Genomic DNA, 56,458 nt, shown 5'->3' on the forward strand with positions numbered 1-56,458 from the left:
CTCAGAGCAAAAATCGGTTGCTGCAATCTTCGCTGTAAAACACTGTAAACTTCGCTGTCACGCTACACCGGGCGTCACGCGCCAGTCATCGACATAGACACTGACAGCACCCGGCTCAAAGCGCGCGCGCACGCCGTCGCCGGGCACCGGCACGCCCTCGGGCAACAGCGCGTTGAGAGCCGAGCCCTCGAAATCCAGCCGCGCGATACGGTGGCGGCCGACATCCTCGATGCGCGTCACCGTCACCGGCAGCCCGGCATCACCGAGCGAGACGAATTCGGGCCGCACGCCGATCTGCACACGCCCGCCCGGCGGGTCATACGCGCCGCCGAGCGGCACCTCGTGCCCCGCCACCCGCGCCACCTTGCCCGCCACCTCGGCATCAAGAAGGTTCATCCCCGGGCTGCCGATGAAATACCCCACGAAGGTATGCGCCGGCCGCTCGAACAACTCCTCGGGCGTGCCCACCTGCACCACCCGTCCGTCATGCATCACCACCACCTTGTCGGCGAATGTCAGCGCCTCGGTCTGGTCGTGGGTGACATAGATCATCGTGTGCCCGAACTCGTGGTGCAGCGCCTTCAGTTGCGTGCGCAACTCCCATTTCATGTGCGGGTCGATCACCGTCAGCGGCTCGTCGAAGAGCAGCGCGTTGACATCCTCGCGCACCATCCCGCGCCCGAGGCTGATCTTCTGCTTGGCATCCGCCGTCAGCCCCCGCGCCTTGCGGTCGAGCGTGTCCTCCATGTCGATCATCTGCGCGATGGCCTGCACGCGCGTGGCAATATAGCCCGCCTCCGCGCCCCGGTTCTTGAGCGGAAAGGCCAGGTTCTCGCGCACCGTCATGGTGTCGTAGACCACCGGAAACTGAAACACCTGCGCGATGTTGCGGGCCGCCGTGGGCTGACCGGTCACATCCGCATCATTGAACAGGATGCGCCCCTGCGACGGGTGCAGCAGCCCCGAGATGATGTTGAGCAGCGTGGACTTGCCACAGCCCGACGCGCCCAGCAGCGCATAGGCCTCGCCATCGCCCCAGACATGGTTGAGTTCCTTGAGCGCCCAGTCTTCCTCGCCCTTGGGCGCGGGCAGGTAGCTGTGCGCGAGATTGTCGAGCGTGATCTTTGCCATTTCCCCCCCTCAGGCCGCCTGCGCATAGGACGCGGGCGCCACCAGCGCGCCATCGGACCCGAACACATAGACATGCGCGGGATCGAGCCAGACCCGCAAGCCGGTTCCGATCTCCAGGTCGCGCACCCCGTGGATCAGGCCAACCCAGCGCGCGCCGTGATGGTCGAGATGCACAAAGGTCTCCGACCCGGTGATCTCGGTCACGCTCAGCGTCGCGTCAAAGCCCATCACCTCCTCGCCGTGGCGCTCGATCTCGAGATGGTTGGGCCGGAATCCCATCTGATACGCACCGTCCCCGAGCGCCTTGAGCGCGCCCATCGCGGGCACCTCCTGCCCGTCGCCGAACACCAGCCGGTCGCCGCGCTTGGTCGCGGTCAGGAAATTCATCGGCGGGTCGGAAAACACCCGCGCGGTGGTGGCATCGGCGGGCCGGCGATAAACCTCCGGCGTCGGCCCGAACTGCGTGATCCGCCCCTCCCACAGCGTCGCCGTGTTGCCGCCCAGCAGCAGCGCCTCTTCCGGCTCGGTCGTGGCATAGACAAAGATCGCGCCGGATTCCTCGAATATCCGCGGGATTTCCAGACGCAATTCCTCGCGCAGCTTGTAATCGAGATTGGCCAGAGGCTCGTCCAGCAGCACCAGCCCCGCCCCCTTCACCAGCGCCCGCGCCAGCGCGCAGCGCTGCTGCTGCCCGCCCGACAGTTCCAGCGGCTTGCGGTCGAGCATCGGGGTGAGCTTCAGCATCCCTGCCGTCTCGCGCACCAACCGGTCGATCTCGCCCTTGCCCTTGCCCTGCAGGCGCAAGGGCGAAGCGATGTTGTCATAGACACTCATCGACGGGTAGTTGATGAATTGCTGATAGACCATCGCCACCGCGCGGTCCTGCACCCGCATCCCGGTCACATCCTGCCCCTGCCACAGGACCCGCCCCGTGGCGGGCGCATCGAGCCCCGCCATCAGCCGCATGAGCGAGGTCTTGCCCGCCAGCGTCGGGCCCAGCAGCACGTTCATCGTGCCGGGCGCGAGCGTCAGGTCGGCGGGATGGATATGCACCTCGCCATCCACGACCTTGGATATGCCATCGAGTGTCAGCGTCACGCCTCGGCCCTCCCCTTCGCCGTCGCGCCGGACACGCGCGCGGCGCGCATCCAGTCGTCGAGCGCGGCAATCTGATCGTCGGTCATCTTCAGCCCCAGCCGCGTGCGCCGCCAGACCACGTCCGCGGCCTCGCGCGCATGTTCGCGACTCATCTGCCAGCGCACCTCCGCCTCGGTCAGCGTCGCACCGAAATCGCGGCCCATCCCGGTCGCCTCGCCTGCATCGCCCAATACCTGCACGGCCTCGGTGCCATAGGCGCGCACCAGCCGCAGCGCATGCCCCGCCTCCAGGAACGGGTACCGCGCCCGCAGAGTTTCGACCAGCGCCCCGACCCCGTCAACGGCGAAGTCCCCGCCCGGCAGCGGCACCCCGGCGGTCCAGTCCCCGCCTGCTTGCGGGAAATGCGGTGCCAGCCGCGCCAGCGCCGATTCCGCCAGCCGCCGGTAGGTGGTGATCTTGCCGCCAAAGACGTTCAGCAGCGGCGCGCCGCCGCTCTCGTCGAGCGACAGCACATAGTCGCGCGTCGCCGCCGTGGCCGATTTCGCCCCGTCATCATAGAGCGGACGCACCCCGGAATAGCTCCAGACGATATCCGCCTCGGTCACGGGCCGCGCGAAATACTCGCTGGCAAACCGGCACAGATACGCCGCCTCCTCGGGGGTGCATTCGGGTGCCTTGTCGGGGTCGTGATGCTCGGCATCGGTGGTGCCGATCAGGGTGAATTCGCCCTCGTAGGGAATGGCAAAGACGATCCGCCCGTCGGCACCTTGAAAGAAATAGCACTTGTCGTGGTCATAGAGCTTTCGGGTCACGATATGGCTGCCGCGCACCAGCCGCACCCCCTCGGACGAATTGAGCCGCAGCACCCCGGTAATGACATCGCTCACCCACGGCCCGCCCGCATTGACAAGCGCGCGCGCACACACCGTGTCGACCTCGCCGGTATCGGTATCCTTCAGCCGGACATGCCACAGCCCGTCCCGGCACTCGGCCCCGGCGACGCGGGTGCGCACCCGGATACGCGCACCGCGCGTCTCGGCGTCGCGCGCGTTCAGCACCACGAGGCGGCTGTCCTCGATCCAGCAATCGGAATACTCGAAGGCGCGGGCGAACTTGTCCTTCAGGGGCCGCCCCTCCGGGGCCTGCATCAGGTCGAGCGTCTCCGTGCCCGGCAGGATCTCGCGCCCACCCAGATGATCGTAGAGAAACAGCCCCAGCCGGATCAGCCAGGCGGGACGCCGCCCCTTCATCCACGGCATCACCGCGTTGAGAATGCGCGAGGTCGGCGTCTCGCCCTCGAAGCGCATATCGCGGTGATACGGCAGCACGAAGCGCATCGGCCACGAGATATGCGGCATCGCCCTCAGCAGCGTCTCGCGCTCGATCAGCGCCTCGCGTACCAGCCGGAACTCGAAATACTCCAGATAGCGCAGCCCGCCATGGAACAGCTTGGTCGACGCAGAGGAGGTGGCCGAAGCGAGGTCGTGCATCTCGGCCAGCTCGACCGAAAGCCCGCGCCCGGCGGCGTCGCGCGCGATGCCGCAGCCATTGATCCCGCCACCGATGACGAAAAGATCGACGATATCGCCGCCAGTGTCCTCCACGCGCACGCCCTCCCTTGCGTGAAAACAAACGAAACAGCAATTCCCCCTATCAGTCAACAACGAATGTTCGTTTCTGCTCCTTATTAGAAAATCCCGGTGGTGACAGATCCGAGCGCAGCGGTCAGTCCATCCTTGCGGCCAGCCGAAAAACGAACATAATCGAACACCCAGCCAGCGAGGTCCGCCAATGTCGCAATCGTTCCGCCAGCCCGATATCCTCGAGATCGCCCGCGCCGAGGGCAAGGTCATGGTCGAGGACCTCGCGCTTCGCTTCAACGTCACCGTCCAGACCATCCGCCGCGACCTGACCGAGCTTGCCAACGCGGGCAAGCTCGAACGCGTCCACGGCGGCGCGATCCTGCCCTCGGGCGTCAGCAACATCCTCTACGAGGAACGCCGCCGCCTCAACGAGGCGGCCAAGACGGCGATCGGGCGCGCCTGTGCGGCGGCCATCCCCGAGGCGACCTCGCTGTTTCTCGACATCGGCACCACCACCGAAGCGGTGGCGCAGGCGCTGCTCGACCACCGCGACCTGATGGTGGTGACCAACAACATGAACGTGGCCCGCACCCTTCTGGCCAACCCCGACTGCGAGATCGTGCTCGCCGGGGGTGCCCTGCGGCGCTCCGACAACGGGCTCGTCGGCCATCTCACCGCGCGCGCCATCGAGAATTTCAAGTTCGACCACGCCATCCTCGGCTGCTCGGCGCTCGGCGAGGACGGCGACATGCTCGATTTCGACATCCAGGAGGTGGTCGTCGGCCAGACCCTGCTGAAACGCTCGCGCGAGGTGATGCTCGTGGCCGACCATTCGAAGTTCCAGCGCAGCGCACCGGTGCGCATCGGCTCGATCCGCGATGTCGATCACGTCTTCACCGACGCGCCCCTGCCCGCCGCCCTTGCCGACGCCTGCACGACATGGGGCACCCATGTCCATGTCAGCCCGCCCGGCAACTGACCCGCCGCTTCTTCTTGGTGAAAATACTCCCGGGGGAGTCGCCGCCAGGCGACGGGGGCAGCGCCCCCGCCTTCAGAACACCGAATGCGCCCCCAGCGCGACGCTCGCCTCGCCGCGCACCAGCCGCCGGTAGAACGCCTCCAGCGTCTCGTACCCCGTCTCCGGCGTGGCCTCGGCGTCATAGCGCCCGGTCTCCGGGTCCAGCACCAGCATCGACTCGGTGGCATAATACCGCCCGATCCGCGCCAGATCCGCCTTTGCGGCAAGGCCCGCGCTGATCCGCCCGCCGAGGGCCAGCCCCGCCACGATCCCGTCCATCAGCCGCAGCGGCACGTGGCGGTAATGCGGCTCCAGCCCCAGCGCGCGAAACAGCATCCCGCCCTGCTCCAGCGGCGTGATCGCGGGCCCGGGCCCGCCGATGGGCAGCACCCGGTTCCACCGCGCCGGATCGTCGAGACAGCCCAGCATGTAGTGCGCAAGGTCGCCGTCGCTTATCGGCTTGCACGCCGTCCCCCGCCCGTCGCCGAACAGCAGGAACGGCTTGCCCGCCCGCAGGCGGCCAAGCTGCCCCGAGAGCGATTTGAAATAGGCGGTCGGGCGGACGATGGAATAGCGCAACCCCGAGGCGGCAAGCTCCGCCTCAACCGCAAGCTTCGCGCGCTGAACCTCCAGTTTCGGGCGCTGCACGCAAATGGCCGAGAGCAGAACGAAATGCGCCGCGCCGCCCGCGCGCGCATCCCCGATCGCCGCCGCCGTGGCCGCGTGATCCACCGCCCAGGCATCCGTCGGCGCCCCCGTCCGCGACGCCATGCAGCAGATCACCACCCGCGCGCCGCCCGCCTCCAGCGCCTGCGCCACGGTGCCGAAATGCAGCCGCGCGCCCTCCGGCAGCCCATGCCCGCCACCCGCGTGACGGGCGCGCAGCACGCAGTCCACCGCGTACCCCGCCTCCAGCGCCGCCGCCACCACCGCCCGTCCGATGGTGCCCGTCGCCCCGAGAACGAGGAGCCGCATCATGGGCCCGGAAAGCTGCCGAAGGGGATGTATCGCACCGCGTCGCCGGGCCGGATTTCCGCAGGCCCATCGGGCAGTTCCACCAACCCCTCGGCCCAGCTCAGCCCGCTTATCCGGCCCGAGCCCTCGGATTGGAACACCTCGGCGCGACCGTCCCGGATGCGCGCGCGCAGGTATTCGCGGCGGCCCGGCTTCTTGCGTTTCCCGAACGCGGCGGGCACGTCAAAGCCCAGCGGTTCGCGCCATTCCGCGCCCGACAGCACCGCCATCGCGGGCCGCGCGAAGATCAGCGTGCAAACGAGGGCCGCGACCGGGTTGCCCGGCAGGCCAAAGACCGGCACGCCGCCCCACATGCCCAGAGCCAGAGGCCGCCCCGGCTTGAGCGCAATCCGCCATTCCGCCATCGCCCCCGCCTCGTTCAGCAATGCCGAAACGTGATCCTCGTCCCCCGACGATGCCCCGCCGGAGGTCAGGATCGCATCCGCCTCGGCCGCGCCCCGGTCGAACGCGGCGCGCAGGATGGCGCGGTCGTCGGACACCCGACCAAGGTCAACGGCATCATACCCCATCTGCCGCACCAGGGCGGTCAGCATGGGGCGGTTGGCATCATAAATCTGCCCCGCGCGCGCGTCCTCTCCCGGCTCGACCAGCTCGTCGCCGGTAGAGATCACCGCCACGCGCAACCGCTCGAACACCGGCAGATCGTCCAGCCCCACAGCCGCGCAGAGCGCCAGGTCGGCGGGCGTCAGGACGCGGCCCGCCTCCAATATACGCGCGCCCGCCTCCACATCCTCGCCCGCGCGCCTCGTGTTGGCCCCGGGCTTGAGCCCGCCGCGAAACGCGATGCGCCCCTCGCCGACGGTCACATCCTCCTGCAGGATCACGGTATCGACCCCCTCGGGCAGGGCCGCCCCGGTCAGCACCCGCACCGCATGCCCCGGCGGCACCGCACCCGGATAAGGCACCCCCGCCGCTGCGCGGCCCTCGACCAACGACAAGACCTGATCGCCCTCGGTCAGCGACGCATGGGCAAAGCCATAGCCATCCACTGCCGTATTCGCCTGCGGCGGATTCGCCCGCCGCGCCGTCACCGGCGCGGCCAGCACGCGCCCGGCGGCGTCCCCAAGCGGCAAGACCTCCTGCCCCACCACCGCGCGCAGCCGGTCGCGCAGCAGGGCGAGCGCATCCTCCACCGGCGTCCAGTCCACCCCGGCGGGCAGCGCGAAACAGTCGTCGCGCAGGGGCGGCGGCTTCAGCCTGTCGTCGCAGGCGGTCATCAATTCCTCTTCATGCCCCAGGCCCAGAATCCAGCCCTCCTCGGGCGCATCCACCGCCAGCATCTCGGCCAGCCGGTCGTCAGGCACCCGCGCCAGCGCACGCGCCAGCAACCGCACCTGATGGGCGTCGCGAATGCCGCCCGCCGCCTCGGCGCGTTTTACGGCGGCATTGATCAAGCCCGGCCAGATTTCGACAACCGCCACGGGCTTGTCCAGCACCTCGAACGGCCACACCGCCACCTGCCCGTAGAACATGCGCCGCAACCGGTTGAGCACCGGCAACCCGGTCAGCACCTGCCCGCCCACGGCCCCGGCACCGCCCATCTGCCAGCAGGTAAAGCTGCCCGGCGCCTGTGCATCCGCCACGCGCCGCTCGGGCATGCCGTGCCCCGCGCGCGTATCCTTGCGCGGCAGGTCGGCAATGTCGCGCCGCAGCCCGTTGAACCAGAACGGCCCCACGCCGGGGAACCGCCCGTTGATCTCGCCCGCCACGTCAAAGCGATTATTGCCCTCGGGCGCGTCCTCGATCACCGTTTCCAGCCAGTCCCAGACCGCAAAGGGCGTGTCGGCCCCGGTCAGTTCCTGCGCGAACCCCGCCGGAAAGCCGAACGGAAAATCCACCCCGATCAGCAGCCTGCGCCCCGCCGCGCCCTCTTCCTCGATCAGGCTTGCAAGCGCCGCTTCGGCCTCTGCCCGGTTGCGCAGGTAGCGCGGGGCCTCATCCGTCCCGTCGCGGGTAATCCCCAACCAGATCGCATCCCGGCACGGGCGCGGCCCGGTATCGTTGCCGCCCGACCAGTCGAGCATCGCTACTGTATCGAATCCCGTCACAGCCCCACCTCTGCCAATATGAAATCCGCGATCCCGCGCGTGTCGTCCAGATCGAAGACCGGCCGGTCGAGATCGAGCGCCACGTCGCTCGCCACCGCGCGGATCGTCGGATCGCCGGGGGCAATGAGCGCATGGCCCGTCTCGGCGCGGAACGCCTCGATCTTGGGGTGGCGGTCGCGTTTGTAACCCTCGACCAGCACCAGATCGACCGGGCTCAGCCTTTGCAGCAGCTCCTCCAGCGTCGGCTCGCCCGCCTCGCGCAATTCGTGCATCAGGGCAAAGCGGTTGCGCGACGCGAGCAGCACCTCGCGCGCCCCCGCAACCCGGTGCCGGTGGCTGTCCTTGCCCGGATGATCCACGTCAAAGCTGTGATGCGCGTGCTTGACGGTCGAGACGCTGACCCCCCGCCCGGCGATCTCCGCCACCAGCCGCTCCATCAACCCGGTCTTGCCGGCGTTCTTCCAGCCGGTCACGCCGTATAATCTCATGCCCCGGCCCTCCGTTGCGCGAGGGCCAGGTCCTCGGGCGTGTTGACGTTGAAAAACGCATCCCCGTCATCAAAGAGCGCCTCGCGCCCGCCATGCCGGTCGGTCCACAGCACGATCTTGCGCAGCCCGTCCTTGAGGCCCTCGCGCAGATCGTCGCGCAGCGCCACCGGCCAGAGCCCGAAGGTAGGATGGCGCACCTGCCCGCCACTGCTCATGGATTTGGTCTCTTCCGCGCCGCGCGGCGTGGCGGCCAGCACCAGCGGATGCGCCATGCCCTCCGCCGCCAATGCCAACCGCGCCACCAGGTCACGCGGGAAGAACGGCGTGTCGGCGGCCACGGTCACGATGGTCTCCGCGCCCTCGCCCGCCGCCCAGTCGAGCCCGGCGAGAACCCCCGCCAGCGGTCCGGGATAGTCTGCAATCGGATCGGGCAGAACGGTCAGACCAAACCCCGCAAACCGCGCCGGATCGCCATTGGCATTGAGCGCCACCGCCGCCACCTGCGGCGCCAGCCGCGCAATCACACGATCGAGGATCACCCCCTCGCCCAACGGCAACAGCCCCTTGTCGCCGCCGCCCATCCGCGTCGCCTGTCCACCGGCGAGGATCACCCCGAGAGGCACGCTCATCCGTCGGCACTCTTGCGGCGGTGCTTGGGGCTTTCCTCCGCCACGCTTGCCGGATCGGCATCGCGCAACACCCGCTCCTCCCCGCTCAGGCAGACGAACCGCCGCCCGCGCATCCGGCCGATCAGCGTCAGCCCCACCTGACGCGCGATCTCCACCCCCCAGGCGGTAAAGCCCGAGCGCGAGGCCAGCACCGGAATGCCCATAAGCGCGGTCTTGATCACCATTTCCGAGGTCAGCCGCCCGGTGGTGTAGAGCGTCTTGTCGCCCGCCGAAACGCCCTCGGAAAACATCCATCCCGCGATCTTGTCCACGGCATTGTGCCGGCCCACATCCTCCATGTAGACCAGCGGCCGCGCGCCCTGGCACAGCACCGTGCCATGGATCGCCCCGGCCTCGAGGTAGAGCGACGGGGTGCGGTTGATCCTGGCCGCCAGGGCATAGAGGTCCGAGGTCTTCACCTCCACCTCGGGCAGGCGCACGCCCTCCAGCCCCTCCATCATGTCGCCGAACACGGTGCCCACGGCGCAGCCACTCGTCCGCGTCTTCTTCTTCAGCTTTTCCTCATAGGTGGTCTGCCCGTCGGTGCGCACCACCACCGTCTCAAGGTCCTCGTCGAAATCGACGCCGCGCACCGCCTCGCCCGTCGCCAGCATCCCCTGATTGCGCAGAAACCCCAGCGCCAGATATTCGGGGTAATCGCCGATCGTCATCGCCGTCACGATCTCCTGGCCGTTGAGAAAGATCGTCAGGGGACGTTCCTCGACCACCGGGATGCGCGCGGGATTACCCTCGTGATCCACCCCCTCGACCGCGCGGGTGAGCCGCGCCGCGCCGGGATCGGGGGCGATAAGGTAGTCGGAAACATCGCCTTGGGTGGTCAATTGCATCTCCTCCCTGCATCCGCTAGGCCACGGGCGCAACGATCCCGGAGCACCCCCGACAGTGTCCAGCCAAAGCACCAATTCGCCCTATTGGCAAGGCGTGCGCGACGGCGCGCCGTTCATCCTCGTGATCGTGCCGTTCTCGATGCTGTTCGGCGTCGTGGGCACCGAGGCGGGGCTGCACATTGCCGAGACCATGGCGTTTTCGGTGCTGGTGATCGCGGGCGCGGCGCAGTTCGCGGCGCTGCAACTGCTGACCGACAACGCGCCCACGCTCATCGCGCTCGTCTCGGCGCTTGCGGTCAACCTGCGCATGGCGATGTACTCGGCCTCGCTGACCCCGTGGCTCGGCGCGGCACCGCTGTGGCAGCGCGCCGTCGCCGCCTATTTCACCGTCGATCAGAGCTATGCCTGCGCAGTGGTGAAATTCGAGCAGGAGCCGCACTGGTCGGTGCCCGAGCGCCTGGCCTATTTCTTCGGCGTGGTCACGCCGATCTGCCCGTTGTGGTACGTGTTCACCCTCGTCGGCGCGCTCGTCGGCAACGCGGTGCCCAGCGGTCTGCCGCTGGATTTCGCTCTGCCCATCACCTTTCTCGCGATGATCGGCCCGATGCTGCGCACGCCCGCCCACGTGGTGGCGGCGCTGGTGTCGGTGACGCTGGCGCTGGTACTGGCGTGGCTGCCCTTCAACCTCGGGCTTCTGCTGGCGGGGATCGCGGGCATGATGGCGGGCGCGCAAGCCGAGGTGCTGCTCGAACGCCGCAAGGAGGGCCGGGCATGATCGACGGCCCCGCCCTCTGGCTCTTCATCGCCGCGCTGGGCGCGGGCACCTTCGCGCTGCGCTTCGTCTTTCTCGGGCTGATCGGCGACCGCCCGCTGCCCGCGTGGCTGCTGCGGCACCTGCGCTACACGGCGGTAGCGGTGCTGCCCGGCCTCGTCGCGCCGCTGGTGGTCTGGCCCGCCGCCACGGGGGGCACGCTCGACGCTCCGCGCATGGCCGCCGCGCTTGTCACACTCGGCCTCGGCTACACCACGCGCAACGTGATCCTCGCCATCTCGGGCGGCGCGATTACGCTTTTTGCAGGTCTCGCCTTGCTGGGCTGACGGCCCCGGCTTCTCTTTGGTGAAAATACTCCGGGGGAGTCGCGCGGATGCGCGACGGGGGCAGCGCCCCCTACGCCCGCAAGACCCTGCGGGAGCATGGGGCGCGGATGGCCCGACGGGGACGTTCGAGTGAGCCGCGCCATCGCATGTCCGCGGGCAGGCGATCCGACGGTCTTTTCAGTGCACTTTATCCCTCCATACCCGCAAAACATGCGATCGGCGCGCTGGCTTGGCCAAATCGCCTGTCCGGGGGGCGGACATGCGATGGCGCGGCGGCCTTCGGCCTTGATTCCGCGCCGGGACCAAGCACCCAACGACCGCAACAGGCCAAACCTCTCCCTCCGAGAGCGCCGCCCCCCTAAGCCCGCGGGGCCGCTGCGCGGCGCAGCCGGTCGTTGATCGCCCGGCCAAGGCCCCGCTCGGGGATGGGGGCCACGGCGATCCCGACCGCCCCGGTCGCGTCGAGCGCGTGGAGATGGTGAAAGAGGTTCGCCGCCGCCTCCACCAGATCGCCCGTCTCCGAGAGCGTCAGATCGCCCGCCACCGCACCAAAGCCCAGCATCGCCTCGCCCGGCCGCCGCTCCACGGCCCCGAGCCTTACCCGCGCCCCCGGTGCGTAATGCGAGCCCATCTGACCCGGCGCGCTCAGCGCGTCAGCCTCGTCGCGCCGCGCCACCGGGCCGCCCAGCGCCGCCTCCAGCGCCTCGACCGGCACGCCGCCGGGGCGCAGCAGCACCGGCACCCCCGCCAGCCCGAGGATGGTCGATTCCACCCCCACAGGGCAGGCCCCGCCATCCACCACCGCCGCGATCCGCCCGGCAAGGCCCGCCATCACATGCGCCGCCTCCGTCGGGCTGATCCGGCCCGAGGGGTTGGCCGAGGGCGCGGCCACCGGCCCGCCGAACGCCGTCAGCAGCGCCCGCGCCACCGGGTGCGCGGGCACCCGCACCGCCAGCGTCGGCAAACCGGCGGTGACCAGCGGCGACAGCCCCGCGCCCTCTCGCAATGGCAAGACCAGCGTCAGGGGCCCGGGCCAGAAGGCGCTGGCCACGATCTCCGCCGCGTCGGACCACTCCGCGAAATCGCGCGCGCGCGCGGCGCTCTCGACATGCACGATCAGCGGGTTGAAGCGGGGCCGCCCCTTGGCCTCGAAAATCCGCGCCACCGCCGCGTCGTCGCGCGCGTCCGCACCGAGGCCATAGACCGTCTCGGTCGGAAAGGCCACGAGCCCGCCGTCGCGCCAGATCGCGGCGGCACGATCAAATCCGCGCGCATCGGCTTGCAATACCTCGGTTGCATTTGGCATCCAGACCCTCTGACGCGGCGTTTCGCTTGCTGCCACGGTGCCAGTGGCTACCCTCGGCAGAAAGTGGCTGAATACAGCTCCCCGGCCCGCTTGCCAAGCCGCGCCGGCAGGATGGAAAGGATGAGTGCAATGCCCTATCGCGCCCCGATCGAGGATTACCGCTTTCTGTTCGAACATGTGATCGGCCTGCAAGAACTGGCGGCGACGGACCGTTTCGCCGAGGCGACACCGGACATGACCACGGCCATCCTGACCGAGGCGGGGCGCATGTGCGAGGAGGTGCTGGCCCCCCTGCAACGCGCGGGCGACCTGCATCCCGCGCGGCTGGAAAACGGTGTCGTGCGCACCTCGCCCGGCTTCGACGACGGCTACCGCGCCATCGCGACAGGCGGCTGGATCGCGATCAGCGCCGACCCGGCTCATGGCGGCATGGGCCTGCCGATGATGCTGACCACCGCCGTCAACGAGATGATGGCGGCGGCGTGCCTGTCGCTGCAACTCGCGCCCCTGATGACACAAGGACAAATCGAGGCGCTGGAGCATCATGCCTCCGACGAGTTGAAGGCGCTCTACCTGCCAAAGCTGGTGAGCGGCGAGTGGTCCGGCACCATGAACCTGACCGAATCGCAGGCCGGATCGGACGTGGGCGCGCTGCGCACCCGCGCCGAGCCCAATGATGACGGCACCTACGCCATCACCGGGCAGAAGATCTACATCTCCTGGGGCGACAACGATTTCACCGAAAATGTCTGCCATCTCGTGCTTGCACGCCTGCCCGACGGGGTGCCCGGCACCAAGGGGATCAGCCTGTTTCTGGTGCCCAGGTTCATCCCCGATGAAGGCGGTGCCCCCGGCACGCAGAACAGCCTGTCGGTGGTCAGCCTCGAGCACAAGATGGGCCTGCACGGCAGCCCCACCTGCGTGATGCAGTATGACGGTGCCACCGGCTGGCTGGTGGGCGAGCCGCATAACGGCATGCGGGCGATGTTCACCATGATGAACAACGCCCGCCTCGGCGTCGGCGGCCAGGGTGTGGGCGCGGCCGAGGGCGCGTTCCAGCACGCGCTCGCCTACGCGCAGGAGCGCCGCCAGGGCCGCACCCCGGTCGGGGATGGCAGCGGCACCATCATCGAGCACGCCAACGTGCGCCGGATGCTGGCGCAGATGCGCGCCGAGACCTTCGCCGCGCGGGCCATCGCGCTGGCCTGCGCCAAGGCCACCGACATGGAGACCGCGACCGGCGCGGATCACTGGCGCGCCCGCGCGGCGCTTCTCACGCCCATTGCCAAGGTATTCGGCACCGAGACCGGGATCAGCGTCGCCAATACCGGCGTGCAGCTTCACGGCGGCATGGGCTATATCGAAGAGACGGGTGCCGCGCAGTACCTGCGCGACGTGCGCGTGACGGCGATCTACGAGGGCACCAACGGCATCCAGGCGATGGACCTCGTGGGCCGCAAGCTTGCCGACGGGGGCGAGGCCGCCTTTGCCCTCATCGACGAGATCGAGGCGCAGGCAGAGGCGGCGCGCGCCGCGCTTCCCGACCTCGCCGGGCCGGTCTGGCAGGCCACCGAGAGCCTGCGCGAGGCGACCGACTGGATGCTCGCGCAATCCGACATGACCGAACGCTTTGCCGGGGCCATGCCGTACCTGCGCGGCTTTGCCCGCGTGCTGGGCGGGCATTACCACCTCGCGGCGGCGCAGGCCGAGGGCGGCGACGGCGCGCGCACGCGCCTCGCGCGGTTCTACATCACGCGCCTGCTGCCCGAGCACGCGGGCCATTTCGCCCATGCCACCGCCGGGGCGGGCGATCTCTACGCGCTCACACCGTCGGATTTCGCGGCCTGATGGACGGGGCAGAGATCATCCGCCACCCGTGGGACACACCGCCGCCCGAGGGCACCGCCACCGAGGTCGCCCCGGGCGTGCTGTGGCTGCGCCTGCCGCTGCCGATGGTACTCGACCATGTCAACATCTACGCGCTCGACGAGGGCGATAGCTGGACCATCGTCGATACCGGCATCCACTCGCGCCGCGCCGTGGCGCTGTGGGAGACGATCCTCGCAGGCCCGTTGCAGGGCAGGCCGGTGGGCCGCGTGATCCTCACCCACCACCACCCCGATCATATCGGCATGGCGGGCTGGCTGATGGAGCGGTTCGGTGCCGCGCTCTGGGCCTCGCGCACGAGCTGGCTGATGGCGCGGATGCTGATCCTCGACGTCGAGGAGCGGCCCACGCCGCAGGCGCTGGCGTTTTCCCGCGCGGGCGGCATGGACGCGCAGGTGTTCGAGACGCGCGCGCAGGAGCGCCCCTACAATTTCGCCGACACCTGCGCGCCGCTCCCTGTGGGCTACACCCGCGTGACCGACGGCGCGGTGATCCGCGCGGGCGGGCGCGACTGGGATGTGCGGTTCGGCGGCGGCCACGCGCCCGACCACCTGACCCTCTGGAGCCGCGACGACGCGCTGGTGATCGCGGGCGACCAGATCCTGCCCGGCATCAGCCCCAATATCGGCGTCTACCCGACCGAGCCCGAGGCCGACCCGCTGTCGGACTGGCTCACCGCCTGCGACCGGCTGGCGGCGCATGCCCGCGACGACCACCTCGTGCTGCCGGGCCACAAGCTGCCCTTTACCGGGCTGCCGCTGCGGCTGCGGCAACTGGCCGGCAACCACCACGCCGCGCTCGACCGGCTGCGCGCCTTCCTGACCGTGCCGCGCACCGCCGCCGACTGCTTTCCGCTGCTGTTCCGGCGCGAGGTGACGGCGGGCACCTACGGTCTCGCGCTGGTGGAATCCGTTGCGCATCTCAACCACCTGATGCACGCTGGCGAGGTGACCCGCTGGCGGCGCGCGGATGGTGCGTGGCTCTGGCAGGTCGGGGACCAGTGACCGGAGGGGCGTGCCAGTGATCGACCGTATCGAGACCACCGCCGAACATGCCGAGGCAGCCGCCATGCCGCGCGCCCACGAGGTACACGCCGATCCCGGCCGGCCCGGCATCGAAACCGCCGCGAACAAGCTTTGCAACGCCCCCGCAGAGGACAAGAGCGCCGCCCGCTGGGCCTATGAGCGGCTGATCCTCTACATCCGTAACTTCGAGGAAACGCTCGACGAGGCACACGAGGTGGCGATGGGCTTTGCCGGGTCCGACGCGGGCACCATCCGCATCGAGGGGATGGGCTATTTCGATCCCGATATCGTCACCTTCTACGGCCAGGACCGGATGGGGATGCGCACGCAGCTCGTGCAGCACGTGAGCCAGCTCTCGGTGATGCTGCGCGCGCTGCCCAAGCAGGTTGAGGAGGCCCCGCCCACGCGCATCGGATTCCGCCTCGCGCAGGATCTTGAAGGCGAATAAGACCCGCCCGCGTCTTGGCGCGTGACAGCGCGCCGGAAATGCAGTAATCCGCACCCGACCCGGAACCCAAACGACAAGAGGACCGCAGGACATGGCAGAGCACAAGCATGGCGAGATGGACACCACCGTTCAGGAAAAGACCTTCGAGGGCTTCGTCAGGATGACCGTTTGGTCGGTCGTCGGCATCGCCGTCTTCCTGATCTTCCTCGCGATGGTCAACGGCTGACCGGCAACCGGACAGGGGGGCAGGATGCGCGCGATCCTTCTGGCGCTCGGCGCCGCGCTCATGCTGGCGGGCTGTGCCGCTGAATCGGTCCGCTCGCCGATGGAGGAGGTGACGCGCGCCGCCTACCGCCATGACGGGCCGCCGAGGCTCACCGTGTACACGATGATCAACAATCACAGCGGCGCGGGCGCGCATTCCGCGCTGATGATCAACGGCCCGCAGCGGGTGATCTTCGATCCTGCCGGGACCTTCAACTCCGGTCGCCACCTGCCCGAACGCGATGACGTGCTCTACGGCATCACGCCTGCGGTGGCGGACGTCTATACCCGCTACCACGCACGCAAGACCTACCATGTACGCATCCAGCGGCTCGACGTGTCGCCGGAGATGGCCGCGCGCGCGATCGCGCTGATCGAAGCCAACGGCCCGGTCCCCTCGGCGCAATGCTCGCTGGCGAGCTCGCGCATCCTCGGAGAGCTGTTTCCCGGCCGGGTGCGCACCTCGTGGTTCCCGCGCAAGACCGCCGACGATTTCGCGCAGATCCCCGGCGTGACCGAGGAAACGCTCTACGAGTACGACAGCGACGACAATTCCGGGGTGCTCGCCGCCTGGGACCCGGAGCGCGCAGCCGCGCAATAGGGCGGGGGCGGAGGGTCCGGGTTCGGGACGACGTGGTTGGCCGATTGTGTTGAAGAACTCCGCAATCCGGAAACCGTCTCCAAATCCTGGAATAACGCTCGCCCAGACCGCCATTCCGCGAAACGTATTTGGGAATATGACCCCCCGCGGGACGATGTTCTGCCAAGATGCCCATCTTCGGCGGGATACCGGCTTTTCAACACGATCGGCCTGGAGCGGTCGTTGACCTATCCGGTGATGAGCCGCGCGAGCGCCAGCCCGCGGGATGGCGATGCAAGGCCTGGTCTATCGCGCTTTATGTCGGGGTTCCCGAGAGAGATCAGAGCTTTGCGCCAACGTCACCCAATCGCCAGCCCTGTCGGGCGGGCTGGCGATCGCGCGGCGGCGTGCAAGCACGCCTGATTCCGCGCGGGGCAGGAGGCGAACGTTCCCTTCAGGCCATACGCGACCAACGTCCAGGCGACATTATCCAGCCGCTCACGGCTCGCCCCCGCCACGCAAAACCCCGCCCGCTTCACGCGGACGGGGCCTCATGTGTCCACAGCGCAAGCGTCACTCCGTCCCGTTGCGCCCCATCACCGACAGGCCGCGCAGGATGTCCACGGCATATGCCATCTGGTAATCCTCCTCACGCAGGCGAGAGACCTCCTGAGCCCGCTGACGCTCTTCCTCGATCTGCTTGAGCTCGTCCTCGCTGAGGCTGTCATTGTTCAGCCGTCCGCGCAGATCGGCCTCCGAGCGGGTGGGACGGTTGGTCTGCGCCTCGTCCTCCTCGGCCTGCGGGCGGCGCGCTGGCTGGGCCACCACGATATCGGGGCTGACGCCCAGCGCCTGGATCGACCGGCCCGAGGGCGTGTAGTAGCGCGAGGTCGTCAGCCGCATCGCCCCGCCGCCCCGCAGCGGCATCACCGTCTGCACCGAGCCCTTGCCAAAGCTCTTGGTGCCCACCACGATAGCGCGGCGATGATCCTGCAGCGCGCCGGCGACAATTTCCGAGGCCGAGGCCGAGCCGCCATTGATCAGCACGACGATCGGCTTGCCCTCGGCCAGATCGCCCGCCGTGGCGTTGAACCGCTCGCCGTCCTGCACCTCGCGGCCCCGGGTCGAGACGATCTCGCCCTTTTCGAGGAACGCGTCCGAGACCTTGATCGCCTGGGTGAGCAAGCCGCCGGGATTGTTGCGCAGGTCGAGCACGATGCCGCTGATCTTGTCCATCCCGCCCTGCGCCTCGATCTGCTCCTGCAGGCCGCTTTCGAGATTGGGATAGGTGTTGTCGTTGAAAGTGGTGACCCGAAGCACCACGGCGTCGCGTTCGGTGCGCGCACGTACCGCCGTCAACTCGATCGTGTCGCGGATGATCGACACGTCGAACGGCTCGGGCTCGCCCTCGCGCACCACGGTGATGACGATCTCGCTGCCCACCGGCCCGCGCATCATGTCCACCGCCTCGTTGAGCGTGAGGCCGAGCATGCTCTCGCCATCGACATGGGTGATGAAATCGCCCGCCTCGATCCCCGCCTGATCGGCGGGCGTGCCGTCCATCGGCGAGACCACCTTGACGAAGCCGTCCTCCTGCGTGACCTCGATGCCGAGGCCGCCGAACTCGCCGCGCGTCTGCACCTGCATGTTCTCGGCGTCATCGGGCGACAGATAGCTGGAATGCGGATCGAGCGAGGTGAGCATGCCGTTGATCGCCGCCTCGATCAGCTCGCTGGTGTCGACCTCCTCTACATATTGCGCGCGCACACGCTCGAAAATATCGCCGAACAGGTCGAGCTGTTCATAGACGCTGCCCGCCCCGTCGTTTTCCTGCGCGAGCAGCGGTGCCGCGACCTGCGTCGTCATCACGGTGCCCGAGAGGAGCCCCACGGTCGTGGCCATCAGGATTTTCTTCATGTCTCAGCCTTCCTTGTCGGTCGCGAACCACTTGAGCGGGTCCACCGGTGAATTGTCTTGACGCAGCTCGATATAGAGCGTCTGCCCGAGTCCGGCACCTGTTTCGCCGCCGGACCCGCCCGAATTGGCGGCCAGCAGGTCGTCGTCCGCCCCGTGCCCGCCCATCAGGCCCACGGGGCTGCCACCGGGCAGTACCTCGCCCGTGCGACCGTAGACCGTGCCGAGCCCGGCGAACACCAGAAGCACCCCGGCCTGCGGCTCCAGAATGATCACATTTCCGTAGTCGAGCAAGGGGCCGCGATAGCGCACCGTCGCCGGAACCGGCGTGGTCACCAGCGCGCGCGGGCGCGTCGCCACCACGATACCGGGCCGGGCGATCCCGGCGGCGTCGGCTTCACCCGCGCGGTGCAGGATCACCCCCTCGACCGGCAGCGGCAGGCTGCCCTTGCGCGGGCCGATCTCTGGCAGGCTGCCCGGCGCCTCGTCCACCGCGATGTCGCTCAGACCGCTGGCAAAACCCTCCAGCGTCTCGGTCGAGGCGATGAGCAGCGCGGTGCTGACCGGGTCCTCGGTAAAGCGGCGCGGCAGGTCGGTGCGTGCGGCGATCGCCTTGCTCAGGCGCACCCGCGCCTCCTGCACGCCGCGCAGCCCCTCCTCCAGCGTGCCCGCCGCGCTTTGCTGCAACGCGCGCAGCACCGCGATGTCCTGCACACGCGCGCGCAACTCCGCCGCGCGCGCGTCGAGCGCCGGGGCCACCTCCGACACGATCATACCCGCCCGCGCCGTGCCCACGGGCCCCGAGGGGTGCAGCATCAGCACCGGCACGGGCGCGCGGCCCATGGACTGCAAAACACCCAGAAGCTGCGCGATCTCGTCCTCGCGGCTGCGCAGTTCGGCGGCCAGCGCTTCCTCGCGCAGGGCCGCGCGGCGCACGCCCGCGCGCATTGCCTCCAGCCCCTCCTCGTAGGCGCGGATCACCCGGGTCAGCGCCTTGACGCGGTTGCGCGCGCCGTCCGCGTCGGCCAGTGCCGCCGCCGCCGCATCGAGCGCCTGCGCCGCGGCGCGCGCCTGCGCGGCCGGGTCTGCCGCATCCCGCGCCGCCGCCGGGCCCGACAGCAGCAGCGACACCAGGAGGCAGGCCACCCGCGCCCTCATGCCAGCAGGCTCTCGCCGGTCATCTCGTCGGGCTGCGGCAGCCCCATCAGCGCCAGCACCGTGGGCGCGAGATCGGCCAGCCGCCCGCCGTCGCGCAGCCGCGCGCCCCCGGGCCCGCCGACGAGGATCACCGGCACCGGGTTGAGCGTGTGCGCGGTGTGCGGCCCGCCGGTTGCGGGATCGACCATCACCTCGCAATTGCCGTGATCGGCGGTCACGATCATCGCGCCGCCCGCGCGCTCCAGCGCCGCCAGCACGCGGCCAAGGCCGCGATCCACCGCCGCGCAGGCCACCATCGCCGCCTCCAGATCGCCGGTATGGCCCACCATGTCGGGGTTGGCATAGTTGACCACGATCAGGTCATAACCGTCGCCGATGGCCTCGACGAGGTGATCGGTCACCTCGTCTGCCGACATCTCGGGTTGCAGGTCATAGGTCGCCACCCTGGGCGAGGCCGCCATGTAGCGATCCTCGCCGCGCTCGGGCGTCTCGCGCCCGCCATTGAGGAAAAAGGTGACATGCGGATATTTCTCGGTCTCGGCGATATGGAATTGCCGCAGCCCCGCGCGGCTCACCCATTCGGCAAGGGTGTTGGGGATGTCGCGCGGAGGAAACACCGTGTCGAACCACGCGTTATGCGCCTCGGAATATTCCACCATGCCCAGCGTCGCGGCCCAGTCGGGCACCACCCCGCGCGCGAAGGCGTCAAAGGACGGATCGGCCAGCGCCTGCAGTATCTCCCGCGCCCGGTCGGCCCGGAAATTGAGGCAGAAGAGGCCATCGCCCGCCGCCACGCCGCCATAGCCGCCGATCGCCGTGGCGGTGATGAACTCGTCGGTTTCCGAGCGCGCATAGGCATTGGTCACCGCCATGCGCGGGTCGGACGCGCGCAGCCCCTTGCCAGCGGTGATCGCGTCATGGGCCTCCTGCACCCGGTCCCAGCGGTTGTCGCGGTCCATCGCGAAATAGCGCCCGGTCACGGTGACGATGCGCACGCCGTCGGGCAGCATCTCGGACAGGTTGGCCAGGTGGGTACGCGCCGATTTCGGGGCCACGTCGCGCCCGTCGGTCACGGCGTGCAGCACCACCGGCACGCCCGCGTCATGGATCACCCGCGACGCCGCGGCGATATGCGCGATATGCCCGTGCACGCCGCCATCCGAAACCAGCCCCAGCAGGTGCGCCGTCCCGCCCGTCTCCTTCAGCCGGTCGATGAACCGGCCCAGCGCGTCGTTGGCGGCAAAGCTGCCATCCTCGATGGCAAGGTCGATCTGCCCGAGATCCATCGCCACCACCCGGCCCGCGCCGATATTGGTGTGGCCCACTTCGGAATTGCCCATCTGCCCACGGGGCAGGCCCACGTCGGGGCCATGGGTGATCAGCGTCGCGTTCGGACACTCCGCCATCAGCCGGTCCATGTTGGGCGTCTTGGCGAGGTGCGGCGCGTTGGCCTCGGGCCGCTCGCTCAGGCCCCAGCCATCGAGAATGCACAGGACGACGGGTTTGGGCATGGTCTCTCCGGGTGTGGTCCTGCCCGCCTTCTAGGCCGATGCCCCCGGCCCCGCAACCCTTGGGGGCGCGGCTCAGCCGCTCAAGGATATCTCGAAGACACAAGGACCGTCCCCCCCGGCGCAGCTTGCGGCCTGCCGCACCGCCGCGCGCGGATGCACGAGCCGCCGGAACAGCACCTCCAGCGCCGCGCGGTGCCAGTCGCTGCCCGCCACGGCGAGCGGGTTGTCGTGGATCATCAGCCGCACCGGGCGGCCCGGCGCGATCTCGATCCGCCCCGACCCGGCGAATGTCCACGCATGCGCCGCCACCGCCCGCAGCAGGATCGGCGCCGCCAGCCGCGCGGGCAGCAGCCGCAACAGCGTGCGCGCCGGGGCGGGGATACGGTTTTGCAGGATGTAATCGCCGGTGCGCCGCCCGGCATCATACGAGACGCGGGCCGCGGTATCGGGCGGCAGGGTGGCGTGCAACGCGCGCATCAGCGCGGCGGCCTGCCCTTCGGGCACCATCGACCCGGGCGGATCATCGACCAGCGCGCCCAGCCCCGCCACCTCGAATACCTGCCGCGCCAGCGCCCGCCCGCCCTGCGCCTCGAGCGCCGCCGCGGTCTGCAGGATCGCGTTCGGCCCGACGCGCGCGCCGTCGCTCATTCCGCCGCCGTGACCGGCGCACGCGCCCCGTCCGCCTCTGCCGCCGCCATCTCGGCCTTCTTCGCCTTGATCTGCTCGCGCACGCTCGCCTTACGCTCCTGCGCGCGGCGCTTGCGGTCGGCCATCGCCTCCCAGTCGGCCATCTGCGCATCGGCTATCCCGCGCGTCTCGTCGAAATGGAAATCCACCTTTTCCTTCGATTGCGGGCCCCAGTAACCGACCTTGCCGAGGTCGTAGAAGGTCCGCGCAAACCCCGCCCTGGCAAACGCCCGGAGACAGCCCAGCAGGTATTTTCGCCGGAAACCGCGCCCCCGCCACGGGTAGTGGAACAGCGCCTTGATCATGTAGAAGCGGCGATAATTGTGCATCACCCGGTCGAGCAGCGTGGCGCGGTCCATCGCCTCGGGCTTCATGATCGGCGTCACGAAATTGTATTTCTCGAAGTCGAACACCTCGACCTTGTCGCGCAACTCCTGAAACAGCGGCGTGAACGGCCAGGGCGTGTACATCGTCCAGTTCGCGAGATCCGGGTTCCAGTCGCGGGCAAAGCGATAGGTCTCCTCCAGCGTCTCCTCGGTCTCGTTGTCGAGCCCCACGATGAACTGCGCCTCGGTAAAGATGTCGGCCTTGCGCAGCAGGCGAATCGCCTCCTTGTTCTCCTCGACCTTCGTTTCCTTGTTGAAGAGGTCGAGCTTCATCTGCGCCGCCGCCTCGGTCCCGAGGCTGACATGAACCAGCCCCGCCTCGCGCCAGAGCGGCAGCATGTCCTTGTCGCGCTGAATATCCGTGACGCGGGTGTTGATGCCCCATTTCACCCGGTCGGGCAAACCGCGCCGGATCAGCTCCTCGCAGAACTCGGTGAATTTGCGCTTGTTGATGGTGGGTTCCTCGTCGGCGAGGATGAAAAAGCCGACACCGTGATCGTTCACCAGCGCCTCGATCTCGTCCACGACCTTTTGCGGGTCGCGCACGCGGTAGTCGCGCCAGAATTTCCACTGGCTGCAGAACGAGCAGGTGAACGGGCAGCCGCGCGCAAGGCTCGGGATCGCCAGCCGCGTGCCCAGCGGGATGTAGATGTATTTCTCCCAGTCGAGGATCGACCAGTCCGGCACGATCCCGTCGAGGTCCTTGACCGTGGGCGCGGCGGGCGTGGCGATGATCTCGGACCCTTGGGCATAGGCGATGCCCTTGATCCGCTTCCGCTCGGTCTGCCAGCGCCCGTCCTCGACCGCGCGCACGAAATCGAGAAACACCTCCTCGCCCTCGCCGCGCACGATGGCGTCGATATGCGGGGCCTCCGACAGCACCTGCTTGTACATGAACGTCGCGTGCACGCCGCCCAGCACCGTCACCGCATCGGGCGCGGCCTCGCGCGCGATCTCCAGCACCCGTTCGGCGCGGTAGATCGACGGCGTGATCGCGGTGCAGCCGACGATATCGGGCCGGAGCGCGGCGATGCGGTCGCGCAACTCCTCCTCGCCGATATCGTGGGTCATCGCGTCGATGAAATGGATGTCGTCATACCCGGCGGCCCTGAGCGGCCCGGCGAGATAGGCCACCCAGGCGGGTGGCCAGTTACCCGCGATCTCGGCGCCGCCGGAATGGTAATTTGGGTGGATCAGAACCAGTCGCATGTCAGCCTCCTATGTCAATCTAAGTTGACAGTTCAGGCGTCACGGCAAATTGACATGAATCAAGTCAGGCCGGAAACTCCGGCAGTTTTTCCGCCCCTGCGAAAATCTGCGCGGCGTGGTCCCGCAAATAGATGCGCAACCAGGGCGTGAAATCGGCGGGGGCGTTGCGGATGCGCGCATCGAGCACGGACCGCGTCACCCACTCCACCGCCATGACCTCGTCCGGGTTGGGCACCGGCACCACCCGCTCCGGCATCCGCGCCACGAACACCTCGACCACCTCGTGCTCGATCAGCCCAGCCCCGACATCGGCACGGTATTCCACCTGCCCCCGTGGCTCCAGCGGCAGACCGTGCAGGCCCAGCTCCTCAACCAGCCGCCGCCGCGCGCAGGCCAGCGGTGCCTCGCCCCAGCGCGGATGCGTGCAGCAGGTGTTCGCCCAGAGGCCCGGCGTGTGATACTTGCCCAATGCCCGGCGCTGCACGAGCACCGCGTCGCCGTTGAGCACAAAAACCGACACCGCCTTGTGCCGCAGCCCGCGCTCATGCGCCTCCAGCTTCTCGACGGCCACGAGATCGCCGTCGATCCATGTGGGGATCATCTCGGTCATGTGCGCGCGGGCGACACCAGCCCGCTCAGATGTGCGAGGTTCTTGAGCCCGATCCTGAGATGCGCCAGCGGGCGGGCGCGAACGAGTTTCTTGTTCATGTAGGCCTCGAAGGTCAGCCTTTGGACGTCGATGTCGTGGCACAGCGATACGAACCGCTCGCGCCGCTCGTCCGATCTGTAATACGCATTCTGCATCGAGCCAAGCACGCGGAACACCGTCTTGTGCTCGCGCATGAACAGGCTGCGCGCAAGCCGGAGATCGCGCACGCGGCCCGAGGCGAGGCAGGCGCTCGCCGCCGTGGCGGCCACACGCCCGCCCACCATCGCGTAATAGATGCCCTCGCCGGAACTCGGCGCCACCACCCCCGCCGCATCGCCCGACAGCACCACGTCGCGCCCATTGTCCCAGCGGTCGAGCGGCTTCAGCGGGATCGGCGCGCCCTCGCGGCGGATGGTCGGACAGTCCGCCAGACCGCTCGCCGCGCGCAGATCGGCGGTGGCCTTCTTGAGGTCGACGCCCTTGACCATGCTGCCCATGCCGACGCTCGCCGATTTGCCGTGCGGGAACACCCAGCCGTAGAAATCCGGAGAGATGCGCCCGTCATAGACCACGTCGCATCGGGCGGGATCGTATTCGCCCACCGCGCCGGGGGCCTCAATGATCTCGTGATAGGCGATGACGTAAGGGATGCGGTCGCCCCCCGGCACCTCGTCGCGCGCCACGTTCGAGCGCGCGCCATCCGCCCCGATGACGAGGCGGGTCAGGGCGCGGCGCTCCTCGCCGCTCTCCTTCTCACGCCAGATCACCGCCGTGCCCGTATCATCGCGCTCGATCCGCAGCCAGGTGCCGGTCAGCCGCTCGGCCCCCGCCTTCGCCGCGCGGTCGCGCAGGAACGCGTCGAAATGCTCGCGGTCCACCATCCCGACAAAGCCGTTCTCGATCGGGATATCCACCCGCCGCCCGGTGGGCGAGATCATCCGCGCGGTGGTGATCTTCGCCACAAGTTGATCATCGGGAATGTCGAAATCCGCGATCAGGCGCGGCGGGATCGCCCCGCCGCAGGGTTTGATCCGCCCCGCCCGGTCCAGCAGCGCCACCTTGTGCCCCGACCGCGCGAGATCCTCGGCCGCGATGGCCCCGGACGGCCCGCCCCCGACAACGACGACGTCATACATGGTCATTCTCCCGCAACGAGGGTCGCACCGCGGTCGCGACCGTGATCTATCACCCTGAGCGCGAGCAGCGCCGAGAGCACGAAAAGCCCCGCCTCGAAGGCAAAGACCGCACCAAACGCCGGGGCATCGAGCGTCATCACCTGCCGCATCGCATCGACCGCCGCCGCGCCGACCAGCCCGCCGAACCCGGCGGCGATGGCCTGCGCCGCGCCCCACAGGCCCATCCGCGTGCCCTCGCGCGCGCCGCGCCCCTGCCCGGCCAGCGCCATCATCGCGCCGATTGCGGCCACCGCGAACATGCCGTTGAAAAAGCCCAGCACCACCACCGCCGGGAAAAGCGTCGTGGCCACGCCCGCGCCGCCCAGCATGGTGATGACGCCCAGCGCCGCCGCCGAGCCGAGGCACCCGGCCACCACCCAGTGTCTGAGCGATCCCAGCCGCAGCCCCGTGGCGGCAAGGCCCACGGTCAGCATCCCCAGGAACACGCCACCGTTCTGCGCCCCCGAAAGCTGCGTCGATTGCCCCGGCGTCATGCCGAAGACGAGGCCGGCATAAGGCTCCAGGATCAGTTCCTGCATGAAATAGGCGGTCATCGACAGGAACACGAAAATGGTAAAGTTGCGCGCCTCGGGCTCGGCCCATATCTCGGCCAGCCCCTCGCGGAACGGCATGGGGCGTGCCTCGGGCGCAGGCGTGGCATCGACGCTTGCCTCGATCCCGGCGATGGCCAGCGCCGTCACCACGACCGCGCCCAGCGCCACCACGCCCACGACCCTGAGCAGCAGCGCCGGGGAATAGGGGTCGAGGAACGCGCCCACCGTCGTCGCCGTGATCGCGATCCCCGCGATCATCATCAGCCAGGTGATCGTCGCCGCCGCTGCGCGTCTGCGCGGCGCACACGCGCTCGCCAGCAAGGCCAGCAGCGAGGTGCCCGAGGCCCCCACGCCCACGCCGATCAGGCCGTAGGCCACCACCGACAGCGCCAGCCCCGCGCCGAATCGCGCCTCCATCCACACCACGCCCAGCGCCGCCAGCCAGCCCCCCGCCGCCAGCACCGCCATGCCGCCCACGATCCACCGGGTACGGTTGCCCGAGGTGTCCGACAGAAAGCCCCAGTTGGGCCGCGTGATCTGAATCCCGTAATGCAGCCCCACCAGCAGCCCCGGCAACAGCGCGGGCAGCGCCAGTTCCACCACCATCAGCCGGTTGAGCGTCGAGGTGGTCAGCACCACCACCGCGCCGAGGCACATCTGCACCAGTCCCATGCGAAAGATTTGCAGCCAACCCAGCGTCATCCCGTCCCCCCGAGCGTGCGAATGGCAAAGGCGGCGATCATCATGCCGGTGACATATGCGGTGACGCCCGTGCCGTTATACCAGGGCGCGCGGCCCTTGGGATCGGATAGCAGAATGCGCATCGCCCAGATTTGACCGATGACAAGAACGCCGATGGCGGCGGCATGAACGGGCCGGTCCCAGCCCAGCAGCAGCGCGATCACCCCAAGCTGCGGCAGCGCCATGACCCGGCAGGCCACCCGCGCCGCGCGTTCGGGGCCGAGCGTCACCGGCAGCGAATTCACGCCGGTCTGCCGATCACCCTCCAATGCCTTGAAATCGTTGAGCGTCATGATCCCGTGCGCGCCGATGGCATAGAGCGCGGCAATGATCACGACCGGCCAGGACGGCGCCCCTGCCGCCAGCACCGCCGCACCGGTGAACCACGGCAGCCCCTCATAGCACAGCCCCACCAGCCCCGGCCCCCAGATGCCCGAGCGCTTGAGCCGCACCGGCTCGGCCGAATAGGCCCAGGCGGCTGCGACGCCGAACACGGTGGCACCAAAACCCCAGGGACCCAGCGCCAGGCCCATCGCCAGCGCCAGCGCGCTCATCGCCAGCGCCACCCATAGCCCCCAGCGCCCAGGCACCCGGCCCGAGGGGATCGGGCGGTCGGGCTCGTTGATGGCATCGACATGCCGGTCGCACCAGTCATTCGCCGCCTGACTCATCCCGCAGACCACCGGCCCGGCAAGGACCATGCCCAGCACCACCAGCCATGGGGCAGAGCCGACCGGCACACCCGACGACACCACGCCGCACAAATAGGCCCAGATGGGGGGAAACCACGTCACCGGCTTGAGCAGCGTCAGCAGCGCGCGCGGATCGGGCAGGCGGCGGGAGAAATGTAATTCGGACGAGACACTCATAGTGTCAATTAAACTATACATCCCGAGTCGCTGCAAAGAGTTTCTCGCGCAACGCGGCGCGCGGTCACTCGGAGCTGTTGATCAGCCCGTGCTTGCGCAGCTTCACATAAAGGCTCTGCCGCGACAGGCCCAGCATCTCGGCGGCGGCGACACGGTTGTTGCCGGTCAGGCGCACCGCGGTCTCGATGCACATCTTCTCGACCACGTCAGAGGTGGCCGAGACCAGCTCCTTGAGCGACGCCGTGCCAACGAGGTCCATCACGCTCTGCATCGCCTCGTCATCCACCGCGACCGCCTCGCCGCTGCCCTCGCCGGCATCGCGCAGCGCCACGTCGCGGATGACAAAGCCATAGCCGGTATCGGCCCCGCCCTGCCGCAGCCGCGCGACCGAAATCTCCACGGCGACGCGCGTGCCCACCAGGCTCTTGAGCTGCGCGGCATAGCGCCGGACCCGCCCGCGCCGGGCGGTGCCCTCCATCATCAGCTTGAGGTCCACCGCGCCGCGCACCAGGCAATCGGCCAGCGATTCGCCCCGCAGGTCGCGCAATTGCGGCGCATCGACCAGTTCGAGAAACGCGTCGTTCGCCTCGCGGATCAGCCCCTTGGCGTCGGTCAGCACGATGGCATCGCCCGTCTCGGCATAGAGCGCGGCGAGCGCGCCGGTGAACTCCGGCCCCGCGCCGTCGCTCTCGTCCATCGCCACGACCCGGGCGAGCAGATAGAGCGACCCGGCGGCCCGGAAATAGCCGGGCACCACCTTGAGCACCCGCCCGTTGCGCCGCGACACCACGTCAACGCCGCTCGCCCCGTCATCGGCGGCGGCGCTCTTCAGCGCCTCGGCGAACTCGCCGCGCCTGCGCCCCTCGAACACCTGCGCGAAACTCGTGCCGCGCAGCGTATCCTGCTTGCTGCCCAGAAGCTGCGCGGCGGCGCTGTTGAGATCGCGGATGCCGCCCTGCTCCGGGTCGATCAGCACCAGCGGCGTCTCCGACGCCTCCAGCACCACGCGATAGAAGGTCTCGGCCCCGCGCAGCGCCTGCGCCTCGCGCTCGCGCGCCATCTGCTCGCTCAGCAGGCGCTGCTGCACATCGGCAAAGGGCTGCATGTCGCGCCCGACCAGCAGGATGCCGCCGGTCTCGCCCACCCGGTGGAGCGAATAGCGCACCGGCGCTTCCCAGTTGGCGTTGTCCACATGGTTGATCTCGACAGGCCGCGGATCGAGGCCCGGCTCGTCCCGCAGCCGGGCGACCCGCGCGTCGAACTTGGTGCGGCTCTCATCGGCAAGAAAATCGCTGAACGGCCGCCCGACCCAGTGATCGAGACAGCCCAGCGCGGGGCTCTCGGGATTGGTGGAAATGCCCTCGACGATACCATCGGCGCTCAACAGCACGGCAAGGTCGGCCACCTGCTCGACAAGGCCGGGAATGTCGGCCACGTCCGGAATCCGCCCGGCGCGAAGTCTCTGCGATGTCTGCTCCTGCCTGCTCACGGCTTCGCCACGCTCCTCATCACACTCCGACCGGGCCCGCGCCGCACATCAGCCTTGGCTGCTTTCGCGCACCGTCAAACGCTCCGTCACTGTCGCCAGCCCGCACCGCTCGATGGCCTCGCGCACCGATCTCACGGCATGGTCCGCGCCACAACGGCGCACGGCGGCCACATCCTCGGCCACGATCCGGCCACCGACGATCACCGGCGGAAGCGATCTGACATTAGCCCTTAGGTATTCTATCAATTCCCCGGCCTGTTCAACCGTTTTTCGCGTCGCCAGCGACAGCCCAACCGCCGAAAAGCGGCCCTCGCGCAGCAATTCGACCAGTTCCGGGGTCTCCATGCCGATGGCCATACGCACCCACACCCCGTGACGCCGGAACGTGTCCGCCGCGACGAAAGCGCCGAGCGCGTGCTGCTCGAACTCCGGGATCACCATCAGTATCTCCTCGCCCAGCGGGATGCTGCGGTCCAGCATCGGCAGCCCGCGCGCATCCCCCGCCGCGCGGAACAGCGCCTGAAGCCGCGCCGCGCCGAGCGTCACGTCGACGAAACTCGCAGTGTCCGAAATCCACATCTCGCCCAGCCGCCGCGCCGCCTCGGGCACGTAGTCCTGATAGACCTGCTCGGACGTCACACCGGTCGAGATCAGCGCCGAGATCACCGCCTTGTGGCTCGTGTCCGACTCCGACATCAACGCGGCGCACAGCCGCTCGATCCAGTCTTCGCGCCCCCGCGGCCGACGATTGACGTAATCCGAGGCGATCTTGCGCAGCGCCGATTCCACCAGAAACCGGATCGCGGGGCTCTGCGCCTCGCCGTCATCGGCATCCGTCAGGCCGGAGGTGGAATAGGGTTTCATGCGGCCCTCCCGTCGGGACAGGTGTTGTTTCAGGCACCGGGCTTGAGGCCGATTTCCGGGGTGCTCGATCCCCGAAAGTCTGCGCCCCTCCCGGGATTCTGTCAATCAGAACTGACACACGCGACGCGAGATCTGCCGCAAAACCCTGTAATCGATCCTGTTTCTAGTGCGTAGCGCCGATAAATCGACCCCGCTTTCCCACCAAATGCGCCCATAATTGCGAATGTTCGAGAAAATCAGACGATGACGCGGCCGGCGCCTCGGTAAATGTCTACATTCCAAGACATGCGCTTGCCACGCAATGTGTAAATTATAGTTGACACATTGCTGCGCCTCACCCTAGCATTCCTCCATGCAACCTGGAATGAAAGGGCGCGAGATGAGGCTTGGCACGGCCCGCGATTCCGAGCGGACGGCGCTCTACACCGCAGAGCAGCGCGCCCGCCGCGACGCCACCCGGTGGACGCTGGTGCAGGGCCTGCTCGCGCCCGCGCAGTTCCTCGTCTTTCTGATCTCGCTCGCCCTCGTGATCCGCTTTTTGCTGACCGGCGCGGGCTACGAGGCGGCGACGCTGTCGATCCTGATCAAGACAGGGGTTCTCTGCCTGATCATGATCACCGGCGCGATCTGGGAAAAAATCGTTTTCGATCAATACCTTTTCGCCCCAGCCTTCTTCTGGGAGGACGTCTTCAGCTTTGCCGTGATCGCGCTGCACACCGCCTATGTCTGGGCGCTTTTCAGCGGCAGCCTCGGCCCGGCGCAGGAGATGGGCATCGCACTCGCCGCCTATGCCGCCTACGTGATCAACGCCGGGCAGTTCCTGCTCAAGCTGCGCGCGGCCCGGCTTCAGGCGGAGGTGACGCCATGACCGCCCCCGCAAGCGCCCCGATGACCGGCTGCCTCGACGCCCCGGTGCTGCGCGAACGCGGCCAGCACGAGGTGTTTTGCGGGCTGACGGGAATCATCTGGCTGCACCGCAAGATGCCCGACGCGTTCTTTCTCGTCATCGGCTCGCGCACCTGCGCCCACCTGCTGCAATCGGCGGCCGGCGTGATGATCTTTGCCGAGCCGCGATTCGGCACCGCCATCCTCGAGGAAACCGACCTCGCCGGGCTCGCGGACGCGCAGGAGGAACTGGAACGCGAGGTCGCCCGGCTGATCGGGCGCCGCCCCGATATCCGCCGCCTGTTCCTTGTCGGCTCCTGCCCCTCGGAGGTCATCAAACTCGACCTCGCCCGCGCCGCCGAACGGCTGTCGGCGCGGCACGGGCCATCGGTCAGGGTGCTGAGCTATTCCGGCTCCGGCATCGAGACCACCTTCACCGAAGGTGAGGATGCCTGTCTCGCCGCGATGGTGCCCGAACTCCCCGAAACCGATGCGCCCGACCTCGTCATGGTCGGCGCGCTGCCGGACGTGGTCGAGGACCAGGCGCTCGCGCTGCTCGACGCGATGGGCATCGGCCCGGTCCGCGTGCTGCCCGCGCGCCACGCGGGCGACACGCTGGCCATCGGCCCCAACACCCGCTTTATCCTCACGCAGCCCTTCCTCGGCGCGACCCACGGCGCGCTCACCCGCCGCGGCGCACGGCACATCGCCGCCCCCTTCCCCTTCGGCGAGGCGGGCACCACCGCCTGGCTTCAGGCCATCGCCGACGAATTCGGCGTCCCGCAGGAGCGCTTCGAATCCGTCACCGCCGCGCCGCGCGCCCGCGCGCGCGCTGCGATCGCCCGCGCCGGCGCGCCGCTCGACGGCCGCTCGGTGTTCTTCTTCCCCGACAGCCAATTGGAAATCCCGCTCGCCCGCTTCCTCACCCGCGAATGCGGCATGACCGCGGTCGAGGTGGGGACGCCCTATATCCACAAGGCGCTGGTCGGCCCCGATCTCGGGTTGCTCGCCGAGGGCCCCGCCATCGCCGAGGGCCAGGATGTCGAGAAACAGCTCGACCGCTGCCACGAGGCCCGCCCCGATCTCACGGTCTGCGGCCTCGGCCTCGCCAACCCGCTCGAAGCCGAGGGGCTGACCACCAAATGGGCCATCGAACTGGTCTTCACCCCGGTCCATTTCTACGAACAGGCAGGCGATCTGGCCGCGCTCTTCGCGCGCCCGCTCAACCGCCGCGCCGCGCTGAGACGCGAGGCCGCCGAATGACCGCCCCGCTGTTTCTTCCTGGTCAAAATACTCCGGGGAGCGCGAGGGGCCGGCCCCTCGCATGGCTGCCATGAAGCTCACGCTCTGGACATACGAGGGCCCGCCCCATGTCGGCGCGATGCGCGTGGCCACCGCGATGACCGGGCTGCATTACGTGCTGCACGCGCCGCAGGGCGACACCTATGCCGACCTTCTGTTCACCATGATCGAGCGGCGCGACCACCGCCCGCCGGTCACCTACACCACCTTTCAGGCGCGCGACCTCGGCTCCGACACCGCCCACCTCTTCAAGACCGCCTGCCAGAACGCCTATGACCGGTTCACGCCCGAGGCGATGATCGTCGGTGCCTCCTGCACCGCCGAGCTGATCCAGGACGATCCGGGCGGCATGGCCGAACAGATGGGCCTGCCCTGCCCGGTGATCGCGCTGGAATTGCCCAGTTACCAGCGCAAGGAAAACTTCGGCGCCGACGAGACCTTCTACCAGATCACGAAGGCGCTCGCGAAACCGATGGAGAAAACCGAGCAGCCGAGCGCCAACCTGATCGGCCCCACTGCGCTCGGCTTCCGGCACCGCGACGACATCACCGAGGTGACGCGGCTGCTGGAGGGAATGGGCATCGCCGTCAACGTCTGCGCGCCCTACGGGGCCACACCCTCGGACATCGCCCGGCTGGGCGCGGCGCATGTCAACGTGCTGATGTATCCCGAGACCGGCGAGGCCGCCTGCCGCTGGATGGCGCGCGATCTCGACCTGCCGCATACCCGCACCATCCCCATCGGCGCAGGCGCGACCCGCGATTTCGTGTCCGAACTGGCCGACCTCGCGGGCGTGGCCCCGTATCTCGACGAGAGCCGCTTGCGCCAGCCGTGGTACGCCGCGAGCGTCGACAGCACCTATCTGACGGCCAAGCGCGTGTTCCTCTTCGGCGACGGCACGCATGTCGCCACCGCCGCCCGCATCGCCCGCGACGAGATCGGCTTCGAGGTGGCGGGCCTCGGTTGCTACAACCGCGAGATGGCGCGGCCGATCCGGGCGCTCGCCCGCGATTTCGGCGTCGAGGCGCTCATCACCGACGATTACCTCGAAGTCGAGGCCGCCATCGAGGCGCTGGCCCCCGAAATGATCCTCGGCACGCAGATGGAGCGGATGATCGGCAAGCGTCTGGGCATCCCCTGCGCCGTCATCTCGGCCCCCGTCCACGTTCAGGATTTCCCCGCCCGCTACTCGCCGCAGATGGGGCTCGAAGGCGCGAACGTGATCTTCGACACCTGGGTCCACCCGCTGGTCATGGGGCTGGAAGAGCACCTCCTGCACATGTTTCGCGAGGACCCGGAATTCCACGACGACGCCGGTGCCAGCCATCACGGCGGCGCGCATGTGGCCGATGATGCAGGGGGGCCAGCCCCCCGGCCTGCGGCCTCCCCCCGGAGTATTTCGGCCAAGAAGAACCCGGGCGAGGTGATCTGGCTCAGCGATGCCGAGCGCGAGTTGAAGAAGATCCCGTTCTTCGTGCGCGGCAAGGCGAAGCGCAACACCGAGACCTTCGCCGCCGAGCGCGGGGTGACGCAGATCGACATCGACACGCTTTACGAGGCCAAGGCCCATTATGCTCGTTGACCGCACCATATCCGCGCCCCCCGCCTATCGCGTGGTGATCCTGACGCTGGATGCCCATGCCGCGGGCCCCTGCGCGCGCGCCTCCGAGCGGCTGGCGGCAGAGTTTCCGGGGCTCGAACTGTCGGTCCACGCCGCCGCCGAATGGGGCACCCACCCCGAGGCGCTCGGGGCCGCGCGCGCGGCCATCGCCTCCGCCGACATGGTGATCGCCAACCTGCTGTTCCTCGAGGAACACGTCGCGGCGATCCTGCCCGCGCTTCAGGCGCGGCGCGCCGAGTGCGACGCGATGATCGGGGTGATCGCCGACGCGCAGATCGTGCGGCTGACGCGGATGGGGACGCTCGACATGTCGCGCCCCGACAGCGCGCTCAGCCGCCTGATGAAGCGGCTGCGCGGCGCGGACAAGGGCGGCAAGGACGACGGCGCGCGCAAGATGAAGATGCTGCGCCGTCTGCCGCGCATCCTGCGGCTCATCCCCGGCAAGGCCCAGGACCTGCGGGCGTGGTTCCTGACCATGCAATACTGGCTCGGGGCATCGGACGACAATATCGAGGGCATGGTGCGCTTTCTCATCGGGCGCTATTGCCGTCACGAGGCATGGCGCGGGGGCGGCGCGGCGCTGCCGCTCGATTATCCCGATACCGGGCTATACCACCCCGATCTGCCGGGCCGCATCACCACCGACCCGGCAGCGCTGCCGCGCCGGGGCGGCGAGAATGGCACCGTTGGCCTGCTGATGATGCGCAGCTACGTGCTCTCGGGCGACACCGCGCATTACGACGCCGTCATCCGCGCGCTGGAATCGCGGGGCCTGCGGGTGCTGCCGGCCTTTGCCGGCGGGCTCGACGGGCGGCCCGCGATCGACGGCTTCTTTCGCGGCGAGGGCGGCCCCCGCGTCGATACGCTGCTGTCGCTCACCGGCTTCAGCCTCGTGGGCGGCCCCGCCTACAACGACAGCGCCGCCGCCGTAGAGGTGCTGACATCGCTCGACGTGCCCTATATCGCCGCGCACCCGCTGGAATTCCAGACGCTGGGCGAATGGGCCGGGGCCGCGCAGGGGCTGGGCCCGATCGAGACCACCATGCTCATCGCCCTGCCCGAGATCGACGGCGCCACCGATCCGTGCGTGTTCGGCGGGCGGCACGGGCCGGGCGGCTGCGACGGCTGCGACCGCGGCTGTCATGCCGTCGGCACCGACAAGGTGATGGCCCCCTGCCCAGAGCGCGTCGAGCGGCTGGCGGGCCGGGTGGCAAGACAGGTGGCGCTGCGCCGGTCGACGCGCGCCGCGCGCCGGGTGGGCATCGTGCTCTTCGGCTTTCCGCCCAACGCGGGCGCGGCCGGAACGGCGGCCTGGCTCGACGTGTTCCGCTCGCTGCACAACACGCTGCACGCGATGGCCGCGCGCGGCTATGACCTCACCCCGCCCGACACCGTCGAGGAGCTGCGCACCGCCGTGCTCGAAGGCAGCGCCCGCCAATACGGGCAGGAGGCCAACATCGCCGCCCATGTCCCGGCAGAGGAGATGGTGGCGAACACCCCCTGGCTGGACGAGATCGAGGCGCAATGGGGCCCCGCGCCGGGCCGCGTGCAGTCGGACGGGCGCGGCGTGTTCGTCCTTGGCGCGCAGTTCGGCAACGTGTTCGTCGGGCTGCAACCGGCGTTCGGCTACGAGGGCGACCCGATGCGCCTGCTGTTCGAGCGCGGCTTTGCCCCCACCCATGCCTTCGCGCAGTTCTACCTGTGGCTGCGCCAGAGCTTCCGCGCCGACGTGCTGCTGCATTTCGGGATGCACGGTGCGCTCGAATTCATGCCGGGCAAGCAATCCGGTCCCGGCTCGCGCTGTTGGCCCGACCGCCTCATCGGCGACATACCCAATGTCTATCTCTACGCCGCCAACAACCCCTCCGAGGCGAGCCTCGCCAAGCGCCGCACAGGCGCGGTGACGGTGACGCACCTGACGCCGCCGCTGTCGTCGGCGGGGCTCTACCGTGGCCTCGCCGACCTGCGCGACAGCCTCACCCGCTGGCGCGCCGCGCCCCCCGACGCGCCCGACCGCACCGACCTGGCCGCGCTCATCGCCGAGCAGGCAGCGGCGGTCGATCTCGACGGTGACGACCCCGACAGCCTGTGGCGCACCCTGCAGGAGACCGAGGAGGCGCTGATTCCCGAGGGGCTGCACGTTGTGGGCGAGGTGCCGGGCGCCGAGACGCGCCGCGGCTATGTCGAGTTGATGACCGATGCCGATGATGCCACCCGCGCCCGCGCCGAGCGGCTGCTGGCCCGCGATCACGAGACCCCCGCGCTGCTGCACGCGCTCGACGGCGGCTTTACCCCGCCGGTGCCGGGCGGCGACCTGATCCGCTCGCCCGACATCCTGCCCACCGGGCGCAATATCCACGCCTTCGATCCGTTCCGCATGCCCAGCACCCACGCCTGCCGCGAGGGCGCGGCGCAGGCCGCCCGCCTGCTCGAACGGCACGCCCGCCTGCCGCGCAGCGTGGCGCTGGTGCTGTGGGGGTCGGACAACATCAAGTCCGACGGCGCGCCCATCGCGCAGGCGCTGGCGCTGATGGGGGCGACGCCGCGCTTTGACAATTTCGGGCGTCTGGCGGGGGCCGACCTCATCCCGCTGGAAACGCTCGGCCGCCCGCGCATCGACGTGCTGATGACGCTCTCGGGCATCTTCCGCGACCTGCTGCCGCTCCAAACCCGGCTGCTGGCCGAGGCCGCGTGGAAGGCCGCCACCGCCGACGAGGACCCCGAACAGAACTTCATCCGTGCCCACGCGCTGGCCTATGCCGAACGGCTGGGCTGCGACATGCAGACCGCATCGCTGCGCGTCTTCTCCAACGCCGAGGGCACCTATGGCGCGAACGTCAACCAGATGGTGGACAGCTCCGCCTTCGGCGACGAGGACGAGCTGGCCGACGCCTATGAGGCGCGCAAGAGCTTTGCCTACGGCGTCGATGGCCAGGCGGTGCAGAACATGCCGCTGCTGGGGCAGGCCCTGCGCGACGTGGACCTCGCCTACCAGAACCTCGAATCGGTCGAGCTGGGCGTAACCACGGTGGACCACTATTTCGACACGCTGGGCGGCATCGGTCGCGCGGTCAAGCGCGCGCGCGGCGGGCGGGAGGCGGCGATCTACATCTCCGACACCACCCGCGGCACCGGCAAGATCCGCACCCTGGCCGAACAGGTCTCGCTCGAGACGCGGTCGCGGCAGCTCAACCCGAAATTCCACGAGGGGCTGCTCAGGCACGGGGCCGAAGGCGTGCGCCAGATCGAGAGCACGCTGACCAACACGCTGGGCTGGTCGGCCACCACCGGGCAGGTCGAGCCGTGGATCTATCAGCGCATGTCCGAGACCTTCGTGCTCGACGAGGAGATGCGCGCGCGCATGGCCGCGCTCAACCCGGCGGCCTCGTCGCGCATGGCCAACCGCCTGATCGAGGCGCACGAGCGGTCCTACTGGCAGCCCGACGCCGAGACGCTGGCGGCGCTGCACGCCGCCGCCGACGCGCTCGAGGACCGCATGGAGGGGGTGGCCGCCGAATGACACATCCCCGCACCACCGAGCCCCGCATCACAAAGCCGCGCCCGGGCGACGGGCCCACCACCCACAAGGGGAGGACGACGACATGAGCCCACTGGATATCAAACAGCCGCCATCGGCCCGCGCCAACATGCGCGAGGCCGCCGGTCTCGAGGCGCGCCGCAAGGTCGAGACGCCGCCGGTGCTCCGCGGGCAGGACGGCGAGGGATCGGTGCAGGTCCACCAGGACGCCTCGCTCAAGATCGAGGGGGCCAAGGTGTTCTCGGTCTACGGCAAGGGCGGGATCGGCAAATCGACCACCTCGTCCAACATCTCCGCCGCCTTCGCGCAGATGGGCAAGCGGGTCTTGCAGATCGGCTGCGACCCCAAGCATGACAGCACCTTTACCCTGACGGGGCGGCTGCAACCGACGGTGATCGACATCCTCAAGGAGGTGGATTTCCACGCCGAGGAGCTGCGTCCCGAGGATTTCGTGACGACAGGCTGGGGCGGCGTCCACTGCGTCGAGGCCGGCGGCCCGCCCGCGGGCACCGGCTGCGGCGGCTATGTCGTCGGGCAGACGGTCAAGCTCCTGAAGCAGCACCACATGCTCGAAGAAACCGACGTGGTGATCTTCGACGTTCTGGGCGACGTGGTCTGCGGCGGCTTTGCCGCGCCGCTGCAACATGCCGACCGCGCGATGATCGTCACCGCCAACGATTTCGACAGCATCTACGCCATGAACCGCATCATCGCCGCGGTGCAGGCGAAATCGGCCAATTACAAGGTCCGCCTCGCGGGCTGCGTGGCCAACCGCTCCAAGGATACCAACGAGGTGGACCGCTACTGCAAGGCGGTGGGCTTCAACCGCATCGCCCACATGCCCGATTACGACGCGATCCGCCGCTCCCGGCTCAAGAAGAAGACGCTGTTCGAGATGCCCGACGAGGACGACATCGTCGCCGCCCGCGCCGAATACATCCGGCTGGCCGAGACGCTGTGGCGCGGCACCGATCCGCTCGCCCCCGCGCCGCTCGAGGATCGCGAGATTTTCGAGATGCTGGGATTCGACTGATGAGCTACGAGGCCACACGCGCCCGGGTCGAGACCTATTTCGACCGCACCGCCACGCAGGTCTGGGCGCGGCTCACCTCGGACGCGCCGGTGAGCCGGATACGCCAGACCGTGCGCGAGGGCCGCGACGCCATGCGCGCGCGGATGCTGGCGCGCCTGCCCGCCGATCTGAGCGGCGCCCGCGTGCTCGACGCGGGCTGCGGCGCGGGGCAGATGACGGCGGAGCTCGCGGCGCGCGGGGCCGAGGTGGTGGCCTGCGATATCTCGCCCGCACTTGTCGATATTGCGCGTGAACGCCTACCTTACCCACAAATGTCCCGCGTTACCTTTCACGCGGGCGATATGCTCGACCCTGCCCTGGGGTGCTTCGATCATGTCGTCGCGATGGACAGCCTGATCTATTACGGCGAGGCCGATCTCGCCCGCGCGCTGGATGGTCTGGCCGCGCGCGCCGCGTGCGGCGTGGTATTCACCGTCGCCCCGCGCACGCCGCTCTTGATGGCGATGTGGCGGATGGGGCGGCTCTTTCCCCGCGCCGATCGCTCGCCCGTGATGGTGCCGCATTCCGCCCGCCGCCTTGCCGCCGCCCTGCGCGACGCGGGCAGCGCGGCGCGGCTCGCGCCCTTGGGCCGCGTGGCGCGCGGCTTCTACATCTCCGAGGCGATGGAGCTGCGGCAATGATCGGACAGGCATGGAAACGCACCAACGCGCAACTGATGACGCTGACCACCCGCTGGCTGCCCTTCGCCGACGCGGCGAGCGAAGGCCTGCCGCTGGGGCAGCTTCTGCGCCTGTCACTGTTCCAGGTCTCGGTCGGCATGGCCACGGTCATGCTGCTGGGCACGCTCAACCGCGTGATGATCGTGGAATTGTCCGTTCCGGCGGTGATCGTCGCGGTGATGATCGCCCTGCCCGTCCTGATCGCGCCGTTCCGCGCGCTGCTGGGCTTTCGGTCCGACACCTACCGCTCCGCGCTGGGGTGGAAGCGTATTCCCTATCTCTGGTTCGGCTCTCTGTGGCAGATGGGCGGCCTCGCGGTCATGCCCTTCGCGCTTCTGGTCCTGTCGGGACAACAGGCCGTCGGCCCCGCCTGGGCGGGCGAGGTGCTGGCGGCGCTCGCCTTCCTGATGACCGGCCTCGGGCTGCACATGACCCAGACCGCGGGCCTCGCCCTCGCCTCCGACCGCGCCACCGACGAGACGCGGCCCCGCGTGGTGGCGCTGCTCTACGTGATGTTCCTGCTGGGCATGGCCGTGTCGGCCATCGTGATCGGCTGGCTGTTGCGCGATTTCGCGCCGTTCACGCTGGTGCGCGTGGTGCAGGGCGCGGCCTCGGTGGGGATCGTCCTCAACCTGATCGCGCTCTGGAAACAGGAAAAGCTCACCCCCATGAGCCGTGCCGAGCGCGCCGCCCCGCGCCCGCAGTTCCGAGAGGCATGGGCCGACCTGATGGCGGGCGGCACGGCGGGGCGGCTGCTGGCGGTGGTGTTCCTCGGCACGCTCGCCTTCAACATGCAGGACGTGCTGCTGGAGCCCTATGGCGGCGAGGTGCTGGGCCTGTCGGTCTCGGCCACCACGCTGCTGACGGCGATCTGGGCGGCGGGGGCCTTGCTGGGTTTCGCGCTGGCAGGCCGCGCCCTGCTGCGCGGCGCCAACACCTACCGCATGGCGGGCACCGGCCTGCTGGTCGGGGTCGCGGCCTTCGCCACGGTGATCTTCGCGGCCCCGATGCAGGCGCCGGTGCTGTTCTTCTGCGGGGCGGCGCTCATCGGCTTTGGCGCGGGGCTTTTCGCGGTCGCGACGCTCACCGCCGCGATGACGCTGGCGGGCGGCGGCGCGGGCAACGGGCTGGCGCTGGGGGCCTGGGGCGCGGCACAGGCCACCGCCGCGGGGCTCGCCATTGCCATCGGCGGCGGCCTGCGCGATGTCGTCAATCACCTTGCCCTGTCGGGCGCGTGGGGCGAGGCGCTGGCCACCCCGGCAACCGGCTATTCCACCGTCTATCATCTGGAGATCGCGCTGATCTTCGTCACCTTCGTCGTCCTCGGGCCGCTCGTGCGCCACGGTGCCCGGGGCGGCAGCACGCATCCGGGACAGGGCCGCATCGGGCTGGCCGATTTCCCGACATGACCCGCCCCCGCTCGAAAGGAATCTGACATGACCGAGCCATTCTTTGGAAACTTCGACCTCGCAAGCCTGTCGTTGTGGCTGTTCTACGGCTTCTTCGCGCTGCTGATCTTCTACATCCAGCGCGAGAACATGCGCGAGGGCTATCCGCTCGAGGATGACGACGGCAACCCGTCGGCCAATCAGGGCCTGTTCCCGGTGCCCGACGACAAGACGTTCCGGCTGCCGCATGGCCGCGGCGAGGTGACCGTGCCCTCGGGTCAGCACCCCGACCGCAGCGACCTCGCGCTGCGCAAGACCGCCGGGGCCAATGGCTTCCCGTTCGAGCCCACCGGCGACCCGATGGCCGACGGCGTCGGCCCCGCCTCATGGGCCCCGCGCCGCGACGTGCCCGAACTCGACGGCCACGGCCACCCCAAGATCGTGCCGATGGCGGCGACCGATCACTTTCACGTCGCCGCCGGGCGCGACCCGCGCGGGATGCCGGTGGTGGCGGGCGACGGCGAGACCGTCGGCACCATCTCCGACATGTGGATCGACGAGCCGGAACAGCTTGTCCGCTACCTCGAGATCACGCTCGACGAGGCGCATGGCGGCGGCAAGCGGCTGGTGCCGATGACCTTTGCGCGCATATGGGGCGGCAAGGTCAAGGTGCGCTCGATCTTTGGCAAGCACTTCGCCGGTGTGCCGCAGAACGCCTCGCCGCGGCAGGTGACGCTGCTCGAGGAGGACAAGATCGCCGGTTACTACGGCGGCGGCACGCTCTACGCGAGCGAGGCGCGGCTCGAACCGCAACTGGGATGAGGGCAAAGCCATGAGCCACGACGATTTCGCAACCGAGCCGGTGCGCGGCCTGCCCGAAACCCCGCCCGAGGGCGAGCGCATCCTGTGGCAGGGCCGCCCGCACGGGTTCTGGCTGAGCTGGGACGCGCTGAGCCTGCCATGGGTCGCGGGCTATTTCGCGGCGCTGGCGCTCTGGCGCTTCGCCACCGCGATCGACCAGGTGCCCCCTATGCAGGCGGTGGCGATGTCGCTGCCCTTCGTGATCATGGGCGCGGCGGTGATCGCGATGCTGCTGGTGGTGGGCTACGTGCAGGCGCGCGCCACCGTCTACACCATCACCAACCGCCGTGTGGCGATGCGCATCGGTGCCGCGCTCACCGTCACGCTCAACCTGCCCTACACGCAGATCGCCAATGCCGATCTGCGGCGCGGTCGCGGCGGCACCGGCACCATCTCGCTCGATCTGATGGGCGATACGCGGCTGAGCTATCTGGTGTGCTGGCCGCATGTGCGCCCCTGGGTGATGCGCCGCACACAGCCCGCGCTGCGCGCCATCCCCGATGCCGACCGGATCGCGCAATTGCTGGCCGAGGCGGCGGAGGCCCGCGTCTCGACCCCGCGGATCGCGCGCGTGGCCCCCGCCCCCGCCATGGCCGCCGAATAAGGAGACCACCCGATGACCGACACCGCCGCCCCCCGCTACAAGGCCCCGCCCGACCGCGACCTCGTGCCGCGCGCCATGGTGCGCGCCATGGCGGCGCTGGTGCTGACCGTGCTGGCGCTGGTGAGCTACCATGTCCACACCGGCCGCCCGGTGATCGCCACGCCGCCCGAGGCGGAGATCACCCTCGAACGCACCGTCTTTCTCAAGGGCGAGATGAGCGGCGCGGCCACCGTGCTCGACGCGGGCGGCACGCTGATCGGGCACCTTTCGCCCGAGGAGGGCGGCTTCATCGCCGGCGTGGGCCGCGTGCTCGACCGCGAGCGCACCAAGCACGGCGTGCCGCTCTCCGGCCCCGTCACGATCATCGGGCGCGCCGACGGGCGCGTCTCCATCCATGACCCCTCGACCGGCTGGCGTGCCGACCTCATGGGCTTCGGCCAGGACAACGCGCGCGATTTCGTCCGGCTGCTCACCCCTGACCCGAAAGGACCACGCCAATGGGACTTCTGACACGCGAGGTGGAACACGCCCCCTGCACCGTCGAGATAAGCCACTGCTTCGAAAGCCTGCACGCGCATGTGCGCTTCAACAACGGGGCCACGGTCTGGCCCGGCGACGAGGTCAAGGTGCACGGCCCCGAGATCATGGCCCCCTTTGGCGAGGTGGTGCGCGAGGACCGCGACGCCACCATCATCCGCGCCAGCCGCCTGGAACGGCTCTGGACCCGGATGACCGGCGATCTCGAGGTCATGGAACTGTGCGAATTCTCATTCTCCGAGGAGGTGACGCTATGAACATGCAGGCATCCCAAGTGCGCGCCTCGGGCGCGACCCATACCGCCGACGCCACGACCGCCGAGGAAGGCATTGCCATCCAGCAGGAACAGGCGAAATTCGACTCCACGGCCGCCACCGAGGCGGCGATGCAGAACACGCTGCTGACCCCGCGCTTCTACACCACCGATTTCGACGAGCTGGACGCCATCGACGTGACCCCGGTGCGCGCCGATTGGGACGCGCTCATCGCCGAGATGGAGGCCGACCCCAACAAGGGCCATTTCAAGAAGAACGAGGACTGGGATCATGTCGACTGGGACGGGATGGACCCGGCGCTCAGGAAGGAATTCATCGACTTCCTGATCTCGTCGTGTACCGCCGAGTTTTCCGGCTGCGTGCTCTACAAGGAGATGAAGCGGCGCGGGGCGAACCGCGACATCACCCGGCTCTTCCAGCTCATGGCGCGCGACGAGGCGCGGCACGCGGGCTTCATCAACGACGCGCTGCGCGAGGCGGGGGTGGCGGTGAATCTGGGCTTTCTCACGCAGAAGAAGAAATATACCTATTTCCGGCCCAAATTCATCTACTACGCCACCTATCTGTCGGAAAAGATCGGCTACGCCCGCTACATCACCATCTTCCGCCACCTTGAGGCGCACCCCGAGCACCGCTTCCACCCGATTTTCAAGTGGTTCCACGAGTGGTGCAACGACGAGTTCCGCCACGGCGAGGCGTTCGCCCTCTTGATGAAGACCGACCCGAAACTGACCTCGGGGCGCAACGTCTGGTGGATCAAGTTCTTCCTCACCGCGGTCTACGCCACCATGCATGTGCGCGACCACCAGCGCCCGGCGTTTCACGCGGCGCTCGGCGTCGATCCGGACTGGTACGGCCACGAGGTGTTCACCAAGACCTCGGAACTGACCAAACAGATCTTCCCGATCACCCTCGACATCGAGAATCCGCGCTGGGCGGCCGGCCTCAGGCGGTTGCAAAAGGCCAATGCCGACCTGGCAGCGGCCAAGGCGGAAACGGGCCTCGGTGCCCGGCTCCGCAGCCTCGGCGCGCAGGCGCGCGCGGCGTCGGCCTTTGTCGGGCTCTACACGATCCCCGCCAGGAAACACGCGGTGCCCGCCAGCACCCGGCTTGAACCGGCTTACTAAACACGTGGGGGGCCAGCCCCCCACACCCCCCGGAATATTTCCGGCAAGATGAAGGAACAGACGTGCATAGCCCCTGGATCGCAGCCCTGATGGCGCTTTTTCTCTGGTGGTTCGCCACCGGGGCGATCCTGATTGTCGTGCGGCTCTGCGAGCGGCGCGGCGCGGGGGCGGGACGGCGGGCGACCGTGCTGGCGCTGCCGGTGCTGGCGGTCGGCATCTGGGGGTATGAGGCCAGCCTCGGCACGACCGGGCCGGGGGCGGCGCATGCCGCGTTCCTGTCGGTGCTGGCAATCTGGGGCTGGATCGAGCTGAGCTTTCTCACCGGCGCGATCACCGGCCCCAACACCCGCCCCTGCCCGCCGCATGTGGCCGAATGGCAGCGCTTTCTCCGCGCCTGGGGCACGGTGGCCTATCACGAGATGCTGCTCGCTTGCGTGCTGGTCGCGGTCTGGGTCCATGGTGCCGGGGCCGCCAACACCGTCGGGCTGTGGACCTTCACCATGCTCTACGGCGCACGGGTGACGGCCAAGCTCAACCTCTATATCGGCGTGCCGCGCATCAATACCGAGTTCATCCCGCGCGCGCTGGCGCATATGGGCAGCCATTTCCGCATCGCGCCCGCGGGCTGGTTCTTCTGCCTCAGCATCACCGCGCTCAGCCTCGCCGTGGCCTGCTGGCTCGAACGGTTCTACACAGCCGCACAGCCGGGCGAGGCGGTGGGCTTTGCGCTGCTCGCGGCGATCACCGCGCTGGCGCTGCTGGAACACTGGCTGATGGTGCTGCCATTGCCGGACGCGAAACTCTGGCGCTGGATGCTGCCCGCGCCCAAACCATCACAAGAGACGACAAGACCGGAGGGACATCATGGATTTTGACGCCATGTTCGAGGCGCAGCTCGACAGCCTGCGCGAAGAGGGAAACTACCGCGTATTCGCCGAGCTGGAGCGGCGCTGCGGCGCGTTTCCCAAGGCGCGCAGCCATGACGACGACGCCCCCGACGAGGTGACGGTGTGGTGCTCCAACGATTACCTCGGCATGGGCCAGCACCCGGTGGTGCGCGAGGCGATGAAGACGGCGGTGGACCAGTGCGGCACCGGCGCGGGCGGCACGCGCAACATCTCGGGCACCAATTGCCACCATATCGCGCTGGAGCGCGAATTGTCGGACCTGCACGGCAAGGAGGACGCGCTCCTGTTCACCTCCGGCTATGTCTCGAACTGGGCCGCGCTCTCCACCCTGGGCAGTCGGCTGCCCGACGCGGTGATCCTCAGCGACGAGGCCAATCACGCCAGCATGATCGAGGGCATTCGTCACAGCCGCGCGCAAAAGGTGATCTGGCGGCACAACGACGCGGCCGATCTCGACCGCAAGCTCGCCGCCCTGCCCGCCAACACCCCCAAGATCGTGGCCTTCGAGAGCGTCTACTCGATGGATGGCGACATCTGCCCGATGGACGAGATCGTCGAGGTGGCCGAGAGGCACGGCGCCATGACCTATCTCGACGAGGTGCACGCCGTGGGGCTTTATGGCCCGCGCGGCGGCGGCGTGTCAGAGGCGCGCGGGCTCGCCGACCGGATCACGCTGATCGAAGGCACGCTGGGCAAGGCGTATGGCTGCATGGGCGGCTATGTCACCGGCTCCGCGAGCCTGTGCGATTTCATCCGCTCCTTCGCCTCCGGCTTCATCTTCACCACCGCGCTGCCGCCCGCCGTGGCCGCCGCCGCCACCGCCAGCATCCGCCACCTCAAGCAATCGGACACCGAGCGGCAGGCGCAGCGCGCGCAGGTCGCGCGGCTGCGCGCCCGGCTCGACGCCCAAGGCATCCCGCACCTGATGAACGACAGCCACATCATCCCGGTGATGATCAAGGACCCGGTCAAGTGCCGCGTGCTCGCCGATATCCTGATGCGCGATCACGGCATCTACGTGCAGCCGATCAACTATCCCACCGTGCCCAAGGGGACAGAGCGGCTGCGCTTTACCCCCGGGCCGCTGCATGGCGACGCGGATATCGACCATCTCGTCGCCGCGCTCGCCGCCCTGTGGAAACAATGCGCCCTGGCGCACGCGGTCGCCTGACGGCCCGCGCGCACAAGGCACCGCGACACCCTGTCCCGGTGCCTTGATCCGCCAGCCTCGACGCTAGCTCCCGAGATATCCGAAAACCCGGTCGGGCCGCATGGGCGGGCCGGCCTTCAACAGGAGCCTGTCGCATGAAAATGACACGACGCACGACCATGAGCCTCATGGGCGCCACCGTCGCAACGGTGCTGATGCCCGCGACCGCCGCGCGCGCCACCGGCACCGTGCACGAGGTGCAGATGCTCAACAAGCATCCCGACAGCAACGAGCGGATGGTGTTCCATCCCGATATCGTCGAGGCGCAGCCCGGCGACACGATCCGCTTCGTCGCCGCCGACCCGGCGCACAACTCGGTGAGCTACGACGACATGCTGCCCGAGGGGGCAGAGGGCTGGAAGACCCGCATGAGCCAGGACGCCGAGGTGGTGGTCGGGGCCGAGGGTGCCTATGGCTATTACTGCCAGCCGCACAAGGCGCTCGGCATGGTCGGGCTGATCCTCGTGGGCGACGCCTCGGGCAATTACGCACGCCTCAAGGAGGCCAGGCTGCGCGCTCCGCGCGAGAAGCAGCGTTGGGAGGATATCTTCGCCCGCGCCGACGAGATCGTGGGCGGCACCGCCTGAGCGGCACGTTTGTGAGGGTCGGGGGCCGGTCCGGATGCGGGCCGGCCCATTTCGTGAGGTTGGAGCAAGAATGGCCTGGAGGGGTCGTTCAGCACAGCGCTTGAGGAGCCGCGCATTGGTGCCAGGACCCGAACGGCAACAACAGGCCGAATATTGCCCCCTCACACCCCCCGCAGCGGCACGACGCGCGCCCCTCCGGGCACAGCGACCCGCCGGATCGCATCCGCGATATCGCCCGCCGTCATGCCCGCCGCCTCGTACATCTGCGCCGGGCTCGCCTGTTCGATGATGCGGTCGGGCAGACAGATATTGCGGATCGCAAGCCCCCGGTCGAACGCGCCGCGCCGGGCAAGCTCATGCATCACGATGGACCCGAAACCACCCATGGCCCCCTGCTCCACGGTGATCAGCGCGCGGTGATGCCGCACAAGCTGCATCAACAGATCGGTATCGAGCGGCTTGGCGAACCGTGCATCCGCCACCGTCACCGAAATCCCCTCCTCGACCAGCATGTCGGCCGCGACCCGACACTCGAAGAGATGCGCGCCGAAACTCAGGATCGCCACGTCCGATCCTTCCTCGATCACCCGGCCCTTGCCGATCTCCATCACCCTGCCCCGCTCGGGCAATTCCGCCCCGGTCCCCGCCCCGCGCGGATAGCGAAAGGCAATCGGCCCCGCGTCATGCGCCGCCGCCGTGGCCACCATATGCACCAGGTCCGCCTCGTCCGAGGCCGCCATCACCGTCATCCCCGGCAGGTTGCCCAGATAGCCGATATCGAACGCCCCCGCATGGGTCGCGCCATCCGCCCCCACCAGCCCGGCGCGATCAATCGCGAACCGCACCGGCAGGCCCTGCAAGGCCACGTCATGCACCACCTGATCATAGGCGCGTTGCAGGAACGTGGAATAGATCGCGCAAAACGGCCGCAGCCCGCTCGCCGCCATCCCGGCGGCAAAGGTCACCGCATGTTGCTCAGCTATGCCGACATCAAACACCCGCCCCGGAAACCGCTCCGCCATCTTCGACACGCCGGTGCCATCCGGCATCGCCGCCGTCACCGCGACCACACGCTCGTCGCGCGCCGCCTCATCGCTCAGGGCCTGCCCGAAAACCGACGTATAGGACGGCGCACCGCCCGAGGATTTCGCCTGCGCCCCGGTCATGGGGTCGAATTTCGATACACCGTGCCCCTTGTCGGCAGCATCCTCGGCGGGGGCATAGCCCTTGCCCTTGACCGTGCAGCAATGAATGAGCACCGGCCCCGTCGCCCGCGTCCGCGCGGCGCGCAGAACGGCCAGCAATTGCCCCATGTCATGCCCATCAATCGGGCCGACATACTGAAACCCCAATTCCTCGAAGAGCGTGCCGGACCCGGTCAACCCCGTCACCAACTGCCGCGCCCGGCGCGCGCCGTCGCGCATCGGCGCAGGCAATGCGGCCTCGAACCCTTCGGCCAATGACGCCACACGCGCCAACGGTTCGCTGGCATACATCCGGCTCAGATAGGACGACATCGCGCCCACCGGCGGCGCGATGCTCATCTCGTTGTCATTCAGGATCACGAACAGCCGCCGCCCCTCGGCACCCGCGTTGTTCAGCGCCTCATAGGCGAGCCCTGCGCTGATCGCCCCGTCGCCGATCACGGCGATGGCATCGCCCGTCGCCTGCCCCATGTCGCGCCCCACGGCGAATCCCAACGCGGCGCTGATCGAGGTTGAGCTATGCGCAGCCCCGAACGGATCATGCTGGCTCTCTGACCGCTTGGTGAACCCGCTCAACCCGTCCTTCTGCCGCAGCGTGCGGATACGGTCGCGCCGCCCGGTCAGGATCTTGTGCGGATAGCATTGATGGCCCACGTCCCAAACGAGCTTGTCCATCGGCGTGTTGAAGACCGCGTGAATCGCCACGCTCAACTCCACCACCCCGAGGCTCGATCCCAGATGCCCGCCGGTTTCCGACACCACCGAAATCACCTCGGCGCGCAACTCGTCTGCCAGCAGGGCCAGGGTGTCATCCGGCATCTGTCGCAGGTCCGAAGGCCCGGCGATCCGGTCCAGAAGCGGTGTCTTGGGTATATCCTGTGTCATCATGGCCCCCTCCCCGGTGGCGCGACCGCCACCCGCGCGAGGGCGGCGCAAACTCTGCGGCGGGGGCGCGATCATCCGCGCCCCCGCGCTTGGATCAGTTGCCGTAATCCGGCTCACCACTCACGGTGGCAAGCTCCGGCCAGTCCTTGATCACGTTGGTGCCCTGCAACGGCTGCTGATAGCCCTTGTGGCAGGTCTTGCAGGCGGCCTTGGGTGCATCTCCATGGACCGGGCCCAGCCGCTCCTCGGGCAACAGCCCCCCAAGCGGTACCAGATAGGTGTTGTTGAGCTCCAGCACCATCTGGATGCCGAGGCTCTCGGTGGCCCATTGCGGCGTCACCTGCCCGCCATCGTAGAAGGCGCGGCTGTTGTGACAGAACACACAGTTCACCCCCAGCGAATTGCTGACATAGTTCATCAGCGAGTAGGTCCGCTCGGCCTGCTGAATGCCCGGATAGCCATCCTCGCCCGGCACGCCCGCCACGCGGGCATCGAGATCGTGCACGGCAATCACCTCGCCATCGAGCAGGTATTTCTCCAGCGCGTCCGACGGCAGCGAGGTGTATTGCGACTGCATCGTCACCCGGTTCTGATTGGCCGACCAGCCTTCGGCGCTCTCGTTCACCGGGCTGATCCGGTACCAGATATCCGACGGCACCGGCTCTCCGCGGTGGCAGGTGTAACACGTCACACCGACCTCCTTGTTGGCCATGACATGACCGGCCCAGTTCTCGTTGAGATTCCGGGTCATGCCGATCATCACGTGGCCGACGCTGGTCTGATAGCTCGCCGGATCGTCGAAGAGATCGGGGATGCCGGTCCATTCCCGCATCGCCGCCAGCAGCCGGTCGTAATTCTCGACCGTCAACCCCTCCAGCCCCGGCGGCACGTTCTCACGCGCATCTCCGGCGGTCTCCTCACCGCCCTGCGGCACCACCGGCGCGGAGGTCGAGGCGAGAAACGCCTCGATCCCCGGATCCGGCTTGGCCAGATCGGTCTTGAACTCGGGGCGCGACATGCCGGTGCCGCGTGGACCCGTTTGCAGACTGTCCGTCTGATAGGGCGCACCAAAGGCGATCAGCATGGTCGCGGTAAAGACCGCCCCCCCGACCACGCCGATGGCGATGGCCGGGCCATAGATGTCCTTGGGGTTCTCGCGGTTCCACTTGTCAAACCATTTCGGAAACATGGCTCACTCCTCCTGTCCGATGAAGGCTTCGTAGGAGCCGTAAGCCTCGTAGCCATAAGAGCCGTCATACATCGGCGCGAAATTGTGCTCCTGCGCCCAGATGAACCAGTTATCCACCACCGTCCCGGTCAGCAGGATACCGATCCCGCCGGTGATCGGCGTCAGCACCGCGAACCACCAGGCCCACCGGTGAATGCCCTCCATCGTGGCGTTGAAGCCCATGGTCCAGCGCCAGAACAGGGCGGCCCGCTCGGACGCCGTGCCGCGATCGACGATCTGCTCCAATTCCCGGTCGCCGCCATAGCGGGTGACGGCCAGAATGGTCGCCCCGTGCATCGCGAACAGCAGCACCGAGCCATAAAGGAACACGATCGAGAGACAGTGGAACGGGTTGTAGTAGAGGTTGCCGTAGCGGATCGAGAACGCCGTGGTCCAGTCGAGATGCGGGAAGATGCCATACGGCACCGCCTCCGACCACGACCCCATCAGGATCGGACGGAAGAGGCCCAGCACCAGGAACAGCCAGATCGCCGAGCCGAACGCCCAGAAGACGTGCTTGCCCATCTTGTGGCTCGCGGCCAGTTGATAGCTGCGCGCCCACCAGGCCATCACCGCTACCAGCAGGAAGAACGACGAGATGATATACCAGCCGCCATCGTTCAGCGGCGGCATCGACAGGCCATGCTCCGGCCCCGGCGGCTCCAGCGCCAGCCAGAACAGTTGCCGCAGGAACTCCGGGATCGACCAGCCCACCTGTGCCAGCATGTTGAAGCCGACGATGAAGAACCAGGCAAAGCCGCTCGCAAGGCTCACCACCCCCAGCATCCCGAGGTTGATGGGGCCAAGCTGCGCGTTGCCGATCCAGCCCAGCAACTTGGAAAAGCCGGGCGTGCCCGCCCGCTCGGCCAGCAGCCGGCCTCCGGTGTCGTCCATGCCCATCTCGGGCGTGCCCTGCACCTGAACTTGCGTGAATATGTTCTGATACTCTGCCATGATTTACATCCCCACCTGAGAGGGCCAGATCGGCAGATCGAGCCACCAGTTCCACCATTCGGGCCAGCCCTTGGTCCAGACCGGGCCGGAAATGATGATGCACACCGCCGAGAAGAACACGGCGTTGATCGCCAGCAGAAAGCCCAGCCGGTGAATCCCCAGCGTGCCCACCGAATAGCCGATGAAATCGCGAAAGAACGTGTCCTCGTGATCGGGCGTCTTCATGTCCTCGCCCTTTTCCGGGTTCGCCGCCGACAGGATCAGCCCGCCATGCAGCGCCAGCGCCAGCGTGGTGGTAAAGAACAGCGTCACCGCCAGCATGTGCGCCGGGTTGTAATGGAAATGCAGGTAGGCGTAGCCGGTGTTGCTGACCCAGTCGAGATGGCTGAAGATGCCATAGGGAAAGCCATGCCCCCACGCCCCCATCAGCAGCGGGCGAAAGATCACCAGCGTGACATAGGCGAGGATCGCGAAGCCGAAGGCAAAGGGCACATGATAGCCCATCCCCAGCTTGCGGCAGATCTCCACCTCGCGCAGCGCCCAACTGACAAAGGCGCCGGTCGCGCAGATCGTGATGATCTGCCACAGCCCGCCCTCCATCAGCGGTGCCAGCCCCAGACCATAGCTCAGGTCGGGCGGCGCGATATTGATCAGCCAGGGGTTGAAGGTGCCCTGTTGCGAGGCGCCCCAGAAAATCAGGATGGTGCCGAGGGTGGCAAAGAATGCCGTCGTCACCCCGAAAAAGCCGACATAGAACGGTCCGACCCAGAAGTCGAACAGATCACCGCCGACGAGAGTCCCCCCCCGGACCCGGTATTTGCGTTCGAAACTGAGCAAAGCCATGTCTCTGCCTCCGCATGTGGCGGCCCGGCACATGCCAAGGGCCTGTCTGTGAAATCGATTTTGGTCTGCCGCGGGCAAGACACCCCGCCCGCGGCGCTTTCCTCAGGCGGCAGCGCGATCAGCGCCCGTATTTCTGAGCGGCGATTTCAAACCAGTTGAAACCGTCGGTGCTCAGAAGCACGAGATGGATCATCACCGCCAGCAGGAACAGGAACACGCCCTGCGCCACGAACACGCGGCGAGGATCGAAGATCAGCCAGATCTTGTAGAATTTAGCCATCTCTCATCCTTTCCTCAGAACCACGGGAACCAGATGAAGGTCGCGATATGCGCGACCACTGCAACCAGCGTGAACAGCCAGAGGCCGCTCATATACACCGAGTGCAGCTCCTGGGCCTGCTCGTCTGTGAGACCTGTGAAGGACAGGTCGGATTTATCAGCCATGAACTTTCCTCCGGAACGTTATGCTGACGCCGCGGCACCCCGCGGCCGGGACCCTCGGGACCGGTACGGCCCCTCGGGATCTGTCCGCCCATCCGGGCAGGCAGTCTGTGATCCCGGTCCAAGCCATTGCTCAGACCGAGAAGATCATCGGCGTGATCCGGTCCGCCTCGAGCCAGGCGCGCGCCAGCGGCCCGGCAAGGTTGAGCGTTCGGTGCCGGATCACGTCGCGCACCCACCGCGCGGCGGCAAACGGGATCGCGAAAAAGAAGATGCAGAAGAAATACAGCCGGTACTCGGCGCTGCTGCGGCGCGGCGCGCGACGGCGCAGCGGGGCTTCGGAACTGATATCGGTCATTGGTCGTCTCCTCCCTCCGGGAATTCGTCTGTGGTCGAAAGACTGTTGACGCAGGCCAGCGTCACCCGCGCCTCGCCACGGCTGAGCGCCGCCGTCTCGGCGCTGTCGCGCAACGTCTTGGCGGCGGAAATGCGGGTCAGCACGGGATGCGTCCCGACGATCCGCGCCAGCGCGGCGCTCGCCTCCGCATCCCAGGGCAGATCGCGGCGCAGCGGCGTCGGCGTGGCCTTGCCCGCGTCCATCTCACTGCCCAGCGGCAGGATGTGAAACAGCGCATCAAAGAGCCCGTTGCACACCTCCTGCAACAGATACGTCGCCCCGGCATAGCCCATCACCGGCGTGCCGGTGGCCCGCCGGATCGCTGCACCGGGGAACGACGCGGGGATGAACGCGGGCCGCGGCCCGTGCCCCGCCGCCATCTCGGCCAGGTACATCTTCTCGTTGATCGACCCCATGAGGATGACGGGGCGCTTGCCATGAACCAGCGCGCGCACCTCCTCGTTATTGGTCTTTTTCCCCGCGCAGCGCGCCACGGCAAAGGCGCAGGGCAGGCCCAGATCGCCCTCCAGGTAATTGCGGATACCGCGCGCATAGGTCTCGTTCGCGACGATCCCGAAATTGGCGGTGGCAAAGAAATCCTGCGTGACGCTGCGCCACAGATCCCACACCGGTTTCAGCGTCGAATGCTTCTCGCGGGCGATGAACGGTTCCGGGTCAAGCCCCAGCATCTCGCCGAGTTTACGCAAGAACAACGTGGTCGACTCGACACCGATCGGCGCTTGCAGATAGGGCTTGCCCAGAACCTCGGCCAGACCGCGGCCAAACTCACGGTACATCACGATATTGGCGTCCGAATTCACCAGCCCCCGCATCTCCGCGAGATGCGTGCCCATCGGCATCACCATGTTGATCTCGGCCCCGATCCCCTCGGCCAGCCGCCGGATCTCGGCCAGATCCGAGGGCATGTTGAACGTGCCATACATCGGCCCGAGGATATTGACGCGGGGCTTCGCGCCCTCCGCGCGCTTCTTCTCCGGCGGCATCCGCCCCTTGGTCATGCCCCATTCGGTAAACAGCCAGGTCATCGCCCGGTCGGCGGCCTGCCACTGATCCTCGTCGATGGTGCGCGGCAGGAACCGCTGAATGTTGGTGCCCTGCGGCGTCACCCCGCCACCGATCATCTCGGCGATGGAGCCGGTCACAACCACGGCAGGCAGCGCCGGGTCGAGCGTGCCCCAGGCGCGCTTCATCGCCTCCTCGGTCCCCGCCCCCATCTCGCCTTCGCCGAGGCCCGTCACCACGATGGGCAACTCATGAGGCGGCAGCGCGTCGGTGTAATGCAGCACGCTCGTCACCGGCAGGTTCTCACAGCCCACCGGCCCGTCGATCACCACCTGCAATCCCTTGACGGCGCAGAAGGCATAGACCGCCCCCCAGTATCCGCCCGCCCGGTCATGATCCTGGATCAGCATCAGATCATCTCCTGCGCCTTGGCGGCGCGCTTCTGCTTTTCCAGCTTCTTGAGGTTGGTCGCCCGGAAATCCTCGCGGATGTTGGGATCGCCCTCCCACACGCCCGCGGTATCGCCGGTGCCCACGCCCTCGAAGAAGTCGCGCATCCGGTCCATGCGGCCCTTGTTGCCCATCGCCGCGTTCACCACTTCCGCAAGGCTTCCCGCGCCCGCAGGCCCCATCAACGGCCGCGCCGAGATGAGGTTGGTGAAGTAGAGCGACGGCGTGCCCCGCTCCTTGGCCTTCTGCACCACCGGCGTGGTGCCGATGGCGAGATCGGGCTCCAATCCTTCCATCGCGGCGCAGTCATCCTCCAGCGAGGCGCGGAATTTCACCGTCACGCCGCGCGCGGCCAGCCAGTCTGCATCCGCCGCCGACCATTGCGTCTTCGGGCAGGCGGTGCCCACATACGGCACCTCCGCCCCGCTCTCGATCAGCAGCCGCGCCACCAAAAGCTCGCTGCCCTCATAGCCCGACAGAGTGATCCGCCCGTTGACGGGCGCATTGGCCAAAGCCTCGCGGATCGAGGGTAGAAAGGCGTTCTGCGCAGAAGCAATCTTTTCCTCAGACAATCCAAAGGCTTGCCCAATGTTTTTCAACCACTCAGCAGTGCCATCATGGCCCACCGGCGCGCTCCCCACGATGGGGCGACCAGCGGCTTCAAACTCCCGCACCGCCGCCGTGTAGAACGGATGAATCGCCGCCACCGCCCCGCAATCCAGCGCGGCATATAGCTCGCGCCACTCGCGGCACGGCACCACCGGCCCGGCGGCCAGCCCCATCGGTGCCAGCATCGCGCCGATCATCATCGGGTCCGCGGGGAACATCTCGCCCAGCAGCGTCACCGTGGGCCGGTCCTCGACGCCGCCCTCGGGGGCCGCCACCGGCCCCGCCCCGGCCTCGGCACGCGCATAGTTCAGCATCGCCCCGGCCAGCACGTCCTTGGCCTCGGCATGGGTGGGGATGCCAAAGCCGGGCACGTCGATGCCCACGATCCGCACGCCGTTGATCTCGCGGGGCAACAACCGCAGCGGCACGCCCGAGGCCGTCGGCACGCACAGGTTCGTCACCACGATGGCGTCGAACCGCGCCGGGTCGGCCATCTCGTGCACGCTCTCGCGGATATCCTCAAACAGCTTGCCGGTCACCAGCGTCTCGGAATTGAACGGCACATAGCCGACCGAGCGCCGCGCGCCGTAGAAATGGCTCACGAAGGTCAGGCCGTAAACGCAACAGGCCGAGCCCGACAGCACCGTCGCCACCCGCTTCATCCGCAGGCCAACGCGCAGCGACCCGAAGGCAGGGCACATGCTCTGCGGCTGATCGTGCGGTCCCTTGGGATAATCCTCGGCATAGCGGTCGAGCACCTCCGCCGCGCCCGCCGCCCGCGCCGCCGCCTCCATCTCGCCCTGCGCGTGACAGCCCGCGCCGTCCCCCGCATTCACCTTGGCGGAAATATCCTCGGGGGGGCGCGCCTCGGGCGCGCGGGGGGCAGACGGCCCCCCTGCCCCGCTGCCGTCATATGTGACATCGTCGCTCATGACGCCCGCCTTTGGGGGCCATCCCCGCCCCGGTCGCTCATTTCCGCCGCCCGGATATCGGCCAGAAGGCGGCGCAATTGCTCGGGCCGGGCGCGCGCAACCATCCGCTGCACCTCGGCCAGTGTCTCGTGACGGGGGCGCTCAGGCGTCGTCATAAACCACCTCCAGCGTCTCCTTCGGCGCCGCGTGCTTGCCGCGCATGTCCTCGTCGGTCGCAGGCTCCAGCACGTAATCGCCGCCCGTGTCCTTGCTGTCGAAAAGGCCAAGCAGCCCGTCCTGATCGAGCGGGTTGGGCCGCACCGGCGGTGCCGCCGTCACCTCGTCGGCCAGTCCGGCGAACAGCCCGCCCCACTGGCTCTGCGACGTCCCGACAATCTGGTAATTCGCGGATTTCTTGCGCAAATCGTCATCCTGCGGGATCGCGGCCAGCACCGGGATATCCACCGCGCGGGCAAAGGCCTGCGCCTCGCCGGACTGATCGTCCTTGTTGATCACAAGGCCGGCGACACCGACATTACCGCCCAGATTGCGGAAATACTCCACCGCCGAGCAGACGTTGTTGGCCACGTAAAGCGATTGCAGGTCGTTCGAGGCCACCAGAATGACCTTCTGCGCCATGTCCCGCGCGATCGGCAGGCCAAAGCCGCCACAGACCACGTCACCGAGGAAATCCAGCAGCACGTAGTCGAAATCCCAGTCGTGAAAGCCCAGCTTTTCCAGCAGTTCAAAGCCGTGGATGATGCCGCGCCCGCCACAGCCCCGGCCCACTTCCGGCCCGCCAAGCTCCATCGCGAACACGCCGCCGCGCTTGAAACACACGTCGCCGATCTTCACCGGCTCCCCGGCGAGGTTCTTCTTTGTCGAGGTCTCGATGATCGTCGGACACGCCTTGCCGCCAAACAAGAGCGAGGTGGTATCCGATTTCGGATCGCACCCGATCAGCAGCACGCGCTTGCCCTGCTCGGCCATCATGTGGCTCAGATTGGCGAGGGTGAAGCTCTTGCCGATCCCCCCCTTGCCATAGATCGCGATGATCTGCGTCTTCTGCGTCGGCGCGCCGTCATTGATGACATCGGCGAGGTCCTCATGCGCCTCGTCGCGCAGACGCTGGTCGAAATCCTTGAGATTCGGCACGTCGTCCTTCACGCTGCGTCCTTCCAGTTGAG

The 56,458-nt window shown here is 68.4% G+C and carries 55 protein-coding genes (1 of these 55 cut by a window edge); 23 read left to right on the forward strand and 32 right to left on the reverse strand.

All coding sequences use genetic code 11. The features are described from left to right. Positions 1-57 precede the first annotated feature (57 nt). From ACFFU4_RS16360 to glpD, 3 genes are read right to left on the reverse strand one after another with little or no spacing between them, the layout of a single operon-like run. Entirely contained in the window at positions 58-1,131 is a 1,074-nt protein-coding gene (locus ACFFU4_RS16360) for an ABC transporter ATP-binding protein (RefSeq protein WP_377070919.1), read from the reverse strand. Positions 1,132-1,140: 9 nt separating this feature from the next. Then, positions 1,141-2,229 carry an ABC transporter ATP-binding protein gene (locus ACFFU4_RS16365; RefSeq protein WP_377070920.1) on the reverse strand — a complete coding sequence of 363 codons (1,089 nt, stop codon included), beginning with the start codon at positions 2,227-2,229 and terminating at the stop codon, positions 1,141-1,143. After that, positions 2,226-3,839 carry a glycerol-3-phosphate dehydrogenase gene (gene glpD, locus ACFFU4_RS16370; RefSeq protein WP_377070921.1) on the reverse strand — a complete coding sequence of 538 codons (1,614 nt, stop codon included), beginning with the start codon at positions 3,837-3,839 and terminating at the stop codon, positions 2,226-2,228. The genes ACFFU4_RS16365 and glpD overlap by 4 nt, the downstream gene beginning before the upstream one ends. A 181-nt stretch (positions 3,840-4,020) precedes the next feature. Between glpD and ACFFU4_RS16375 the strand changes: the two genes are divergently transcribed. Beyond that, positions 4,021-4,791, forward strand: a complete 771-nt coding sequence (locus tag ACFFU4_RS16375; protein ID WP_377070923.1) for a DeoR/GlpR family DNA-binding transcription regulator — start codon at positions 4,021-4,023, stop codon at positions 4,789-4,791. Between the two features lie 72 nt (positions 4,792-4,863). Here the strand turns inward: ACFFU4_RS16375 and ACFFU4_RS16380 are convergent, their stop codons facing one another. Genes ACFFU4_RS16380 through ACFFU4_RS16400 form a run of 5 tightly spaced genes read right to left on the reverse strand, consistent with a single transcriptional unit; the run spans position 4,864 to position 9,917 of the window. Continuing rightward, positions 4,864-5,808, reverse strand: coding sequence for an NAD(P)H-binding protein (locus ACFFU4_RS16380; protein ID WP_377070924.1), 945 nt, complete (start codon positions 5,806-5,808; stop codon positions 4,864-4,866). Beyond that, positions 5,805-7,913 (reverse strand): molybdopterin-binding protein, encoded by a 2,109-nt coding sequence (locus ACFFU4_RS16385; RefSeq protein ID WP_377070925.1) that lies wholly within the window; start codon positions 7,911-7,913, stop codon positions 5,805-5,807. Before ACFFU4_RS16385 ends, ACFFU4_RS16380 begins: the two co-directional genes overlap by 4 nt. Next, positions 7,910-8,401 carry a molybdopterin-guanine dinucleotide biosynthesis protein B gene (gene mobB / locus ACFFU4_RS16390; RefSeq protein WP_377070926.1) on the reverse strand — a complete coding sequence of 164 codons (492 nt, stop codon included), beginning with the start codon at positions 8,399-8,401 and terminating at the stop codon, positions 7,910-7,912. The genes ACFFU4_RS16385 and mobB overlap by 4 nt, the downstream gene beginning before the upstream one ends. After that, the gene (gene mobA, locus ACFFU4_RS16395) at positions 8,398-9,030 is read right to left on the reverse strand and encodes a molybdenum cofactor guanylyltransferase MobA (protein WP_377070927.1); all 633 of its coding nucleotides are present in this window, start codon (positions 9,028-9,030) and stop codon (positions 8,398-8,400) included. Before mobA ends, mobB begins: the two co-directional genes overlap by 4 nt. Further along, positions 9,027-9,917 (reverse strand): formate dehydrogenase accessory sulfurtransferase FdhD, encoded by an 891-nt coding sequence (locus ACFFU4_RS16400; protein WP_377070928.1) that lies wholly within the window; start codon positions 9,915-9,917, stop codon positions 9,027-9,029. Before ACFFU4_RS16400 ends, mobA begins: the two co-directional genes overlap by 4 nt. Before the next feature lie 55 nt (positions 9,918-9,972). On the opposite strand from ACFFU4_RS16400, the gene ACFFU4_RS16405 reads away from it, so the two are divergent. Beyond that, a complete protein-coding gene (locus tag ACFFU4_RS16405) occupies positions 9,973-10,692 on the forward strand; it encodes an AzlC family ABC transporter permease (protein WP_377070929.1) in 720 nt (239 codons plus the stop codon). Further along, positions 10,689-11,015: a branched-chain amino acid transport AzlD family protein gene (locus tag ACFFU4_RS16410; RefSeq protein ID WP_377070930.1), complete on the forward strand. Its 327-nt coding sequence runs from the start codon at positions 10,689-10,691 to the stop codon at positions 11,013-11,015. The genes ACFFU4_RS16405 and ACFFU4_RS16410 overlap by 4 nt, the downstream gene beginning before the upstream one ends. A gap of 358 nt (positions 11,016-11,373) precedes the next feature. On the opposite strand, the gene ACFFU4_RS16415 is transcribed toward ACFFU4_RS16410, so the two are convergent. Next, positions 11,374-12,321: an L-threonylcarbamoyladenylate synthase gene (locus ACFFU4_RS16415; RefSeq protein ID WP_377070931.1), complete on the reverse strand. Its 948-nt coding sequence runs from the start codon at positions 12,319-12,321 to the stop codon at positions 11,374-11,376. A gap of 129 nt (positions 12,322-12,450) precedes the next feature. Between ACFFU4_RS16415 and ACFFU4_RS16420 the strand changes: the two genes are divergently transcribed. The 5 genes from ACFFU4_RS16420 to ACFFU4_RS16440 all read left to right on the forward strand — a co-directional run bounded on the left by ACFFU4_RS16420 (position 12,451) and on the right by ACFFU4_RS16440 (position 16,546). Continuing rightward, on the forward strand, positions 12,451-14,169 hold the full coding sequence (locus ACFFU4_RS16420) for an acyl-CoA dehydrogenase (protein ID WP_377070932.1): 1,719 nt from the start codon (positions 12,451-12,453) through the stop codon (positions 14,167-14,169). Further along, complete coding sequence (locus ACFFU4_RS16425; protein ID WP_377070933.1) at positions 14,169-15,212, forward strand: MBL fold metallo-hydrolase; 1,044 nt, start codon at positions 14,169-14,171, stop codon at positions 15,210-15,212. Before ACFFU4_RS16420 ends, ACFFU4_RS16425 begins: the two co-directional genes overlap by 1 nt. A 16-nt stretch (positions 15,213-15,228) precedes the next feature. Beyond that, positions 15,229-15,681 (forward strand): DUF6173 family protein, encoded by a 453-nt coding sequence (locus ACFFU4_RS16430; protein WP_377070934.1) that lies wholly within the window; start codon positions 15,229-15,231, stop codon positions 15,679-15,681. Between the two features lie 91 nt (positions 15,682-15,772). After that, entirely contained in the window at positions 15,773-15,907 is a 135-nt protein-coding gene (locus ACFFU4_RS16435) for an aa3-type cytochrome c oxidase subunit IV (RefSeq protein ID WP_377070935.1), read from the forward strand. A 24-nt stretch (positions 15,908-15,931) separates the two neighbouring features. Then, on the forward strand, positions 15,932-16,546 hold the full coding sequence (locus ACFFU4_RS16440; protein WP_377070936.1) for a hypothetical protein: 615 nt from the start codon (positions 15,932-15,934) through the stop codon (positions 16,544-16,546). A 552-nt stretch (positions 16,547-17,098) separates the two neighbouring features. On the opposite strand, the gene ACFFU4_RS16445 is transcribed toward ACFFU4_RS16440, so the two are convergent. The 11 genes from ACFFU4_RS16445 to ACFFU4_RS16495 all read right to left on the reverse strand — a co-directional run bounded on the left by ACFFU4_RS16445 (position 17,099) and on the right by ACFFU4_RS16495 (position 29,731). Beyond that, positions 17,099-18,442, reverse strand: a complete 1,344-nt coding sequence (locus ACFFU4_RS16445) for a S41 family peptidase (RefSeq protein WP_377070937.1) — start codon at positions 18,440-18,442, stop codon at positions 17,099-17,101. 3 nt (positions 18,443-18,445) lie between these two features. After that, complete coding sequence (locus ACFFU4_RS16450) at positions 18,446-19,597, reverse strand: murein hydrolase activator EnvC family protein (protein ID WP_377070938.1); 1,152 nt, start codon at positions 19,595-19,597, stop codon at positions 18,446-18,448. Continuing rightward, positions 19,594-21,108, reverse strand: coding sequence for a 2,3-bisphosphoglycerate-independent phosphoglycerate mutase (gene gpmI, locus ACFFU4_RS16455; protein ID WP_377070939.1), 1,515 nt, complete (start codon positions 21,106-21,108; stop codon positions 19,594-19,596). The genes ACFFU4_RS16450 and gpmI overlap by 4 nt, the downstream gene beginning before the upstream one ends. 72 nt (positions 21,109-21,180) lie before the next feature. Further along, positions 21,181-21,756: a bacteriochlorophyll 4-vinyl reductase gene (gene bchJ, locus ACFFU4_RS16460; protein WP_377070940.1), complete on the reverse strand. Its 576-nt coding sequence runs from the start codon at positions 21,754-21,756 to the stop codon at positions 21,181-21,183. Further along, positions 21,753-23,390: a magnesium-protoporphyrin IX monomethyl ester anaerobic oxidative cyclase gene (bchE, locus tag ACFFU4_RS16465; protein WP_377070941.1), complete on the reverse strand. Its 1,638-nt coding sequence runs from the start codon at positions 23,388-23,390 to the stop codon at positions 21,753-21,755. The genes bchJ and bchE overlap by 4 nt, the downstream gene beginning before the upstream one ends. Positions 23,391-23,454: 64 nt before the next feature. After that, on the reverse strand, positions 23,455-24,000 hold the full coding sequence (idi, locus tag ACFFU4_RS16470) for an isopentenyl-diphosphate Delta-isomerase (RefSeq protein ID WP_377070942.1): 546 nt from the start codon (positions 23,998-24,000) through the stop codon (positions 23,455-23,457). Beyond that, positions 23,997-25,175, reverse strand: a complete 1,179-nt coding sequence (locus tag ACFFU4_RS16475; protein ID WP_377070943.1) for a geranylgeranyl diphosphate reductase — start codon at positions 25,173-25,175, stop codon at positions 23,997-23,999. Before ACFFU4_RS16475 ends, idi begins: the two co-directional genes overlap by 4 nt. Positions 25,176-25,177: 2 nt before the next feature. Beyond that, positions 25,178-26,470: a BCD family MFS transporter gene (locus ACFFU4_RS16480; protein WP_377070944.1), complete on the reverse strand. Its 1,293-nt coding sequence runs from the start codon at positions 26,468-26,470 to the stop codon at positions 25,178-25,180. Further along, positions 26,467-27,378 carry a chlorophyll synthase ChlG gene (chlG, locus tag ACFFU4_RS16485; RefSeq protein WP_377070945.1) on the reverse strand — a complete coding sequence of 304 codons (912 nt, stop codon included), beginning with the start codon at positions 27,376-27,378 and terminating at the stop codon, positions 26,467-26,469. Before chlG ends, ACFFU4_RS16480 begins: the two co-directional genes overlap by 4 nt. Positions 27,379-27,442: 64 nt before the next feature. Further along, on the reverse strand, positions 27,443-28,813 hold the full coding sequence (gene ppsR / locus ACFFU4_RS16490) for a transcriptional regulator PpsR (protein WP_377070946.1): 1,371 nt from the start codon (positions 28,811-28,813) through the stop codon (positions 27,443-27,445). Between the two features lie 102 nt (positions 28,814-28,915). Further along, a complete protein-coding gene (locus ACFFU4_RS16495; protein ID WP_377070947.1) occupies positions 28,916-29,731 on the reverse strand; it encodes a cobalamin B12-binding domain-containing protein in 816 nt (271 codons plus the stop codon). A 364-nt stretch (positions 29,732-30,095) separates the two neighbouring features. Here ACFFU4_RS16495 and bchF point away from each other — a divergent pair, with 364 nt between their 5' ends. The 15 genes from bchF (at position 30,096) to ACFFU4_RS16570 (ending at position 46,326) form a co-directional block, all read left to right on the forward strand. Beyond that, positions 30,096-30,599 carry a 2-vinyl bacteriochlorophyllide hydratase gene (gene bchF, locus ACFFU4_RS16500; RefSeq protein WP_377070948.1) on the forward strand — a complete coding sequence of 168 codons (504 nt, stop codon included), beginning with the start codon at positions 30,096-30,098 and terminating at the stop codon, positions 30,597-30,599. Continuing rightward, positions 30,596-31,879 carry a ferredoxin:protochlorophyllide reductase (ATP-dependent) subunit N gene (locus ACFFU4_RS16505; RefSeq protein ID WP_377070949.1) on the forward strand — a complete coding sequence of 428 codons (1,284 nt, stop codon included), beginning with the start codon at positions 30,596-30,598 and terminating at the stop codon, positions 31,877-31,879. The genes bchF and ACFFU4_RS16505 overlap by 4 nt, the downstream gene beginning before the upstream one ends. A gap of 70 nt (positions 31,880-31,949) precedes the next feature. Continuing rightward, a complete protein-coding gene (gene bchB, locus ACFFU4_RS16510; RefSeq protein WP_377070996.1) occupies positions 31,950-33,500 on the forward strand; it encodes a ferredoxin:protochlorophyllide reductase (ATP-dependent) subunit B in 1,551 nt (516 codons plus the stop codon). Next, positions 33,490-37,059, forward strand: a complete 3,570-nt coding sequence (locus ACFFU4_RS16515; RefSeq protein ID WP_377070950.1) for a magnesium chelatase subunit H — start codon at positions 33,490-33,492, stop codon at positions 37,057-37,059. The genes bchB and ACFFU4_RS16515 overlap by 11 nt, the downstream gene beginning before the upstream one ends. Before the next feature lie 127 nt (positions 37,060-37,186). Next, the gene (bchL, locus tag ACFFU4_RS16520) at positions 37,187-38,110 is read left to right on the forward strand and encodes a ferredoxin:protochlorophyllide reductase (ATP-dependent) iron-sulfur ATP-binding protein (RefSeq protein WP_377070997.1); all 924 of its coding nucleotides are present in this window, start codon (positions 37,187-37,189) and stop codon (positions 38,108-38,110) included. Beyond that, a complete protein-coding gene (gene bchM / locus ACFFU4_RS16525) occupies positions 38,110-38,790 on the forward strand; it encodes a magnesium protoporphyrin IX methyltransferase (protein WP_377070951.1) in 681 nt (226 codons plus the stop codon). Before bchL ends, bchM begins: the two co-directional genes overlap by 1 nt. Further along, positions 38,787-40,238, forward strand: a complete 1,452-nt coding sequence (locus ACFFU4_RS16530) for a PucC family protein (RefSeq protein ID WP_377070952.1) — start codon at positions 38,787-38,789, stop codon at positions 40,236-40,238. The genes bchM and ACFFU4_RS16530 overlap by 4 nt, the downstream gene beginning before the upstream one ends. A 27-nt stretch (positions 40,239-40,265) precedes the next feature. Further along, entirely contained in the window at positions 40,266-41,039 is a 774-nt protein-coding gene (puhA, locus tag ACFFU4_RS16535) for a photosynthetic reaction center subunit H (protein WP_377070953.1), read from the forward strand. Between the two features lie 10 nt (positions 41,040-41,049). Next, positions 41,050-41,682 (forward strand): photosynthetic complex putative assembly protein PuhB, encoded by a 633-nt coding sequence (gene puhB, locus ACFFU4_RS16540; RefSeq protein WP_377070954.1) that lies wholly within the window; start codon positions 41,050-41,052, stop codon positions 41,680-41,682. Positions 41,683-41,694: 12 nt separating this feature from the next. Continuing rightward, the gene (gene puhC / locus ACFFU4_RS16545) at positions 41,695-42,192 is read left to right on the forward strand and encodes a photosynthetic complex assembly protein PuhC (protein WP_377070955.1); all 498 of its coding nucleotides are present in this window, start codon (positions 41,695-41,697) and stop codon (positions 42,190-42,192) included. Further along, a complete protein-coding gene (locus ACFFU4_RS16550; protein WP_377070956.1) occupies positions 42,180-42,476 on the forward strand; it encodes an O2-dependent cyclase accessory protein in 297 nt (98 codons plus the stop codon). Before puhC ends, ACFFU4_RS16550 begins: the two co-directional genes overlap by 13 nt. Continuing rightward, complete coding sequence (gene acsF / locus ACFFU4_RS16555) at positions 42,473-43,621, forward strand: magnesium-protoporphyrin IX monomethyl ester (oxidative) cyclase (RefSeq protein WP_377070957.1); 1,149 nt, start codon at positions 42,473-42,475, stop codon at positions 43,619-43,621. The genes ACFFU4_RS16550 and acsF overlap by 4 nt, the downstream gene beginning before the upstream one ends. A 62-nt stretch (positions 43,622-43,683) precedes the next feature. After that, positions 43,684-44,496, forward strand: a complete 813-nt coding sequence (gene puhE, locus ACFFU4_RS16560; protein ID WP_377070958.1) for a putative photosynthetic complex assembly protein PuhE — start codon at positions 43,684-43,686, stop codon at positions 44,494-44,496. Continuing rightward, on the forward strand, positions 44,486-45,700 hold the full coding sequence (hemA, locus tag ACFFU4_RS16565) for a 5-aminolevulinate synthase (RefSeq protein ID WP_377070960.1): 1,215 nt from the start codon (positions 44,486-44,488) through the stop codon (positions 45,698-45,700). The genes puhE and hemA overlap by 11 nt, the downstream gene beginning before the upstream one ends. Before the next feature lie 158 nt (positions 45,701-45,858). Continuing rightward, positions 45,859-46,326: a plastocyanin/azurin family copper-binding protein gene (locus ACFFU4_RS16570; RefSeq protein WP_377070961.1), complete on the forward strand. Its 468-nt coding sequence runs from the start codon at positions 45,859-45,861 to the stop codon at positions 46,324-46,326. Positions 46,327-46,487: 161 nt separating this feature from the next. Here ACFFU4_RS16570 and dxs read toward each other — a convergent pair whose 3' ends face one another. The 12 genes from dxs to bchC form a co-directional block, all read right to left on the reverse strand. Further along, positions 46,488-48,416, reverse strand: a complete 1,929-nt coding sequence (dxs, locus tag ACFFU4_RS16575; RefSeq protein WP_377070962.1) for a 1-deoxy-D-xylulose-5-phosphate synthase — start codon at positions 48,414-48,416, stop codon at positions 46,488-46,490. 94 nt (positions 48,417-48,510) lie between these two features. Next, entirely contained in the window at positions 48,511-49,605 is a 1,095-nt protein-coding gene (gene pufC / locus ACFFU4_RS16580; protein ID WP_377070963.1) for a photosynthetic reaction center cytochrome PufC, read from the reverse strand. A 3-nt stretch (positions 49,606-49,608) separates the two neighbouring features. Beyond that, a complete protein-coding gene (gene pufM / locus ACFFU4_RS16585) occupies positions 49,609-50,598 on the reverse strand; it encodes a photosynthetic reaction center subunit M (RefSeq protein ID WP_377070964.1) in 990 nt (329 codons plus the stop codon). A gap of 3 nt (positions 50,599-50,601) precedes the next feature. Next, positions 50,602-51,441 carry a photosynthetic reaction center subunit L gene (pufL, locus tag ACFFU4_RS16590; protein ID WP_377070965.1) on the reverse strand — a complete coding sequence of 280 codons (840 nt, stop codon included), beginning with the start codon at positions 51,439-51,441 and terminating at the stop codon, positions 50,602-50,604. Positions 51,442-51,559: 118 nt separating this feature from the next. Continuing rightward, on the reverse strand, positions 51,560-51,721 hold the full coding sequence (gene pufA / locus ACFFU4_RS16595) for a light-harvesting antenna LH1, alpha subunit (protein ID WP_354543653.1): 162 nt from the start codon (positions 51,719-51,721) through the stop codon (positions 51,560-51,562). 14 nt (positions 51,722-51,735) lie between these two features. After that, entirely contained in the window at positions 51,736-51,885 is a 150-nt protein-coding gene (gene pufB / locus ACFFU4_RS16600; RefSeq protein WP_377070966.1) for a light-harvesting antenna LH1, beta subunit, read from the reverse strand. A 130-nt stretch (positions 51,886-52,015) separates the two neighbouring features. Beyond that, positions 52,016-52,240, reverse strand: a complete 225-nt coding sequence (gene pufQ, locus ACFFU4_RS16605; protein WP_377070967.1) for a cytochrome PufQ — start codon at positions 52,238-52,240, stop codon at positions 52,016-52,018. Continuing rightward, the gene (gene bchZ, locus ACFFU4_RS16610; protein ID WP_377070968.1) at positions 52,237-53,712 is read right to left on the reverse strand and encodes a chlorophyllide a reductase subunit Z; all 1,476 of its coding nucleotides are present in this window, start codon (positions 53,710-53,712) and stop codon (positions 52,237-52,239) included. Before bchZ ends, pufQ begins: the two co-directional genes overlap by 4 nt. After that, entirely contained in the window at positions 53,712-55,292 is a 1,581-nt protein-coding gene (gene bchY / locus ACFFU4_RS16615) for a chlorophyllide a reductase subunit Y (RefSeq protein ID WP_377070969.1), read from the reverse strand. Before bchY ends, bchZ begins: the two co-directional genes overlap by 1 nt. Beyond that, the gene (locus tag ACFFU4_RS16620; RefSeq protein ID WP_377070971.1) at positions 55,289-55,447 is read right to left on the reverse strand and encodes a hypothetical protein; all 159 of its coding nucleotides are present in this window, start codon (positions 55,445-55,447) and stop codon (positions 55,289-55,291) included. Before ACFFU4_RS16620 ends, bchY begins: the two co-directional genes overlap by 4 nt. Further along, positions 55,434-56,438 (reverse strand): chlorophyllide a reductase iron protein subunit X, encoded by a 1,005-nt coding sequence (locus ACFFU4_RS16625; protein ID WP_377070972.1) that lies wholly within the window; start codon positions 56,436-56,438, stop codon positions 55,434-55,436. The genes ACFFU4_RS16620 and ACFFU4_RS16625 overlap by 14 nt, the downstream gene beginning before the upstream one ends. Further along, positions 56,435-56,458, reverse strand: partial view of a chlorophyll synthesis pathway protein BchC gene (gene bchC, locus ACFFU4_RS16630; RefSeq protein ID WP_377070973.1) — the final stretch only. It continues 918 nt past the right edge of the window; the window shows 24 of its 942 coding nt (coding positions 919-942); its start codon lies beyond the right edge, outside the window; it ends in the stop codon at positions 56,435-56,437. The genes ACFFU4_RS16625 and bchC overlap by 4 nt, the downstream gene beginning before the upstream one ends.

This window comes from Roseovarius ramblicola, from assembly GCF_042430665.1.
Taxonomy (GTDB): domain Bacteria; phylum Pseudomonadota; class Alphaproteobacteria; order Rhodobacterales; family Rhodobacteraceae; genus Roseovarius; species Roseovarius ramblicola.

Coding starts and splice junctions, on each gene's coding strand:
- bchE (WP_377070941.1), bottom strand. CDS start 23,390: ATGCGACTGGTTCTGATCCACCCAAATTACCATTCCGGCGGCGCCGAG.
- ACFFU4_RS16380 (WP_377070924.1), bottom strand. CDS start 5,808: ATGATGCGGCTCCTCGTTCTCGGGGCGACGGGCACCATCGGACGGGCG.
- chlG (WP_377070945.1), bottom strand. CDS start 27,378: ATGAGTGTCTCGTCCGAATTACATTTCTCCCGCCGCCTGCCCGATCCG.
- gpmI (WP_377070939.1), bottom strand. CDS start 21,108: ATGCCCAAACCCGTCGTCCTGTGCATTCTCGATGGCTGGGGCCTGAGC.
- bchF (WP_377070948.1), top strand. CDS start 30,096: ATGAAAGGGCGCGAGATGAGGCTTGGCACGGCCCGCGATTCCGAGCGG.
- hemA (WP_377070960.1), top strand. CDS start 44,486: ATGGATTTTGACGCCATGTTCGAGGCGCAGCTCGACAGCCTGCGCGAA.
- bchZ (WP_377070968.1), bottom strand. CDS start 53,712: ATGCTGATCCAGGATCATGACCGGGCGGGCGGATACTGGGGGGCGGTC.
- puhA (WP_377070953.1), top strand. CDS start 40,266: ATGACCGAGCCATTCTTTGGAAACTTCGACCTCGCAAGCCTGTCGTTG.
- ACFFU4_RS16620 (WP_377070971.1), bottom strand. CDS start 55,447: ATGACGACGCCTGAGCGCCCCCGTCACGAGACACTGGCCGAGGTGCAG.
- ACFFU4_RS16505 (WP_377070949.1), top strand. CDS start 30,596: ATGACCGCCCCCGCAAGCGCCCCGATGACCGGCTGCCTCGACGCCCCG.
- ACFFU4_RS16480 (WP_377070944.1), bottom strand. CDS start 26,470: ATGACGCTGGGTTGGCTGCAAATCTTTCGCATGGGACTGGTGCAGATG.
- ACFFU4_RS16410 (WP_377070930.1), top strand. CDS start 10,689: ATGATCGACGGCCCCGCCCTCTGGCTCTTCATCGCCGCGCTGGGCGCG.
- bchJ (WP_377070940.1), bottom strand. CDS start 21,756: ATGAGCGACGGCGCGCGCGTCGGGCCGAACGCGATCCTGCAGACCGCG.
- ACFFU4_RS16360 (WP_377070919.1), bottom strand. CDS start 1,131: ATGGCAAAGATCACGCTCGACAATCTCGCGCACAGCTACCTGCCCGCG.
- ACFFU4_RS16570 (WP_377070961.1), top strand. CDS start 45,859: ATGAGCCTCATGGGCGCCACCGTCGCAACGGTGCTGATGCCCGCGACC.
- mobA (WP_377070927.1), bottom strand. CDS start 9,030: ATGAGCGTGCCTCTCGGGGTGATCCTCGCCGGTGGACAGGCGACGCGG.
- idi (WP_377070942.1), bottom strand. CDS start 24,000: ATGACCGAGATGATCCCCACATGGATCGACGGCGATCTCGTGGCCGTC.
- ACFFU4_RS16550 (WP_377070956.1), top strand. CDS start 42,180: ATGGGACTTCTGACACGCGAGGTGGAACACGCCCCCTGCACCGTCGAG.
- ACFFU4_RS16415 (WP_377070931.1), bottom strand. CDS start 12,321: ATGCCAAATGCAACCGAGGTATTGCAAGCCGATGCGCGCGGATTTGAT.
- ACFFU4_RS16400 (WP_377070928.1), bottom strand. CDS start 9,917: ATGCAATTGACCACCCAAGGCGATGTTTCCGACTACCTTATCGCCCCC.
- bchM (WP_377070951.1), top strand. CDS start 38,110: ATGAGCTACGAGGCCACACGCGCCCGGGTCGAGACCTATTTCGACCGC.
- acsF (WP_377070957.1), top strand. CDS start 42,473: ATGAACATGCAGGCATCCCAAGTGCGCGCCTCGGGCGCGACCCATACC.
- ACFFU4_RS16445 (WP_377070937.1), bottom strand. CDS start 18,442: ATGAAGAAAATCCTGATGGCCACGACCGTGGGGCTCCTCTCGGGCACC.
- bchB (WP_377070996.1), top strand. CDS start 31,950: ATGAAGCTCACGCTCTGGACATACGAGGGCCCGCCCCATGTCGGCGCG.
- pufL (WP_377070965.1), bottom strand. CDS start 51,441: ATGGCTTTGCTCAGTTTCGAACGCAAATACCGGGTCCGGGGGGGGACT.
- ACFFU4_RS16495 (WP_377070947.1), bottom strand. CDS start 29,731: ATGAAACCCTATTCCACCTCCGGCCTGACGGATGCCGATGACGGCGAG.
- puhC (WP_377070955.1), top strand. CDS start 41,695: ATGACCGACACCGCCGCCCCCCGCTACAAGGCCCCGCCCGACCGCGAC.
- pufA (WP_354543653.1), bottom strand. CDS start 51,721: ATGGCTAAATTCTACAAGATCTGGCTGATCTTCGATCCTCGCCGCGTG.
- bchY (WP_377070969.1), bottom strand. CDS start 55,292: ATGAGCGACGATGTCACATATGACGGCAGCGGGGCAGGGGGGCCGTCT.
- ACFFU4_RS16420 (WP_377070932.1), top strand. CDS start 12,451: ATGCCCTATCGCGCCCCGATCGAGGATTACCGCTTTCTGTTCGAACAT.
- ACFFU4_RS16530 (WP_377070952.1), top strand. CDS start 38,787: ATGATCGGACAGGCATGGAAACGCACCAACGCGCAACTGATGACGCTG.
- ACFFU4_RS16425 (WP_377070933.1), top strand. CDS start 14,169: ATGGACGGGGCAGAGATCATCCGCCACCCGTGGGACACACCGCCGCCC.
- dxs (WP_377070962.1), bottom strand. CDS start 48,416: ATGACACAGGATATACCCAAGACACCGCTTCTGGACCGGATCGCCGGG.
- ACFFU4_RS16515 (WP_377070950.1), top strand. CDS start 33,490: ATGCTCGTTGACCGCACCATATCCGCGCCCCCCGCCTATCGCGTGGTG.
- bchL (WP_377070997.1), top strand. CDS start 37,187: ATGCGCGAGGCCGCCGGTCTCGAGGCGCGCCGCAAGGTCGAGACGCCG.
- ACFFU4_RS16450 (WP_377070938.1), bottom strand. CDS start 19,597: ATGAGGGCGCGGGTGGCCTGCCTCCTGGTGTCGCTGCTGCTGTCGGGC.
- puhB (WP_377070954.1), top strand. CDS start 41,050: ATGAGCCACGACGATTTCGCAACCGAGCCGGTGCGCGGCCTGCCCGAA.
- mobB (WP_377070926.1), bottom strand. CDS start 8,401: ATGAGATTATACGGCGTGACCGGCTGGAAGAACGCCGGCAAGACCGGG.
- pufC (WP_377070963.1), bottom strand. CDS start 49,605: ATGTTTCCGAAATGGTTTGACAAGTGGAACCGCGAGAACCCCAAGGAC.
- pufM (WP_377070964.1), bottom strand. CDS start 50,598: ATGGCAGAGTATCAGAACATATTCACGCAAGTTCAGGTGCAGGGCACG.
- ACFFU4_RS16375 (WP_377070923.1), top strand. CDS start 4,021: ATGTCGCAATCGTTCCGCCAGCCCGATATCCTCGAGATCGCCCGCGCC.
- pufQ (WP_377070967.1), bottom strand. CDS start 52,240: ATGACCGATATCAGTTCCGAAGCCCCGCTGCGCCGTCGCGCGCCGCGC.
- ACFFU4_RS16435 (WP_377070935.1), top strand. CDS start 15,773: ATGGCAGAGCACAAGCATGGCGAGATGGACACCACCGTTCAGGAAAAG.
- pufB (WP_377070966.1), bottom strand. CDS start 51,885: ATGGCTGATAAATCCGACCTGTCCTTCACAGGTCTCACAGACGAGCAG.
- ACFFU4_RS16440 (WP_377070936.1), top strand. CDS start 15,932: ATGCGCGCGATCCTTCTGGCGCTCGGCGCCGCGCTCATGCTGGCGGGC.
- ACFFU4_RS16475 (WP_377070943.1), bottom strand. CDS start 25,175: ATGTATGACGTCGTCGTTGTCGGGGGCGGGCCGTCCGGGGCCATCGCG.